This window comes from Actinoplanes sp. NPDC051861 (assembly GCF_040681145.1).
Lineage (GTDB): Bacteria > Actinomycetota > Actinomycetes > Mycobacteriales > Micromonosporaceae > Actinoplanes.
The window spans coordinates 1-56180 of sequence record NZ_JBFAYE010000027.1; the positions used below are offsets into that span (position 1 = coordinate 1).

Genomic DNA, 56180 nt, shown 5'->3' on the forward strand with positions numbered 1-56180 from the left:
TAGCTAAGCCCGCCAGCGCCGATGGTACTGCACTCGGGAGGGTGTGGGAGAGTAGGACGCCGCCGGACTCAACGTGAACAGAAAGGCCCACCCTCTGGGGTGGGCCTTTCTGCGTTTCAGGCTGAGGGCTCGGTCAGGTGCGGTCGCCGGTGATGTAGTCGGCGAGCGTGGTTCGTTCGGTCTCCAGCTCGTCGATGCGGTTCTTCACCACGTCGCCGATGCTGACGACGCCTCGGAGGGCGCCGTCCACCACGACCGGGACGTGGCGGAAGCGGCGTTCGGTCATCAGGCGTTCCACGTCTTCGAGTTGGGCCTCGGGGGTCACTGTTCTGACCTGGGTCGTCTGGATGGCGCTCACCGGCTCGGCCAGGACGGCGGCGCCGCGCGCGGCGAGCGCCCGCACGATGTCCCGTTCACTGACGATGCCGTCCACCACGGCACCGTCGCGTGAGACGACCACCGCACCGATCCTGTGGTCGGCCAGCGTGGTCAGCAGCCGCTCGATAGGGGTGTCCGGTGGCACCGTGACAACCTGCTCGCCCTTGACCCTGAGAATGTCACTGATCCGCATCGTTCCTCCTGAAGTCGGCCCGCACGTACCCACCTCTATGCCGAACCCACCCCAACCCTGTCAAGAACATTCCCCGCCCGGAGTGTTCCGGCACCGGTTCCGCCTTCCGGGGAAGCGCGATCCTCACCAGGACACGCTCCCACCCCCTCACCGCGGGCGGCGTGTGGAGTTGAGGTGCGTGGGTGGGCCGAACTCCCCACGCCAGGACGTGGCGCGGGCGGCGTGTGGAGTTGAGGTGCGTGGGTGGGCCGAACTCCCCACACCAGGACGTGGCGGGGGAGGGGTGGGGTCTGGAGGTGGATATGGCGACGCCACCGCCCAGCCGGGCGGTGGCGTCGTGGTGGATCAGCGATTGAGGAGAGCTGCCAGTTTGTTGCGGGTGGAGGCCTTGGCGGCGGCCCGGCGGCGGGCGATGTAGATCGCTGCGGCGACGGCGCCGGCGACCGCTAAGGCGGCGGCTGCGAAGGGCGCCGGGTTGCGGCGTGCGGCTTCGGTGGCCTCGGCGGCTGTCGTGCGGGCCGTGTCCGTCGCCTGGCGGGCCGCTTCACCGGCCTGGCGGGCTGCGTCACCGGCCTGGTTGGGGACCGCGCGAAGCTGGTCGGCCGCCTTGCCGGTCGTGGTCTGGTCCGTGCTCATCGGTAACCTCCTGAGGATGCGCTGGCTGGGGTTATGCCCTCTATGCCCCTGGTGTACCCGCGACCAACCTTCCGTTCCGGTTCATTCACGCTCCAGGACCGACGCTAATCGGGCACTGCGCCCCGTGTTGTCCATGAACTGACAGCACGGCGGGTCAGCTGCGGGGCTCCAGCACCGCGGTGCCGGTCCGATCCTCCTCCTCGGATTCGGAGGTCGTCTCCTCCGTACCGGATGATTCGGGCGCCTCATCTCCCAGGGGAACCGGGAACAGGCCGGGGATGAAGGCCGACGTCGGTTCCTCGTCGTCGTAGTCCCCGGCGTCCGAGGCGTCCTCGGCGGCGAGCGCGGCCGCCGAGCTGTAGAGCGTGGACGACACCGCTGTGCCGTGCACGACGGGAACGGTCAGGCTGGGCGGGGCGGCGTCCTCGTCGTCGGGGGCGGGCCGGGCGGCGGGCTTGCCGTACAGGAAGGGCGCGGGGGCCACCGAGGAGATCTCGCGGGGGCGCGGGGCGAGGCCGCCGGCGCTCTTCGGCAGGTTGAGCAGGACGGTGTTGAGGTTGCCGTCGGTGACCTCGGCGAGTTCGGCCAGGGCGCGCCGCACCGAGCCGCGGCTGGTCCGGCGGAAGTCGCCCACCAGCAGGACGTGGTCGCTGAGCGCGGCCAGGGCGATGGCGTCGGAGGCGCTGAGGACGGCGGCCGAGTCCAGGACCACCACGTCGCAGTGCTCCTGGAGGGCGCGCAGGACGCGGGCCAGCTGCGGTCCCTCGAGAAGGTCGACGTGTTCACCGGTGCGGTGGCCGGCGGGCAACACGCGCAGGCCCGGCACCGTGGTGTCCTCCAGAACCTCGGAGACCGTGGCGTCGCCGTCGAGCAGGGTGGTCAGGCCGTAGTCCCCGGGAACCTGGAAGACCTGGTGCTGCACGGGGCGGCGCAGGTCGGCGTCGACCAGCACCACCGAGCGGCCGGCCTGGGCCAGTGCCACGGCCAGGTTGGACGCGACGGCGGTGCGGCCCTGCCGGTCGCCGGGGCTGGTCACCAGGATCGTGGTCGCGGCGGAGGTGCGCAGAGTCGGGTGCAGGCGGGCGCGCAGGTACCGGTAGGCCTCGGCAGCCGGCGATCCGGGGTCGCGCAGCAGCATCGGCAGCCCGGTGGTGGTGCCGGCCGGGCGCCCGGCCCGGGGGACGGTCGCGAGCACGGTCGTGCCGGCCAGGCGTTCGAAGTCCTCACGGCTGCGGATCAGCCCGCGGCTGCGGGCCCGGATCAGCGCGGTCCCGGCTCCGAGCAGCAGACCCGCGCCGAAGCCGGCGAGCAGGTCCGGCAGGAGCGGCCGGGTGTACGGCTCGGTGGGCAGGCTCGGCGGGCTGATCAACTGGGGACCGGCGGCCGAGCTGGAAGCCGGAGCGGGAGCCTGGGAAGCGGTGGCCGGGTTGCGGTAGTTCAGATACGCCTCGACCAGCGCCCTGGCCCGGACCTGAGCGGTGAAGCGGTTGTCAGCGGAGTAGACCAGGCTCAGCACGGTGGTGCCGGGGACCACCTCCAGTTCCAGACCGCCGAGCATCTCGCTCTTGCCGAGACCGACCCGCTGGGCGGCGCTCAGAGCGACCGCGTCGGAGCGAACGAGGGCACGCTCGGTCTCCAGGTCCGGCGCGGTCCGCGTCTCCACGAGGATGCTCGCCTCCGACCGGTACTCGGCGGGCACCGACCGGTTGATCCCGTAGGCAGCGGCGACGGCGGCTGCCGCGACCACCATCGTCCACGGGCCGTACCGGCGTAAGGTGCGCGCGGATCGTCCATAGATGGTCATGCCGGCAGCCTTCCCCATTCCGCCCGGCGGGGCGTCATCGGTGATCTCAAGCCGGTGATTCTCGCACCGTGTCACGGTCCGCGCGTCGAACGTTCCGGCGATATCCACCCCGCCGGTAGGGTTTACCGTGACTCAGGCGGCGGTGGCGAGGCCCTGCTCGGCCCAGCGGCGCAGGACCGCGGACGGTGCGGCGCCGGCCTGCCGGGCGATCACTTTGCCGTCGCGCATCAGGAGCAGCGTGGGCACCGCCTGGACGGCGAACCGGCGGTGCAGGCCCGGTGCGGTGTCGACGTTCACCTTGACCAGCTTCACCCGGCCGGCGAGATCACGGGCCACCTGTTCGAGCGCCGGCCCGACCAGCCGGCAGGGGATGCACCAGGGTGCCCACAGATCGACCAGGACGGGGAGAGGCGACCTGTCGGCGATCGCGTCGAACGTACGATCATCGGCGTCGGCAATCCATGGCAGTGCCGCGCGGCAGGCGCCGCAGGATGGCGTCCCGGTCGCGGTGGCTGGCACCCGGTTGCGCTTGCCGCAGGAGATGCAGGAGACGATTCGCGGTTCCACGCCGTGTTCAACGATTTCCACCCGCGAAGACTTCCTGGGGGAGCGGTCAGCGGACGACGGAGAGGTTGCCGCGGGGGTTGCGGGTCCGGCGGGTGGCTCGGACGGCCAGGACGGCGAGGACGAGCACGGCGGTGACGCCGCCCAGTTGCAGCAGGGCCTCGGCGACGCTGATCGACGAGAGGGAGAGCCCGTAGAGCGCGAACCCCGTCACCGCGGCCAGCGCGGCGGCGCCTGCGAGACGCCCGAGGGCCGCGCGGGTGCTCCGGAAGCGGTCACCGTGCCCCAGCCAGTACCCCGGGAGCCAGCGCTGCAGCAGCACCGCGAAGAGCAGCGGCGGTGCCACCGCGCCGGCCGCGACGACCAGGCACATCAGCAGTCCGGCGCCCTGCAGGGTGGCCGCCACCGCGCCGGCCGTGGCGAGCGCGATGACGTCGAGGCGGCGCTTGGCGAACCGGGTCTGTGCGACCAGCCACAGCGCGCCCACGGCGATCGGCGGGATCAGTGCCGGAACCGGCGCGAGGTACTCCGCGGAGGCCCAGAAGACCGCGACGTAGGCGGTCGCGAACGCGGCGGCGCGGGCGGCGTAGCTGTTCATCGGCGGCCTCGGGTTTGAACGGGTGGTAGGCCTGGACTTTCGGCGGCCCACCGCCCGAACTGAGGAGTCCGATCAGCACTCCGCCTTGCCGAGCCGCCAGTAACCCATGAACGCCACGGCCCGGCGGTCGACGCCGCAGTCGGTGACCAGGTGCCGCCGCAGTGTCTTGATCACGCCGGCCTCGCCGGCCAGCCACGCGTAGAAGCCGTCGATCGCCGTCGCCTCCTCCGGGACCTCCCAGAGGATCTCCTCGTCGACGTTGACGTCGTCGAGGTCCACATTCGCCGGAGCGGTGCAGTCGCCGAGCAGGCGGGCGGCGGCCGACTGCACGGCCGGGACCAGGTAGGTGCCGTGCGACGCGCCGTCGCGGGCCAGCCAGGTGACGCGGAAACCGGCGGGTGCGGCGATGTCCAGCACATCGGCGCTCTCCGGGACCTCCAGCAGTGCCTCGCCGGTGGCGTCGGCGGGCAGGTTCGACAGGATCGAGGCGATCGCCGGTACCGCGGTCTCGTCGCCGCCGAGCAGGATGCGCCGGGTGCCGGTCGGCGGGTGGAAGTCGATGCCGCCGGCGTTGCCGGTGAAGTCCGCGTTCGGCCCCATGATGCACGCGGTCGCACCGGGCGCGGCGGCGACGGCCCAGCGCGACGCCGGGCCGTTCACCCCGTGCAGCACCATGTCGACGTCGATCTCGCGGCGGGCGGCGCGGACGGCGCGGACCGTGTACGTGCGGATCGGGTTGCGCTGCTCGTCGGGCAGGCAGCGCCACTGCGAATACCAGTCCGGGCCGGTCGGCAGGTGCTCGTGGCCGGACCCGGGCAGCGGCGGGATCAGCTTGATCCGCTGGTCCCAGCCGTTGTCGGCGAATCGGTCCAGCTCGTCGCCGATGAAGGTGACCCGCAGGAAGTTCGGGCTCAGCCGGGTCACCCGGGACACCTCGACCGGGAAGAACCGGAAGGGTGTCGCCTCGGTGGGTACGACGGTCTGGGTCACGGTTCCTCCCTGGCGCTCCGTTTAGGTAACCCTAACCTAAGCTACCGGACTGCACCGGGCGGCCTCCTTCAGACGGCCTCGGTACGACCGATCGGGACGGGTCCGAGCACAGAAGGAGTGACATGCCGCAGAGCCTTACCACCGCCCTCACCTTCAGCGACGCCCTCGTCGAGGACTGGTCCGGTGCCCTGCAGCCGCCGACCGTGCTGATCGCCGACGACGACGATGACATCCGGGAGCTGATCACCTTCAAGCTGCAGCGGGCCGGCTACCGTACGCTCGTGGCGGGCGACGGCCGTGAGGCGATGGCCCTCGCCGTCAACGAGCACCCCCAGCTGATCCTGCTCGACGTCTCGATGCCCGGCCTGGACGGGATCGGGTTCTGTTACGAGCTGCACTCGTCCCCGCAGACCGCACACATCCCGGTCATCATCATCAGCGGGCGCGGCTCTCCGTCCGACGTGGAGATGGGCCGGATGGTCGGCGCCGAGGACTACCTGGTGAAGCCGTTCACGCCGGCCGAGCTGCTGCGCCGTGTCGAGCGCCTGGTGCCCGCCGTGGGGCATTGACCCTCAGACACGGAATCGCTGCACCACCTGGCGCAGTTCGCCGGCGACCTGGGTGAGCTCGCTGACCGATGCGTCGGCCTCGCTGAGGGCGGCGGTGGTGGCGTGCGCGGCGCCGGCGACCGCGTTGATGTTGCCGGCGATGGTGGAGGAGCCGTTCGCCGCCTCGCCGATGCTGCGGCTCATCTCGTTGGTGGTGGCGGTCTGCTCCTCGACCGCGCTGGCGATCGTCACCTGATAGTCGTTGATCTCGGAGATGATCCGGGAGATCTCGGCGATCGCGGTGACCGCGCTGGAGGTGTCCGCCTGGATGGCCTCCACGCGGCGCGCGATGTCCTCGGTGGCCTTGGCCGTCTCCTGAGCGAGGTCCTTGACCTCGGTGGCGACCACGGCGAAGCCCTTGCCGGCCTCGCCCGCCCGCGCCGCCTCGATGGTCGCGTTCAGCGCCAGCAGGTTGGTCTGCTCGGCGATCGACGTGATCACCTTGACCACGTTGCCGATCTCCTCCGAGGACGTTCCGAGCTTGGCGACGGTGTCGTTGGTCGCCTGCGCCACGCCGACCGCGCCCGAGGCGACCTGGGCGGCGCTGTTGGCGTTCTCGGAGATCTCCCGGATCGACGCGCCCATCTGGTCGCCGGCCGCGGCGACCGACTGGACGCTGGCGGACACCTCGTTGGCGGTGCCGGCCACCAGCCCGGCCTGCTCGGCGGCCTCGCGGGACTCGGCGTCCAGGCGGGTGGTCAGCGTGCTCAGCCGCTGGGTGACCGTGCCCAGCACCTCGGCGTCGTGGTTGAGCTGGCGCACGCTGGTGATCAGGCCCTCGCGGGCGCGGTTGGTGGCCTCGGCCATCTGGCCCAGCTCGTCGCGGGAGCGCACCTCGGCGGCCACCGTGAGATCGCCGTCGGCGACCGCGCTCAGAGCCGTGGAGACCGTGGCGAGCTGGCGGCGGATCAGCTGGATCACGCCGAAGCCGACGAAGGCCGCGATGACGAACCCGATCAGCAGGCCGCCCAGTGTGATGATCCGGGCGCGCTGGAAGGCGCTGCTTCCCTCCTTGTCCATGGCGTCCGCGTCGGCCTCCTCGGCGGCCTGCAGGTCGTTCATGGTCGCGGTGATCGTGACGTTGGAGGTGTTGAACGCCTTGGTGATGTCGGCCTGGGCGGGCATCTCGAACCCTGCGGCGGGAGCCTCGCCGAACAGGACGACGTTGCTCAGGTTGCGGTAGTACTGGAAGGCCTCGGCGAAGACGTCCAGCTTCTCCAGGCGGTCGGGCGCGTCGGACGCGGTGGCGATCTCGCGATAGCGGTTGATGGCGGTGTCGATCGTCTCGGCCGCGGCGTTCTTGGCCTCCAGGCCCGCCTGCTTCAGCTCGTCGTTGCGGCTCTGCGTCCCGACGTTGTAGCGCAGGGCGCTGCGGAACCAGTCGGTGAGGCCGCCGCGCATGTTCGCGATCTGCTCCATGCTGTCGACATGGTTGGTCTTCATGTCGTGCAGGTTGTCGCGCAGCGCGCTCATCCGGGTCAGTGAGACCGCGGTGACGGCGACCGCCACGATCGCGACGCAGACCGCGGCGACGGTGCTCTTGATCAGCAGGCTACGGTCACCGAGCAGCCGCTCCAGCAGGCCGCGCCGTACCCGGGTGGTCACTGGCTGCATCGTCTCCTCCGTCGGGCGCGCCGATTCGCGCGATCAACTTTAGAAGCGATTCCGGGTGATTTCGGCGAATTGCGCAAGTAGTCCGGAGACCTGGGTGCTAGCCGTGTACGAGCGCGATGCTGCACCTGGCCCGGTGCAGCAGGTGGCGCCCGATCGACGGGCGCAGCGCCACCCGCAGCGCGCGGCGGATCCGGGCGCCGGCCACCACGAGTTGCGCACCCGCGGCCGCCTCGGCGAGCACCTCGCCCGGCTGGCCGACCAGGATCTCGGTGGTCACCGGCACGCTCGGGAAGCGGCGCCGCCAGCAGGCGACGATCTCCTCGAGGCGCCGGCGCTCGGTGGCGACGGCGTCCAGGTTCGCCTCCGACAGCAGGTCGCGGCTGTCCGGTGGCGGCCAGCCGTGCACCGCGCGCAGGGGCACGCCACGGACCGCGGCCTGCTCGAACGCGAACCCGAGGACCTGGCCGGCGTTCGGTGAGTCGTGGACGCCGGCCACCACCGGGTCGGTCGTACGGGGCTCGCCGCGTACCACCACCACGGGGCAGCGCGCGTGTGCGCCGACCGAGGCGCTCGTCGAGCCGAGCAGGTTGCGGACCGCGGAGTGGCGTGGGCCGCCCACCACGAGCAGGCCCGCGTCAGCGCCGCGCTGGGTGAGTGCCACGGCGGCGGTCCCGTGTTCCACGCGAGCGCGTACGCGTACAAATGGATGTGTTATCGCCGCTGAATCGATGGCCCGGCCGAGCATGTCCCCGACCGCGTCGTCCGTCTCCGAGTCGGGATAGACCGCGGCAGCGGGCATCATCGCCGCCGCGGGCACATAGCTGGGCCACTCGTACGCATAGAGCAACTCCACCGGCGCGTCCGTGCGCTGGGCCTCGTCAAGCGCCCACAGGGCAGCCTTGCGCGCGGCCGGAGAGCCGTCGTACCCCACGACGATCTTAGAATTGGGCACGGTGAGCCTCCTCACATTCCTACCCTGATCGTCGTGCGTGACCGACCCTTCGAGCAAGGGCGAAGGGCTCAGCTCTTCAGGACCTTCAGCACGGCCTCGGCCACGGCGGTCGACGACGCCGGGTTCTGACCGGTGACCAGACGCCCGTCGGTGACCACGTGCGACTGCCAGTCGGCGGCGCCCGAGTGCCGCGCACCCAGCTCCTCCAACCGGCTCTGCAGCAGGAACGGGACCACCTCGGTGAGGCCGACGGCGCTCTCCTCGGTGTTGGTGAAGCCGGCGACCCGCTTGCCGGCGACCAGCGGGCTGCCGTCCGAGAGCGTGACGCCGACGAGCGCGGCCGGGCCGTGGCAGACGGCGGCCACCACGCCGCCCCGCTCGTACAGGTCGCGGGTGAGCGCGGCGAGGTCCGTGTCGGCCGGGAAGTCGAACATGGCGCCGTGGCCGCCGGCGAACAGCACCGCGTCGTACGCGGACTGATCGACGTCGGCGAAGCGCGGAGTGTCCTTGAGCGCGGGCAGGTCGAGGAAGGCGCGCTGCACTGGGTCGTCCAGGTCGGCGCCGTCGACCGGCGGCTCACCCCCGGCGACGCTGACCAGGTCAACGGTGTATCCGGCGTCGGTGAAGACCTTCCACGGGTGCGCGGCCTCGGGCAGGTAGTAGCCGGTCGAGCGGACCCCGGCCAGGTCGTCGTGGCTGCTGAGTGCGATCAGGATCTTCTTGGTCATGCCTCGATTCTGGTCCCGCACAGCCATCGGCCACCAAGAGGATTCGTCGAAGTGAGCCATCGGAATACTGATGGCATGTTGCCGCTGGACCTGTTGCAGACGTTTCTCACGGTTTACCGCGCAGGCACCCTCACCCGGGCCGCTGAACTGCTCGGCCTGTCCCAGCCGACCGTCACGGCGCAGCTTCGCGGCCTGGAGAAGCGGATCGGGCAGCCGCTGTTCGTCCGTGGTGTCCGGGGCGTGACGCCGACCGCGGTCGCCGAGGACCTCGCGCGCCGGCTGGACGGTCCGCTCGACGCCCTCGCGGCGGTGGCGGGCGGGCTCGGTGAGGCACCGGGACCCGCCGGGCGGACGCTGCACCTGGGCGGGCCGGCCGAGCTGATGAGTGCCCGGGTGCTGCCCGCGCTGGCCGGGACGATCGCGGCCGGTGTGACCGTCCGGGTGCGGCTCGGGCTGGCCGAGGAGCTGCTGTCCGAACTCTCCGGCGGGCAGCTCGACCTGGTGGTCAGCGCGATCCGGCCGCGGCGCTCCGGAGTCTTCGCCGAGCCGCTCTGCGACGAGGAGTTCGTGCTGGTGGGCGCGCCGGGTAAGACGTTCCGCCCGGACGCGCGGCTGCTCGCGTACGGGGAGGAGCTGCCGATCATCCGGCGGTGGTGGCGGCACTTGCTGGGTACACCGGTTCCCCAGAAGAGGGCCGTCCTGGTCGTTCCCGACCTGCGGGGACTGCGCGCCGCGGCGATCGCCGGGATCGGGGTGACCGTGCTGCCCCGCTACCTCGTGGCCGAGGATCTGCGTGCCGGGACGCTGGTGGACCTGCTGCCCACCGAGGATCCGCCGATCAACACGCTCTACCTGGCGACCCGGTCCGCCGGCCGGGACGCGCCGCACGTGGCGGCGGCGCGGGAGGCACTGCTCACGCAGGCTCGTCTCTGGTGACCCGGTTCCCGGCGATCTCAGTGATCCAGGGCTCGACCACCTCGTCCAGCAGCGCCGCCAGGGCCGCCGCCGACCCCGTGGTCAGCGGCGCGAGCGCGTCGCGGACCGCCGCCCGGGCCATCGAACCCGCTTTCCGGAGAACCGCCTCGCCCTGCGGGGTCGGGCAGAGCCAGACCCGTCGCCGGTCGGTCTCGTCGCGTTCCCGCTCGATCAGGCCCGCCGACTCCAGGCGGTCGGCCAGCGGTGTGATCGAGGACTGCGGGAGAGAGAGCAACCGGGCCAGCGCCCCACCGGTCAGGCCCTCGTGCTCACCCAGCACATAGAGGGCGAGCAGGTCGGTCGGCGACATGCCGGCCCGGACCGCGCCCTCCTCCATCGCGGACTGGACGATGCGCCCCGCCTGCAGCACGAGGTAGCCCAGTTCGCGGCCGCCCGGCGAGCGGGCGAGCGATTCGTCCGGGGTCACCTCTGTCTCATCGGCGCAAACGCGCGGTGCCTGATCGGAAACATGGATTTGATCTACGGCGGTTAGCCTCCTGGCGCCATTCCGAGCTGTCGTTGCGCGCAGGAGGAGAATTCAATGGCTGTCAAGGCCGAATACATCTGGATCGACGGTACCGAGCCGACCGCCAAGCTGCGGTCCAAGACCAAGATCCTGGCGGACGGCGCCGAGCCGCCGATCTGGGGCTTCGACGGTTCCAGCACCAACCAGGCGCCCGGCGACAAGTCCGACTGCGTGCTGCAGCCGGTCTTCACCTGTCCCGACCCCATCCGTGGGGGCAACAACATCATCGTGCTCTGCGAGGTGCTGCTGATCGACGGCACCCCGCACCCGACCAACACCCGCTCCGCGTGCGCTGCCACGGCCGCGAAGTTCGGTGACCAGGAGCCGATCTTCGGCATCGAGCAGGAGTACACGTTCTTCCGCGACGGCCGCCCGCTCGGCTTCCCGGTCGGCGGCGGCTTCCCGGCACCGCAGGGCGGCTACTACTGCGGCGTCGGCTCGGACGAGGTGTTCGGCCGCGAGATCGTCGAGGCGCACATGGACGCCTGCCTCGAGGCCGGCCTGCACCTGTCCGGCATCAACGCCGAGGTCATGCCGGGCCAGTGGGAGTTCCAGATCGGCCCGGTCGCCGCGCCGCAGGTCGCCGACGAGCTGTGGGTCGCGCGCTGGCTGCTCTACCGCATCGCCGAGGACTACGGCATCTCCGCGACCCTCGACCCGAAGCCGGTCAAGGGCGACTGGAACGGCGCCGGCGCGCACACCAACTTCTCCACCAACGCCATGCGGTCGTCCTACGACGCGATCATCACGGCGGCGGAGTCGCTCGGCAAGAAGCGCCAGGAGCACGTGGACGGTTACGGCGCGGGCATCGAGCACCGGCTGACCGGCCTGCACGAGACCGCGCCGTGGACCGAGTACAGCTACGGCGTGTCGGACCGGGGCGCATCGGTGCGCATCCCGTGGCAGGTGGAGAAGGACGGCAAGGGCTACATCGAGGACCGCCGGCCGAACGCCAACTGTGACCCGTACGTCGTCACGCGCCTGATCATCGACACCTGCTGCTCGGCGCTCGCCTCCTGATCCCTGCTTCTTGTCAGACCCCGCGCGTAAGTTCCCCGGCGTGAACTTCGAAGTCCTCGCCGGGGATCCCGCTTCGCCGGTGATCCTGCACGTTCCGCACTCGTCCCGGGCGGTCGTCGAGTCCGGGCTGCTCGTCGGCGGGTTCGAGCTGGCCGACGAGCTCGACCACCTCACCGACGCGCACACCGATCTCATCGCCGCGCGCGCCGCCGGGGCCGCCGTCCGCCGGCCGTGGCAGTTCGTGAACCGGTTGTCCCGGCTCGTCGTCGACCCGGAGCGGTTCCCGGACGACAGCGAGGAGATGCTCCGGGCCGGGATGGGCCCGGTCTACACGCGGGGCTACGCCGGTCGGCACCTGCGCGACGGCGACGATCCACTGCTTCTCAAGGAGTTCTTCTTTCCCTACGCGGAGGCGATGACCTCCCTGGTCGCCGAGCGCCTGGCGGCGACCGGCCGCGCGGTGATCGTGGACGTCCACTCCTATCCGACCGTCCGTCTCCCCTATGAGCTGCACGGCGACGGCCCGCGCCCGCCGGTCTGCCTCGGGACCGATTCCGTCCACACTCCCGAGTGGCTGATCGCCGCCGCCCGCGCCGCGTTCGGCGACGTCGGGCTCGACAGCCCGTTCGCCGGCTGCTACGTCCCGAGCACCTTCTGGCGCACGAAACCCGAGGTCGCGTCGCTCATGGTCGAGATCCGCCGCGACCGATACATGAGCGAACCCGGCGGTGAGCCCACGTCTGGGCTGGCCACGGTCGCGGCCGCCCACGCCGTATTGATCGACGCAGTGCCCTGATGGGATTACCCGGGTGGCGGCGATCCCGGTCCCCGGGTGACATGATGGGCCGGGCAGACTGTCTCCCGGCGGCGAAAGGCACGGCAGTCTATGGCGAACTTCGAGGCGCGGACGTCCGCCGAACCCGGGCGGATCATCGTGACCCTCGCCGGGGAGTGCGACCTGTCCACCCGCGAACATCTCACCGCGGTGCTGCTCGACGCGGTCCACCGGGCCAAGGCCGTCTTCGTCGACCTCGCCCAGCTCACTTTCCTCGACTCGAGCGGGGTGCACAGCCTGATCACCGCGTATCACGCCGCCAAGCAACGGGACTCCCGCGTCTACGTGGTCAACGCGACCGGTGCCGTCGCCGCCGTCCTCGAACTCACCGGCCTCGACACCCTCCTGCAGGCCCCCGCCGAGAACCACCGCCATGTCTGAGACGACCGACGGGATGTCGTATTCAGAGCCGGACGACCTGCGGGCCGTCCGGGCATTCGTCACCGAGCGCGCCATCGCCCTGGGCCTGCCCGCCGGCCGCATAGACGTGCTCACGCTCGCCGTCAGCGAGCTCACCACCAACACCCTCCAGCACACCAGCGGCGGCGGCCACATCCGCGTCTGGGCCGACAACGGCCGCCTGGTCTGCGACGTCGTCGACGGCGGCCTCGACCGCCCCTTCGGCCGCGCCATGCCCGCCGCCGAGGCCATCCGAGGCCGAGGCCTGGCCATCGTCGAACGCATCTGCGACGCGGTCTACACAGCAGCGGTCCCCGGCGGCACCCTGGTCCGAATCTGCCTGGACCTTTAAGACAACCCCTTCATAGGTACGCGTCACCCCCACCCCGCCGATCCCCACCGTCCCGCCACCCCACGCGACCCCCTGCACCGTCCAGGCCGCCAGGCGCGCTACGGCGCCCACTGCACCCCCACGCCCCACCCGCCCCGCCCCACCTCCGCGCACCGCCCCGCCTCCGCGCACCGCCCCGCCTCCGCGCACCGCCCCGCCTCCGCGCACCGCCCCGCCTCCGCGCACCGCCCCGCCTCCGCGCACCGCCCCGCCTGTGCGTGCTGTCCCGCCTGTGCGTGCTGTCCCGCCTGTGCGTGCTTTCCGCGTCGCGCGACCCCGGGATCTTGGGCGTGCGAGCGGCCTGTCCCAGGCTTGTTGCCGGTCGTGGCGCCCCAAGATCGCGGCGACTGCGCGGGGTGGTCAGGTTACGCGGAGGAGGAGGGTGCAGGTGTCGTCGTAGGGGCTGGGGGCGTGGAGCAACTGGTGCAGGTGCGGTAGTGGGGCGTCGCCCGGGGTGGCGGAGACGGTGGCCAGGTGGGTGTGTACCTCGGCGGTGCGGTGGGGCTGGGCGCCGTCGCGGCGTTCGATCAGGCCGTCGGTGTAGAGGAGGACCAGGTCGCCGGGGACTAGAGGAGTGGTCGTCTCCGGGAAGGACTCCTCGGGTTCGGCGCCCAGCAGCAGGCCCGGTGGGCGGTCCAGCTCGGAGCTGACGCCGTCGCGGCCGAGGAGTGGGGGCAGGTGGCCGGCTCGGGCCCAGGAGAGCAGGCGGGTGGCCGGGTCGTGCAGGGCGACCAGGGCGGTGCCGGTGATGCCGAGCTGGGCGCAGAGACGGTTCATGTGGCGCAGCAGTTCGCCGGGCGAACGTATCCCGATCGAGAGCCACGCGACCAGCGCGAACCGCAGATGCGCCATGCCGCTGGCCGCTTCGAGGCCGTGGCCCGCCACGTCGCCGATGGCCAGTGCGACCGAGCCGTCCGGGAGGTTCTGCGCGTGATACCAGTCGCCGCCGACCTGGATGGCGCTCTCGGCGGGCAGGTAGCTGACCATCGCCTCGAGGCCGGCGAGGGGGAACGGCGCGGTGGGCACCGGCTGGATCATGTTCTGCAGCTGGCCGGCGAGGCGGTGCTCGGCCAGGGCGGTCATCTCGCGGGTGCGTAGTTGGTCGCTGAGGAGCTCGATTTCCGTACGCGAGTCGACCCGCGACGTCACGTCCTGCACCACGCCGTAGATCTTGACCGGTTGCCCCGCCGAGTCGCGGGCCACGTCGGAGAGGATGCGCAGGTGCTTGACCTGCTCGCCGATCCGGAAGCGGACCGTGACGTCGGAGGTGGCGCCGCTGTCGAGGGTCTGCCAGGCGGTCTCGGCGATGCCGCGGTCCTCCGGCAGCATCGCCCGGCCCTGATCCGCGCGGGAGAGCGGGCCGAGTCGCGGGTCCCGGTCGAAGATCCGGTACATCCCCGGTGACCAGTCGTGGCTGCCGTCGACGAGGTTGTACTCCGTCCAGCCGAGGCTGCCCAGGACCTCGGTGTGCTCGAGGCGCCGTTGGTACTCGTCCATGCGCTGCCACCACACGAGCAGGCCGCCGAGGACGCGGTGCACGCTGACCTCGAAGCGGGACTCGGCGACGACGCCGGGGCGTTTCTCCTCGTAGCGGAACTCGTCGAGGCGGCCGGGTGCGCCGGAGCGAAGCACCTCCGCGTACATGTTCCAGAGCTGCCCGCCCACCATGGACGGGTAGAGCTCGCTCAAACGCCCGTCGACGCGCTGCCGCCCGCGGCCGTAGATGTCGCGGATCTGGTCGCTGGTCGCGGCGATCCGGAAGTCGATGACCTCACCGGCCGGGTCGTGGACCGGGAGCAGCCATGTGCAACCCGCCGGAATCGCGGCGAGCAACTCCCTGACGACCGCCTCGTCCGCCATCCCGACAGGATATCGGCGCGGTCCCCGTACACCTAAAAGACCGACGCCCTGATCCGTCGCAGAAAGCTCGCGTTGTCCGGGGTGGTCCGCAGCTGCTTCAGCAGCTGGTCCATGCTCTCGCGCCGATCCTGGCCGGTGAGCGCGCGCCGCACCTGCGCGATGACCGCAGCCTCGGCCGGGGTGAGCAGAAGTTCGTCGTGGCGGGTGCCGCTGGCGCTGACGTCGATGGCCGGGAAGATACGCGCCTCGGCGAGTGAACGGTCGAGTTTGAGTTCGGCGTTCCCGGTGCTCTTGAACTCCTCGAAGATCAGCGTGTCCATGAGGGAGCCGTTCTCCACCAGCGCGGTCGCGATGATCGTGAGCGAGCCGCCCCCGTCGAGGGCACGTGCCGCGCCGAGCAGGTGTTTCGGCGGGTAGAGCGCGGTGGAGTCGAGCCCGCCGGAGAGGGTGCGCCCGCGTCCCGGCGCCGCCAGGTTGTACGCGCGCCCGAGCCGCGTGATCGAGTCGAGCAGCATGACCACGTCGGTGCCCTGCTCGGCGAGGCGCTTGGCGCGTTCGACGGCGTTCTCGGCGACCTTGATGTGGTCCTGCGGCGGGCGGTCGAAGGTTGCCGAGAGCACCTCGCCGCGCACCGAGGAGCGCATGTCGGTGACCTCTTCGGGCCGTTCGTCGACGAGCACAGTCATGAGGTGGCACTCGGGGTGGTTGGCGCTGATCGCCTGGGCGATCTGCTGGAGGACGACGGTCTTGCCGGCCTTCGGAGGCGCGACGACGAGCGCCCGCTGTCCCTTGCCGATCGGCATGACCAGGTCGACGACACGGGTGGTGAGTGGTCCTCCCGGCGTCTCCAGGCGGAGTCGCTCGTGCGGGAAGACGGGGGTCTGTTGATAGAAACGCTGGGGTCTGGTGGCGACTACGGTCACCTGATTCTCCTTGCGGTTTTGCCGGATGTTTCGGACTTGCGGGGAAATGGCGCGACAGCGCGTGTGAAGAAGCCGCTCGAAAACGGCTGTGAGAAGTGGATCAGCGGGCGGCAATGCCGGCATCCGCGATCCGGATGGCAACAACGGTAGCATGAGGCCCTCACAGCGGGGGGAGGACGACATGCCACTGTTGCGCCGGGTGATCGGGGCGGTTCTGCGGCGGGTGCGCCAGCATCAGGGCCGGACGCTGCGGGACGTCGCCGAGGCCGCCGGGGTGTCTTTGCCGTACCTCTCGGAGGTCGAACGCGGCACCAAGGAGGCCTCGTCGGAGGTCCTCGCCGCCATCTGCCGTGCGCTGGGGCTGCCGATGCCGGAGCTGCTGGACGAGGTGCGGCGCGAGATGCTGCGCCAGGTGCCCGCGCAGCGGCACTTCATGACGAGCCGTCGTCCCGGTGGTGGTTCGGACGTCCGTTGCTCGGCGAGCGTGGGACGGGGTCCGCGGGCGGCGCGGCTGCTCACGCGTGGTTGCCGGCTCGGCGTGGCGATGCCCGTGATCAACTGCTGAAAGTTCCTCGTCTTCCGGCTGGTGGGTGCCGCTATCCTTGGCCGGGTGCCGAGCGACGATCCCTATCCCGTGCGCCCGGGCTCCAGAACCCGGGCCTACCTGTTGATCGGGGCGGTCGCCACCGTCCTGGTGATCTCCGGCGCCGCTGTGGGGCTGGCTCGCGGCAACAAGCAGCCGGACGCCGGGGCCGACTGGGTGAGCCCGGCCGCCTCAGCGCCCGCTGCCGCGCCGAGCAGCGCCGCCCCGCCGCCGGAGGCCGTCGAGCCGCCCGCCGACCTGCCGGTCATCAGCTACGAGAAGGGTCCGCGCGGCCTGCCCGCCGACCCGGAGACCGAGTGGGCGACCGTGCCCACCGAGGCGCTGCGCCCAACGGTCAAGACCGCGCTGTATGACGCTCCCGGCGGCAAACCCCGCGCCTTCCTGCCGCCGCGGATCAGCGGGCTGCCGGTGGTGGCCCCGATCGTCGCCCGCCGCGACGGCTGGGCCGCGGTGCTCGCGCCGTCCGCCAACCACCGCGTCGGCTGGGTGCCGGAGAGCGGCTGGCAGGCCGAGCCGCTGCGTGACCACCTCCTGGTCGACCTCAGCGAGCACCGGCTGACCTGGCTGCGCGAGGGCGAGGAGCAGCAGTCCTGGACCGTCTCGCTCGGCACCGAGGCCACGCCGACGCCGCCGGGGCGCACCTTCGTCATGGGCACGACCGGCACCAGCGGCGCGATCTTCGCCGGGCTGGACGCGCTGGTGCTGGGCTCCGTCCCGCAGAACCCGGAGAACCTGTCGGCCGGGCTGAAGGGCGCGCACACCGGCATCCACGCCTGGACCAACCGGAGCGCGTTCGGCCGCAGCGTCTCCAACGGTTGCGTACGGATGCCGCCCTCAGCCGTCAAGAAGCTGCTCGCCGAGATCGACCCCGGGACACCGGTCCTCGTCGTCGCCTGATTGTCGTACCCCTCCGGCACAATCGCCATCGTGCTCCGTGAATACCTACCCGTGCGGTCCGAGGCGCGGCGGCTGCTGATCGGCATCCTGCTGGCGTCGATCGGGCGTGGCCTGACGCTGCCGTTCCTGTTCATCTACCTGACCGACGTGCGCGGGCTGAGCGACGCCGCCGCCGGGTTCGCGATCGGGTGGTTCGGGGTGGTCCTGCTGGTCCTCTCCCCGCTGGGCGGCTCCCTGATGGACCGGATCGGCGTGCGCCGCGTGCTGGTCCCGGGCTATCTGGTGCAGGCCTGCGGCACCGTGGTGCTCGCGTTCGCGTCGAGCCCGGCGGCCGTCTTCGCCGCGCTCACCCTAATGGCGGCCGGACTCGCCCCGTCCTGGTCCGGTGCCGCCACCCTGCTCGCGTCGCTCACCGGCGAGCACGAGCGCCAGCGGGTGTTCGGGCTGCAGTTCGCGCTGCTCAACCTCGGCATCGGGATCGGCGGCCTGACCGCGGGCGCGGTGGTCGACGTCGCGCGGCCGGTCACGTTCCAGGTGGTCTACCTGGTCGAGGCGGCCACCTTCCTGGTGCCGGCCGGGATCGTGCTCAGCCTGCGCGGCGTCGGGCACGCACCGGCCGCGCGCGAGACTCCCGGGCCTCGCGGCAGCTACCTCGACGTGCTGCGCGACCGCGCGTTCCGCCGGCTGCTGCTGTTCGGCCTCGTCCTCACCACGTGTGGATACGCACAGATCGAGGTCGGCTTCCCGGCCTTCGCGGTGCGCGTCGCCGGTGTCGAGCCGCGCGTCGTCGCCTGGGCCCTGGCCGCCAACACGATCACCATCGTGGCCGCTCAGCTGATCGTGGTGAAGCGTCTCGAGGGCCGCAGCCGCAGTCGCAGCCTGATCGTGGTCGGGTTCGTCTTCGCGGCCTCCTGGCTGATCCTCGGCGCCGGTGGCCTGGCCGGCGACGGCGCCCCGGTGGTCGCGGCGCTCAGCGTGATCCTCTGCGCGGCGGTGTTCGCGACCGGCGAGACGCTGCTGCAGCCGGTCATGCCGGCGATCACCAACGTGCTGGCACCCGACGAGCTGCGAGCGCGCTACAACGCGGCGATCTCGATGCTCTTCGGCATCGGCTCGGTGATCGGGCCGGTCACCGCGGGCCCGCTGATCGGCGCCGGCCGGGGCGGCGTGTGGGTGGCCGTGGTGATCGGCGGCTGCCTGATCGCGTCGGTGCTGGCGGCCTCGCTGCACCGGCTGCTGACGCCCGTTCAGGACGGCCGGGAGATCGAGGACGCCGTTTACAAGTAGGAGTTAGTGTTCACCCCATGCTGCGCAGGCTGGGGTTTCTCACGATCGGGCTGTTCGACGAGGCGGATCCGCGGCGGGGACACGAGTCCACGCTGGAGATAATCGAACTGGGGGAGAAGCTCGGCTTCGACAGCGCCTGGCTGCGGCACCGGCACCTGCAGTTCGGCATCTCGTCGCCGGTCGCGGTGCTCGCGGCGGCGACGCAGCGGACCAGCCGGATCGAGCTGGGCACCGCGGTGACCCCGCTCGGCTGGGAGAACCCGGTGCGCCTCGCCGAGGACCTGGCGACGGTGGATCTGCTCTCCGGCGGGCGGCTCAACCCGGGGATCAGCGTGGGCCCGCCGATGCACTGGGACCGGGTGAAGGACGCGCTCTATCCGGACACCGCCGACGCGGAGGACTTCAGCTACGCGCGGGTGTCGCGTTTTCTCGCCGCCGTGCGGGGTGAGCCGGTGAGCGGGTTCCGGGGGAGCGAGGGGTTCGAGGAGTTCTCGGACCGGGTTCAGCCGCATTCGCCGGGGCTGTCCTCGCGCCTCTGGTACGGCGGCGGGAGTCTCCGGTCGGCTCAATGGGCCGGTGAGAACGGCATGAACTTCCTGACCAGCAGCGTGGTGAAGGCCGAGGAGTCAACCGACTTCGAGCAGATTCAGCTGTCGCATGTCCAGAAATTTCGGAAGTATCACCCTCAGGGTCGAGTGTCGCAAGGCCTCGTCGTGATCCCCACCGACAGCGCATCACCCCAACAAATCACGAAATATCGGGCGTATGCGGAAAAGCGGTTGCCGAGAACAACGGAACCCCAAGGACCGGCGCGGATGATGTTCGCACCGGACATCGTCGGAACCTCGGAGGAGATCGCGGAACGTCTGAACGCCCACGCCGCCTTCCAGGAGATCGACGAGGTCGCGTTCGCCCTGCCGTTCACCTTCGAGCACGACGATTACGTCCAGATCCTCACCGATATGGCGAGGAGTCTGGGCCCGGCTCTGGGCTGGAAGCCGGCAGCCTGACACTCACCGTCAGGCCGCCGTCCGCACGCGGCTCGGCCTGCGCGGATCCGCCATGGGCGCGGGCCACCGACCGGACGATCGACATCCCGAGCCCGGACCCTTTCGCCGACGTGACACGGTCACCGTCAAGACGGCGGAAAGGTTCGAACAGCACGGGTACGTCGTACGCCGGAATCGCCGGACCCGAATTGCTCACCGTGACCGCAACGCCGAAGCCCGACAGCCCCGTCTCCACCCGCACCCACCCGCCCGGCCCGGTGTTGTGCCGGATCCCGTTCTCCACCAGATTGCGGACCAGTTGCTCGAGGAGCAGCCCGTCGCCGCTCGTCGGCGCCGGTGACGCCGCCACCGTGACCTTGATGTCCGCCGCCGACGCCTCCGCCGCGCACTGCTCCACCACGTGCGCGGCCACGTCGGCCAGATCCACCGGGCTCGGCGACGGCAGCTCCTGCTCCGAGCGTGCGAGCAGCAGCAGCCCGTCGATCAGCTTCTCGTGCCGGGTGTTGATCCGCAGCAGGTCCTCGCCGAGCCGCACCACGTCCGCCGACGCCGTCCTGCGGTGCATGGCCAGCTCGACCAGTGCCCGGTTCAGCGTCAGCGGGGTCCGCAGCTCGTGCGACGCGTTCGCCACGAACCGCCGCTGCCCGTCGAACGCGTGCTCGAGCCGCTCCACCATCCCGTCGAACGTGTCGGCCAGCTCCTTGACCTCGTCGTCGGGCCCCCGCAGGCCGATCCGTTTGCGCAGGCCGCGCTCGGTGACCGGTGCCGCGGCGATCCGGCCGGCGGTGGCGGTGACCGAGCGCAGCGGCCGCAGCATCCGCCCGGCCACCAGCCAGCCGAACAGGAGTGCCGCCGCACCGACCACCAGCAGCGCCAGCGAGCCCTGGACGAGCAGCGTCTTGGTGGCGGCGGCGACCAGGGCGTCCCGCTGCTCGCCCAGCCACAGCCGTGCCGCCTCACCGGTCAGCACCGCGTCGCCGTTCACGATCACCTGGCGCAGTTCGCGGTGCTCGCCGGGAGGCGGCACCAGGCCGATGCTGAAGCGCTCCCGGAAGAGCAGCAGGTTGACGGCGAGCAGCAGGAACCCGGCGACCAGGAACAGGCCGCCGTAGACAAGCGTGAGGCGCAGGCGGAGGCTCATGCGATCTGATATCCCACGCCGGGCAGGGTGTCGATCACCTGCGGGTCGCCGAGCTTGCGGCGCAGTTTCAGGATGGTGAGCCGGACCGCGCCGGTGAACGGGTCGGCGTGCTCGTCCCACGCCTTCTCGAGCAGTTGTTCGGCGGAGACCACGGTCCCGTCGGCGCGCAGCAGCTCGGAGAGCACGGCGAACTCCTTTTTCGACAGCGAGACGTATCGCCCGTCGCGGGTCACCTCGCGCCGGGCCGGGTCGAGGGTGATGCCGGCGCGGCGCAGCACCGGCGGCGAGCCGGGTCGGGTGCGCCGGCCCAGTGCGAGAACGCGGGCGGCCAGCTCGGGCAGGGCGAACGGCTTGGTCAGGTAGTCGTCGGCGCCCAGGGAGAGCCCGGCGACCCGGTCACCGATCTCGGCGGCGGCGGTCAGCATCAGCACCCGGGCCTCGGCACCGTCCTCGACGAGCCGCCGGCACACGTCGTCGCCGTGCACGCGGGGCAGGTCCCGGTCCAGGATCACCACGTCGTAGTCGTTGACCGCGATCCGCTCGAGCGCGGATGCGCCGTCGCCGGCGATGTCGACCGCGTGGGTGTCCTCGCGCAGCCACTCGGCGATCGTGTCCGCGAGCAGGCGCTCGTCCTCCACCACCAGGATCCGCATTCGCTCATGCTGCCAGTGGCGGCGTTTCTCCGGCGTTACCGAATCGGCAAACGCCGCGGAAACGCGGTCTCGCGTTGCATTGGCGGCCATGCGAAACAACCTGATCGTTCTGACCGGGATCCTGCTGGCGCTGGCGGGCTGCGCCGATGCCGACAAAACGGATGCAACCGCTCCCAGTGCGGCCGCGTCGATCGACCCCGACACCCGCAACCTGAAATTCGCCGAGTGCATGCGCGAGAACGGCGTCGACGTCCCCGACCCGAAGCCGGGCGAGGGCATGCGGCTGAAGTTCGGCCCCGAGTCCGGCGGCCAGGAGAAGGTCCAGGCGGCCATGGAGGCCTGCCGCGAGTGGGCGCCGACCGGCGTGAACGGTGGCGGGCCCGGTGCGGATCCGCAGCAGGCCGAGAAGATGCGGGCCTACGCCCAGTGCATGCGCGACAACGGCGTCGAGTCGTTCCCGGACCCGGAGGACGGCATGATGCGGATCGACGCCACCACCGGCGAGGACCCGGACTTCGAGGCCGCCGAGCAGAAGTGCGGCTCGGTGCTGCGGTGAGCCGGCGTGTCCTGGGAATCGTGGCGGGTGCGGTGGCGGTCGCCTCGGCCGCCACGGCGGCGGTGCTGACCGCGCGGCCCGGCGCGGGGAGCGAGCAGGGGGCCGGCGACGCACTGCCACCGGCGACCGCGGAGATCAAGCGGGGCACGTTGCGCGAGTCGGTGGAGGCCGACGGGGATCTCGGGTACGGGCCGACGCGCTCCGCCTCCGCCAGGAAGCAGGGCATAGTCACCTGGCTGCCCGACAGCGGCGCCGTCGTGAAGCGGGGCGACCCGCTCTACCGCATCGACGACGACCCCGCGATCCTCCTGTACGGCTCCACCCCCGCCTACCGCCGCCTCACCCCCGGCGACGAGGGCCGTGACGTCGCCCAGCTGGAACGGAACCTGACCGAACTCGGCTACGACGGCTTCACCCCCGACGACGAGTACACGTCCTCGACCGCCGCCGCCGTCGAGGACTGGCAGGATGACGCCGGCCTGCCCGAGACCGGCGTGGTCGAACTCGGTCAGGTCGTCTTCGCCTCCGGCGCCGTACGTGTCGACTCCCTGACCGCCTCCCCGGACGCCGCCGTGGCACCCGGGCAGGCACTGCTCACCTGGACCGGCACGTCGAAGGTGGTCACCGTGCGCCTGGACGTCTCCGACGCCGCCGTCGCCAAGGCCGGCGCCGCGGTCGAGGTGACCCTGCCCGACGGGAAGCGCGTCCCCGGCTGGGTGACCGAGGTGTCGACCGTGATCGAACCCGGCACCGGTCAGGACGCGGATCCGACGACCGAGATCGAGGCGCAGGTGTCGATCACCACCGCCTTCAGCGGCCCCGCCTCGGTTGACGTCACGTTCACCGCCGCCGAGCGGAGGAACGTGCTGACCGTCCCGGTCGCGGCCCTGGTCGCCGCGGCCGGCGGTGGCTTCGGCGTGGAGGTCGTCGAGGGGACGGCCACCCGGCACGTGCCGGTCAGGACCGGGCTCTTCGCCGACGGCCGGGTCGAGATCACCGGCGACGGCCTGCGCGAGGGCACGACAGTGGGGATGCCGAAATGATCACGTTGACCGACGTGAGCCGGTCCTATCCCGGCGGGGTGATCGCCCTGGACCGGGTCACCACGACCATCGAGCGTGGTGAGCTGACCGCCGTCGTCGGCCCGTCCGGGTCCGGCAAGTCGACGATGCTGAACATTCTCGGGACACTCGACCGCCCGACATCCGGCTCCGTGCGCTTCGACATTACCGACATTTCCGAAATGTCGGATCAGGAGCTGTCGGCCCTCCGTGCCACCAGGATCGGCTTCGTCTTCCAGCAGTTCCACCTGGCGGCCGGCACCAGCGCGCTGGACAACGTCGCGGACGGGCTGCTCTACACGGGGATACACCGGGCCGAAAGACGCCGCCGGGCCGCGGAGGCGCTGGACCGGGTCGGGCTCGGCCACCGGCTGCGGCACGCACCGCACGAACTCTCCGGCGGCGAGCGCCAGCGCGTGGCGATCGCCCGCGCGGTCGCCGGGAACCCGCAGCTCCTGCTCGCCGACGAGCCGACCGGCGCCCTCGACTCGCGATCCGGTGAGGGCGTGATGCAGCTGCTCCGGGAACTGCACGCCGGCGGCACCGCGGTTGTCGTGATCACCCACGACCGGGAGATCGCGGACAGCCTGCCCCGCCAGATCCGCATGCACGACGGGCGGATCCTGTGAGCGATCCGGGCCCCCGCCACTTCGAAAAAGGTGCGATGAAGCCGGCCCGCCTGTCCCCGGCGGACGTGATCCGGGTCGGCGGGGTCGGGCTGCGTACCCGGCCGATGCGGGCGTTCCTGTCCGCGCTCGGCATCGCGATCGGCATCGCGGCGATGGTCGCGGTGGTCGGCATCTCCTCGTCGTCCGGCGCGGAACTCGACCGTACGCTCTCCGCCCTCGGCACGAACCTGCTCACCGTCGGCCCGGGGCAGACGATCCTCGGCGAGGAGGCGGAACTGCCGCTGGAGGCCGAGTCGATGATCGAGCGCGTCGGCGGGGTGGAGGCGGTTACCGCGATCGGGCGGGTGGACGACGCCAGTGTCTACCGGTCCGAGCACATTCCGGAGGCGAAGACCGGGGGCGTTGTCGCGTACGCGGCCCGCGCCGACCTCCTCGACACCGTCGGCGCCGCGCTGCGCAGCGGGGTCTGGCTGAACCCGGCCACCGAACGGTTCCCCTCGGTGGTGCTCGGTTCCGCCACCGCGGAGCGCCTCGGCGTCGGTGCCGCCGGTCCGGACACGCAGGTCGTGATCGGCGGTGTCCGGTTCACCGTGATCGGCGTCCTCGACGCGGTGCCGCTGGCGAGCGAGCTCGACTCCGCGGCGCTGATCGGCTGGCCGGCGGCGGCGAAGTGGCTGGACTTCGACGAGCACGCCACCACGGTCTACACCCGGTCGGTGGAGAGCCGCCTGGAGACGGTCCGCGACGTGCTCGCGGCGACCGCCAACCCGGAGGCGCCCAACGAGGTCGAGGTGTCCCGCCCGTCCGACGCGCTCGCCGCCAAGCAGGCCACCAGCCAGGCGTTCGCCGGACTGCTGCTCGGCGTCGGCGCGGTCGCGCTGCTGGTCGGCGGCGTCGGCGTGGCCAACACGATGGTCATCTCGGTGCTCGAACGGCGGCCGGAGATCGGGCTGCGCCGGGCCCTGGGCGCCACCCGCGGCCAGATCCGCACGCAGTTCCTGGCCGAGTCGCTCCTGCTCTCGGCGCTGGGCGGGGCCGGGGGAGTGATACTCGGCGCGGTCGTGACCATCGGCTACGCCGCGTACTCGAACTGGCCCTGGGTGATCCCACCCTGGGCCCTCGCCGGCGGCCTGGCCGCGACGCTGGTCATCGGCGGCATCGCAGGCCTCTACCCAGCCGTCCGCGCCGCCCGCCTATCCCCCACCGAAGCCCTAACAGTGTGTTGATTTACGGCGCACATAGAGGCCGAACTCCACACGCCAGGGTTGGCGCGGTTCCGTGTGTGGAGTTGGGGCGCGCACGGAGGCCGAACTCCACACGCAAGGTTTGGCGCGGTTCCGTGTGTGGAGTTGGGGTGCGTATGGAGGCGGAACTCCACACGCAAGGGTTGGCGCGGTTCCGTGTGTGGAGTTGGGGTGCGTATAGAGGCGGAACTACACACGCAATGTTTGGCGCGGTTCCGTGTGGAGTTGGGGTGCGTATAGAGGCCGAACTCCACACGCAAGGAAACGCGGGAAGGGTTAGTGGATCTGGGACAGCCGAGCCTCCAGGCCGTCGATGAACATCGTCAGCGCGAACTCGAAGCTGTCCCGGTCCACCGCGTCCGCGTGCTCCCGCAGCCGGTGCGCGTCACCCAACGACGGATACCGATCCAGATAGACCTGCACGTCGTCGACGAACCCGCGCGAGAACGACCCCATCGCCGCCCCCACCACCAGGTACTTCGTCGACGCCCCGATCATCGTGGCGTCCCGCGCCGGCCAGCCCGCCGCGACCAGCCCGCCGTGCACCGCGTCGGCCCGGCGCAGCGACGCGTCCCGCTGTCCCGGCCCGCGCACCAGGAACGGCACGATGTTCGGATGTTCCGCGAGCGCCGCCCGGTAGGACCGCGCCCACCCGAACAGACCCTCCCGCCAGCCCCGCGCGAACGCGCTGGTGTCCACCTTCTCGATGATCTCGCTGGCCACGTCGTCGAGCAGCTGTTCCTTGGTGGGGTAGTGGAAGTACAGCGCCGGTGCGCTGACGCCCAGCGCCGCGGCGAGTTTGCGCATGCTCAGCCCGTCGAGCCCGTCCCGGTCGATGATCTCGAGCGCGGCCGCCCGGATCCCGGCCTGGCTCAGCAGCGGCGTGGTGGGCCGAGGCATGTGAGCACTCCATCGTTTGAACTGACTAACGCTGTTAAGTTAACATGCGCAGAGAAACCTGACAGCGTTCAGTTTATGCCCAGGAGGCGTCGTGGACCTCAGCCTCACCGAGGAGCAGGAGCAGTTCCGGGCCCTCGCCCGCGAGTGGGTGGACCGTGAGGTCGCGCCGCACGCCACCGAGTGGGACCGCGCCGAGCAGGTCGATCCCAAGATCGTCGGGAAGCTTGCCGAACTGGGCTTTCTCGGTCTGGGCATCGCCGAGGACCTGGGCGGTTCGGGTGGCGACTTCCTGACCTACGCGCTGATGATGGAGGAACTCGGGCGCGGCGACACGTCGGTGCGCGGCATCGTCTCGGTCTCGCTCGGGCTGGTCGCCAAGAGCATCCAGGCCTACGGGACCACCGAGCAGAAGGGCCGGTTCCTGCCCGCCATGTGCGCCGGCGAGAAACTGGGCTGCTTCGCGCTGACCGAGCCCGGCACCGGGTCCGACGCGGGCTCGCTGACCACCCGGGCGGTGCGCGACGGCGACGACTGGGTGCTCACCGGCGAGAAGGTCTTCATCACCAACGGCACCATGGCGAGCGTGGCGCTGGTCTTCGCGCGCAGCGGCGGTCCGGGACCGAAGGGGATCACCGCATTCCTGGTGCCGACCGACGCCGCCGGCTTCGGCCGACGGGAGATCAAGGGGAAACTCGGGCTGCGTGGTCAGGCGACGGCTGAGATAACTCTTGATGGGGTACGCGTTAACGACACCGATCGCCTCGGCGACGAGGGTAAGGGCTTCCGCATCGCGATGTCCGCTCTCGACAAGGGCCGCATCGCCGTGGCGTCCGGTTCGGTCGGGCTGGCCCGCGGCTGCCTCGAGGCCGCCGTCTCCTATGCGAGGGAGCGCACCCAGTTCGGCAAGCCGATCGCCGCCTTCCAGCTGGTCCAGGAGATGATCGCGGACATGGCCGTCGAGACCGACGCCGCCCGGATGCTCGTCTGGCGCGCCGCCGGACTGGTCGACAGCGGCCGGCCGTTCGGCACCGAGGCGTCGATGGCCAAGCTGTTCGCGACCGAGGCCGCGGTGCGGGCGGCCAACCAGGCGATCCAGATCTTCGGAGGGTACGGCTACGTCGACGAGTTCCCGGTCGGCAAGGCCATGCGCGACGCCCGCGTCACCACCCTCTACGAGGGCACCAGCCAGATCCAGAAGTTGCTCATCGGCCGTGCGCTGACCGGGATCAGCGCGTTTTGAGGGGGAGAAACATGAGTCGGGTCGCCATCGTCACCGGCGCCGCACGGGGTATCGGCGCGGCCACCGCGCTGCAGTTCGCGTCCGAGGGTGCGTCGGTCGCCGTGCTCGACCTCGACGATCAGGCCTGCGCCGCGGTCGTCGACCAGATCAGGGCCGGCGGCGGCACCGCGATCGCGCTGGGCTGCGACGTCGCCGACGAGGCGCAAGTCGACGCCGCCGTGGACAAGGTCGCCGCCGAGCTCGGCGGGGTGGACGTGCTCGTCAACAACGCCGGTGTGCTCCGCGACAACCTGCTGCACAAGATGTCCGGCGCGGACTGGGACCTGGTGATGAACGTGCACCTGCGCGGCGCGTTCCTGTGCAGCCGGGCCGCGCAGCGCCACATGGTCCCGCGCCGGAGCGGCAAGATCGTGAACACGTCGAGTGTGTCCGCGCTCGGCAACCGGGGACAGGCCAACTACGCAGCCGCGAAGGCCGGCATCCAAGGTTTCACGCGTACGCTCGCGATGGAGCTCGGGCCGTTCGGCATCAACGTCAACGCTGTGGCGCCCGGCTTCATCGTCACCGAGATGACCGACGCGACCGCCGCCCGGGTGGGTGTCTCCGCCGAGGAGATGCAGGCCCGAGCGGCCGAGATCACCCCGCTGCGGCGGGTCGGCAAGCCCGAGGACGTGGCCCGCGTGGTCGCGTTCCTGGCCAGTGACGCGGCATCGTTCGTCACCGGGCAGACCCTGTACGTCGACGGCGGACGCCGTCTCTGATCGCCGATAGGACTGACATGCGTCGCACCGTTTTCAACTCCGACCACGAGGCGTTCCGGCAGACTCTGCGGGCGTTCATCGAGGCCGAGGTGGTTCCCCGTTACGACCAGTGGTTCACCGAGGGTGAGGTTCCGCGCGACTTCTACAAGCAGCTCGCCGAGCTCGGGCTGTTCGGCATCGAGGTGCCGGAGGAGTACGGCGGCGCCGGCATCGACTCGTTCAAGTTCGCCGCGATCCAGACCGAGGAGACCACCCGCGCCGGTGTCTCGTTCGGTGCCTCCGGGGCGCACGTCGCGCTCTGCCTTCCGTACCTCTTGCAGCTCGGCACCGATGAGCAGAAGCGTCGCTGGCTGCCGGAGTTCGTCTCCGGCGACACCATGTACGCGATCGCCATGACCGAACCCGGCACGGGCAGCGACCTGGCCGGCATGAGCACCACCGCGAAGCTGTCCGACGACGGGAAGCACTACATCCTCAACGGTGCCAAGACGTTCATCACCGGTGGCGTGCTCGCCGACCGGGTGATCGTCTGCGCCCGCACCTCGCCGCCGAAGCCCGAGGACCGCCGCCACGGCATCTCGCTCCTGGTCGTCGACACGAAGGCGCCCGGCTACTCCGTCGGCCGCAAGCTCGACAAGCTCGGCCTCAAGACGTCGGACACCGCCGAGCTCGCGTTCGTCGACGTGAAGGTGCCGGTCGAGGACCTGCTCGGCGAGGAGAACAAGGGCTTCTCGTACCTCGGAAAGAACCTGCCCAAGGAACGGCTCAGCATCGCCTACGGCGCGTACGCCCAGGCCGCGGCCGCGGTCCGGTTCGCCAAGCAGTACGTGCAGGAGCGCAAGGTCTTCGGCCAGACCGTCGCGTCGTTCCAGAACACCAAGTTCGAGCTGGCCGCCTGCCAGGCCGAGGTGGACGCCGCCCAGGCCGTCGCCGACCGCGCCCTGGAGGCCCTGGACGCCGATGAGCTGACCGCTGCCGAGGCCGCCTCGGCGAAGCTGTTCTGCACCGAGGTCGCACACCGGGTCATCGACCGCTGCCTGCAGCTGCACGGCGGCTACGGCTTCATCAACGAGTACCCGATCGCCCGCCTGTACGCCGACAACCGGGTCAACCGGATCTACGGCGGCACCTCCGAGGTGATGAAGATGATCATCGCGAAGGACATGGGCCTGTAACGGCGGACTGGTTCCGGCGGCCACGCTGCCGGAACCACGCCAGCAGGTTGAGCAGCACCGCCCAGGCGGTGACGCCGATGAGCAGGGCCGCCGCCGCGGTGAGCCCCCAGTCGCTCTGATCCGCGCCGCCGTCCCACTCGTCGGCCGACAGCACCGAACCGCCGAGCGCGGCGGCCGCGGCGAGCTGCGGCACCGCCGTCAGCAGCCAGGCCGGCAGGTACATCCCCGTCTCCATCAGGCCGGCCACGGTGACGACCATCCAGACGATGCCGCCGACGGTGGCCGCCCACACTCTTGTCCGGTGTGTCAGTGTCCCGAGGCCGACGCCGGCGGCCAGGAACAGCGGATACGCGACCAGCTCCGCGACGATCACACCCCACGGCAGGTCGAAGTCCCGTTTCCCGGTGAGCACGAAGCCCGCCGCGATCGTCACCGCGGCGAGCACGCCGGCCAGCGGCATACCGATCGCCAGGGCGGCGCGCTGACCGTGCCGCCGCGCCAGCAGGACGCCGATCACCAGGCAGAGCAACTGGCCGAGGAGGACGCCGGACGTGTGCTGGAAGACGTACCGCGTGTAGTTCCACTCCCGCTGCTGGTCGTCGCCCTGCGGGTCGTAGTTGACGAACTGCTCGTAGAAGCCGTCGTTGAACGGCCTCGCGACGAGAACCAACACGACCATGACCGGAACGGCCCAGACCAGCGGGTGACGTCTCACAACCCCTAGGCTTCCGGGCATGGCGATTCTCCACAAGGCACAGATCACGCCGTCCAAGCTCGAACTGCTGCGCGCCTGGCTGCCCGCACAGCCGTGGTACGACGGCCCCGCCGAGCCGGAACTCACCCGTGTGGCCGCCGCGCGCTTCGACGACCCGGACGGCGAGGTAGGCATCGAGACCATGCTGGTCCGTGCCGGAGAGGGCCCGGCGCTGCACGTGCCGCTCACCTACCGGGCCGCACCCCTGGAGGGCGGCGAGGCGTTCCTGGTCGGCACCACCCAGCACTCGGTACTGGGCGAGCGCTGGGTCTACGACGCCACCGGCGACCCGGTCTACCTGGCCGAGACGGCCCGCGTGATCCGCGAGGGCGACCACCAGGCGATCGAGGAGGTCGAGGGCGTGCCCCGCGAGCCCGACCTGAAACTGGCCGGCAGCGGCGTCGACGAGACCGGCCCGGTCGAGGTCCAGGTCAACCGCATACCGACGATCGCCGTCGACCCGGCCGACGAGGGGGTGCTGACCGGCTGCTGGACCGGCCAGGAGACCCCCGTCGTCCTGGTCCACCTACTCCGCGCCGGTGCGAGCTGAGTTCGAACCCCTGAACCCTACGTGACCAGCGCATACTGAATCGGCCCCGGCGGGATCCCCCCAGCGTCCCCGCGGCCCGGCAGGATTCCGGGCTGTCGTAGCGGAGGTGTGGGTCGTGCAGCGCAGGTTCGTCCCTCGCGGGGCCGGGGGACTGGTACTGATGAGCATCCTGGTGTTCCTGGTGGCCGGTGCCGTCATGTCGCTGGGAGCGCACGTGGTGATCCGTGATCGGGCCGCGGACGTTATCGACCGCAAGACCGACGCGGTCGAGAGGCTGGTGACCGCCGAGATCGACCGCTATCGGGCGTCGCTGGAGGACGTCTCGGCGGCCGTCGCCGTGGTGGACCGTTTGCGGGCGGCGGACTTCGAGATCCTCACGGCGCCGCTGAACGCTCAGCGCCTTCCCGGCGCCGTGGCCGTCAGCCTGATCGTGGAGGCGCGCGGCGCCGACGTGCCGGCCGTGCAGGCTCACTGGCGTGCGGCCGGCGCCAAGGATCTGGTGCTCCAGCCGTCACCCGTTGCCGACGACCGGCACTATCTCGGCGTGCTGAGCCGCCCCCTGGACAGCGGGCCGCCCGTGACCGGTCTGGACGCGGCGTCGATACCGGAGGCCCGGGAGGTTCTCGAGCGTGCGCGGGCGACCCACCGGGTGGCGCTGAGCCGGACCTATCACCTCCGCCGCGATCAGGCTCTACCCGCCTCCCAGCGTCAGCTCTCGTTCGTGCTGGCGGCCCCGGTGGAGGCGTTCGGCGAGTTCCGCGGCTGGGTGGTGATGGCGCTGCGCGGCGCTGACTTCCTGCGGGAGGTGATCGGGATCGCCGCGGGTGAGCAGGTGAGCGTGACCCTGTTCGACGCCGGGGAGTCGATCATTCCGGTGGCGGCGTGGCGGCCCGCCGAGGTGGACACGTCGCTGGGTGCCCGGGCCGTGTCCATCGCCGCGCCGCAGCGCTCCTGGCGCCTGACCGTCGAGCCCACCACCGGCTTGCTTCCGCCCACCAACATGGGGCTGATCTCGACAGCCGCTACCGTCGGCCTGTCGCTGGCGGCGCTGCTGACCACGCTGACCGTGATCCTGGTGACCGCACATCATCGGGCTGCCCGGGAGGTGGTCAGGGCGACGGCGGTGCTGCAGGAGGACATCCGGCGGCGGGAGGAGATCGAGCGCCGGCTCCGGCGGCGCGAGCAGGAACTTGTCGGCTTCGCCGGGATGGTCGCTCACGATCTGCGGGCTCCGCTGACCGCGGTGACCGGTTATGCCGACCTGCTGTGCGAGGAGGGCGCCGAGGAGCTGAGCGACGAGCAACGTGCCTTCCTCGGCCGGATGCAGGCGGGCACCCGGCGGATGCGGCGCCTGATCGACGACCTGCTGGCCTACGCCACAGCGGACAACGCGGCGGTACGTGTGGCCGACGTCGACCTAGGCGCGCTGGTCGAGGAGATCGCCGACGAGCGGCGTGTCCTCACCGGTGGCCCGGAGCCCCGGATCGAGGTCTCCGGTCTGCCCACGGTCGCCGGTGACGCCACCATGCTCCGGCAGGTCTTCGACAACCTGATCGGCAACGCGATCAAGTACACCCCGCCGGGGGATCGTCCGGTGGTCCGGGTCAGTTCGGCACCGGACGGGCCGGACTTGTTCCGGTTCGAGATCGCCGATCGGGGCATCGGCATCCCGGCAGACCAGCGGGCGTACGTGTTCGACGCCTTCACCCGGGTGACCGGCAGCGAGCGGTATCCGGGGACCGGGCTGGGCCTGGCCATCGTGCGGCGGGTCGTCGAGCGGCACGGCGGCCACGTAGGCGTGGACGCGAACCCGGAGGGCGGGAGCCGGTTCTGGTTCACGCTGCCCAGCGACCAGGTGGCCGCCCGGGAACCGCAGCGGGCGGCCTGACCGGTCAGAGCGCGTCGTGCGCTTTGCGGGCGGCGATCAGGACCGGATCCCAGACCGGGGCGTACGGGGGCGCGTAACCCAGATCGAGCGCCGTCATCTCGGTGACCGTCATGCCGTTCCAGACGGCCACCGCGAAGGCGTCGATTCGTTTCGCGGCTTCTGTCCTGCCGACGATCTGGGCGCCGAGCAGCAGGCCGGTGTCCTGTTCGGCGATCACCTTGACCGTCATGGGTACGGCGCCCGGGAAGTAGCCCGCCCGGTTCGTGGACTCCACGGACGCGGACACGCACCGGAATCCGGCGGCGGTGGACTCGCGGGTGGACAGGCCGGTCCGGGCCACCTCCAGGTCGCAGATCTTGGTGATGCCGGTGCCGACGATGCCGGGGAACGTCGCGTAGCCGCCGCCGATGTTGATGCCCGCGACGCGGCCCTGCTTGTTGGCGTGGGTGCCCAGCGGTACGTGCACCGGCCGCCCACTGACCCGGTTCAGCACCTCCGTGCAGTCGCCCGCCGCCCACACGCCCTCCACCCCGCGGACTCGTTGGCGCAGGTCGGTGGCGAGTGCCCCGGTGGCCCCGAGTGGGATGCCCGCGTCGGAGGCGAGTGCGGCGTTCGGCCGTACCCCCAAACCCAGAACCACGACGTCAGCCGGCAGCGTCCCGCTGTCGGTGACCACCGCGCGGATCCGGCCCTGTGCGGTTTCCAGGCCGGAGACCGTGACGCCCGTGCGGAGATCGATGCCCATCTTGCGGATCGAGTCCGCGACCAGCGCGCCCATGTCCGGATCCACCGTGGACATCGGCTGAGGTGCCTTCTCGATCAGCGCCACCCGCAGCCCCCGGCGTTGCAGCGCCTCCGCCATCTCGACGCCGATGTAGCCGGCACCGATCACCACCGCTGTCTCGGGGCGGGGGTCCGCGGACAGCCAGGCGTCGACCGCCGCCCCGTCGCCGAGCGTCTGCACGCCGAAGACGCCTTGCGCGGACGTCTCCGCCCACGGGGGACGGATCGGGGTGGCGCCGGTCGCATAGACGAGTTCGTCGAAGCCCTCGGTGAAGGTGGACGACGGCGAACGGACCGTCACGGTTCGCGCTGCCAGATCGATTCCGGTCACGGTGTGGCCGGTGCGCACCTCGATGCCGTCGCGCCGGAAAGTCGACGGGTCGCGGGCGACCAGGGCCGAGGGCCCGGGGACGAGGCCGCCGATCCAGTACGGGATCCCGCAGGCCGAATAGGACGTGTACGCACCCCGCTCGAAGGCGAGGATCTCCAGGTCCTCACGCGACCGCCGCTTGCGAGCCTGTGAGGCCGCGGACATGCCGGCCGCGTCGCCCCCGATCACGAGAAGTCTCACCTGGTCCATTCTGCCCCGAAGTTTCCGTCGCGTTTCCGGAAAGCTGCGGAGAGTGGTTGCCCGCCGCATCAGCCCCCATCTATCGTCATCGAAGCGCTTCGACGCCCAATACGAAATCTGAGGAGACCGTCATGCGAAAACGCGGTCTGGCACTCCTAGCCGCCGCCCTGCTGGTCGTCCCCCTCGCACCCGGGGCCGCACAGGCAGACCCCGCCTACCCCTTCCGGAACCCGAACCTTCCCCTGGCCACCCGCGTCGACGACCTGGTCGGCCGGCTCACCCTCGACGAGAAGATCTCGCTGCTCCATCAGTACCAACCGGCCATTCCACGTCTCGGCATCGAGCTCTTCAAGACCGGGACCGAGGCGCTGCACGGCGTCGCCTGGTCCAACGACTACCGCACCAACTCCAAGATCGACGCGACGGCGACCGTCTTCCCGCAGGCCGTGGGCCTCGCCAGCACCTGGGACCCGGCGCTGATCGAGCGGGTCGGCTCGGCGGTCGGTGACGAGCTGCGCGGCTTCCACGCGCAGGACCCGGTGGTCTGGGGCCTGAACGCCTGGGCGCCGGTGGTGAACCTGCTGCGCGACCCGCGGTGGGGCCGCAACGAGGAGGGTTACTCCGAGGATCCGCTGCTGTCCGGGACGATCGCCACGGCGTACGGGCAGGGCCTGCAGGGTGACGACCCCGATCACCTGAAGGTCGCGCCGACCCTGAAGCACTACGCCGCGTACAACAACGAGGTCAAACGCGACGTGACCTCCTCGAACGTGCCGCAGCGGGTGCTCAACGAGTACGACAGGGTGCCGTTCCGGATCCCGCTGGCCGGCGAGGCCGCGACCGGTGTGATGGCCTCCTACAACCTGATCAACGGCCGGCCCGCCACCGTGGACCCGGACCTCGCCGGGCTGGTCCGCGACTGGAGCGACCAGCGGCTGTTCAACGTGAGCGACGCCTGGGCGCCGACCAACCTGACCGGCTCGCAGGCGTACTTCCCGACCCAGGCCGAGGCGAACGCCGCGACGATCAAGGCCGGTCTGGACAGCTTCACCGTCAACGACACCAACGCCGTGCCCACGGTCACCGCGATCAAGGAGGCCCTCGCGCAGGGTCTGCTCACCGAGGCCGACGTGGACAACGCGGTCGGCAACGCGCTGAGCATCCGGTTCCGGCTGGGCGAGTTCGATCCGGACGGCGGTCCCTACGCGGACATCCCGGCGTCGGTGATCGACAGTCCGGCGCATCGGGCGCTGGCCCGGGAGAGCGCGGGCGAGGCGGCGGTGCTGCTCAAGAACAGCGGCATTCTGCCGCTCAAGGCCGGGGGTTCGGTTGCGGTCAGCGGTCCGCTCTCGGATGCGCTCTACACCGATTGGTACGGGGGACAGCTCCCGTACAAGGTCACCGTCCTCGACGGCATCACGGAGCGGGCAAGCTCGGTGACCAACAGCTTCGGCGCCGACCGGATCGCCCTCAAGTCCGTGGCGACCGGCGGTTACGTGACCGCCACCGGCACCACCGGCGGTGACGCGGTCGTCGCCACCGGCTCCACGGCGAGCCCGGCCGCCCAGTTCGACAGCGTGGACTGGGGCGACGGCGTCTCCACCCTGCGCAACGTGGGCAACGGCAAGATGCTCGGCTACAACTGGGGCCCGTTCGTCACCGCCGAGAACAACCCGACCGGCTGGTTCGTCCAGCAGCAGTTCAAGATCGAGGAGCAGCCGGACGGCACGGTCGCGCTGCGCTACGCCGGTTACGAGACCCAGGAGCCGTGGTTCGGCGCCAACCGGTACGTGACGATCGACGCCGACGGCAAACTCGGCCTCACCTCGCCCGACCTGGCCGGCGCCGCCCGCTTCACCAGGGAGCTCCTGGTCGACGGGGTCGCCGAGGCCGCCGCGCAGGCTCGTTCCGCCTCGGTTGCCGTCGTGGTGGTCGGCACCGACCCGTTCGTGGCCGCCCGCGAGGTGCACGACCGTGCCTCGCTCGGCCTCGGCGCCCGCCAGGAAGCACTGATCAAGGCGGTCCGCGCGGCCAACCCGAACACCGTCGTGATCGTGCAGAGCAGCTACCCGCAGACGCTCAACTGGGCACAGCAGAACGTCCCCGGCATCGTCTGGACCACCCACGCCGGCGCCGAGACCGGCCACGCCATGGCCGACGTCCTGTACGGCGACGTCAACCCGTCCGGCCGGGTCACCCAGACCTGGTACCGCTCCACCTCGCAGCTCCCTGACGACCTGCTCCAGTACGACATCATCAACACCCGCCAGACCTACCTGTACAGCGACGCCACGCCGCTCTACGCGTTCGGCCACGGCCTGTCGTACACCAGCTTCAAGTATGGGAAACCGCAGGTCGGAGACGGCCGGGTCAGCCTGACCGTCACGAACACCGGTAAGCGCGCCGGTGACGAAGTGGTCCAGCTCTACACGCATCAGCGCACCTCCCGCGACGCCACGCCGACCAAGCAGCTGCGCGGCTTCCAGAAGGTCGCGCTGAAGCCGGGGCAGTCGAAGACGGTCACGTTCCGTCTCCAGCCGTCCGACCTGGCCCGCTGGGACCAGACCCGGCAGCGCTGGGTGGTGGAGAACTCGGTGCACGACATCCTGCTCGGCGCGTCGTCGGCCGACATCCGGCAGCGGGCGACCCTGTCCGTGCGCGGCGAGACCATCCCGGCCCGGGACCTGTCGCGCGAGACCCGGGCCGAGACGTTCGACGCGTACGCCGGAGTGAAGTTGCTCGACGAGAGCAAGGCTCGCGGCACCGTGGTCGGGGCTTCCGCAGCCGGCGACTGGATCGCCTTCAAGGACGCCGCGCTCCGGGGCGGGACCACGTTCACCGCTCGCGCCTCGGGCGCCGGCACCGTGCAGGTCCGGCTCGGCTCGCCGACCGGCCGCCTGCTGGGCACCGCGACGCTCGCCGACACCGGCGGCGTCTACGCCTACGCAACCGTGACCGCACCGCTGGCCCGGGCCACCGGCCGCCAGGACGTCTACCTGGTGCCCAGCCCCGGCCTGCGCCTAGCCACGTTCACCATCCGCTGACCAAAGTTCCCGCGTGTGGAGTTCGGGTCGCTATGTGGGCCGAACTCCACACGCATGGGGGTGGCGTTTGAGTGTGTGGAGTTGGGGTTGCTGGGTGGGCCGAACTCCACACGCATGGGGTGGCGTTTGAGTGTGTGGAGTTGGGGTCGCTATGTGGGCCGAACTCCACACGCATGGGGGTGGCGTTTGAGTGTGTGGAGTTGGGGTTTGTGGGGAGGCGGAAATCCACACGCTGGGGGTTCGCTGGTGGGGGACCGCTGATCAGTAGGATCGAGGAGGGGAGAGGTCGTGCCGAACGACCGGGCGACGTGGGGAGGCGCTGTGCCGACGATCAATGACGTCGCCAGGGCGGCCGGGGTGTCGCCCAGCACCGTGTCGTACGTTTTGAGTGGCCGCCGCCCGATCTCGGCCGAGACCCGCGCCCGGGTGCAGGCCGCGATCGCCGAGCTCGGATTCCACCCGCACGCCGGCGCCCGCGCCCTGGCCAGCAGCAAGACCAACGTGATCGCGCTGGTCGCGCCGCTGCGCGTGGACGTCAACGTGCCGGTTATCATGCAGTTCGCGACCGCGGTGGTGACCGCGGCGCGTTCCCACAACCACGACGTGCTGCTGCTGACCAAGGACGAGGGCACCGCGGGCCTGGAGCGGGTCGCGCACAGCACGATGGTCGACGCGCTGATACTGATGGATCTAGAGCGCGACGACATGCGCATCCCGTCGCTGCGGCGGCTCAAGCAGCCGTCGGTGCTGATCGGCCTGCCCGCCGACCACACCGGCATCGCCTGCGTCGACCTGGACTTCGGCGCGGCGGCGCGCGCGGCGCTGGAGCATCTGGCCGGGCACGGCCACCGCCGGATCGGCCTGGTGGGCCCGTCACCCGCCGTCTATCGGCGCCAGACGACGTACGCGGACCGGTTCCTCACCGGTTTCCTGGACGCCTCCGCCGAGCTGGACCTGCGGACGGTCACGCACCCGTGCGAGCCGGGCACCGAGGGCGTACGCGCCTGCCTGTCCGACCTCGACACCGAGTTGCCCGGCCTGACCGCCCTCGTCGTGCACAACGAGGAGGCGCTGCGGCCGCTGCTGGACCTGCTGCAGGCCACCGGCCGGCGGGTGCCGGAGGACATCTCGATCGTCGCCGTCTGCCCCCGTGACGTGGCGACCGCCATGCCGGTGAACCTCACCTCGATCGACATCCCGGCGCACGACGTCGGAACCCTCGCGGTCGAAACCGTGATGCGGCTGCTGGACGGGCGGCGTGTCGAGTACACCAGGTTGCTGGAGCCCAGCCTGGTCGAGCGGGACAGCTGCCGCGAAATCTCCACGTCACACCGTTGACACGAATGCTGCTCGTTCCATAGTTTCTCGGCAAGGCCCGTCGTCGAAGCGCTTCGACAGTTTGTTGAAAACGCTGCGCCGAAAACACTGCGTCGAAGCGCTTCGACGATGGCGCCGCCGGCTTACGACCTATTCCAGTCCCCCTGGGAGGACGGCAATGTTCCGATCACGAACCGGCATCGCGGCCGCGGCGTTGTTCCTGACCGCGTCCCTCGGCCTGACCGCCTGTGGTGGTGACGACGGCGCCGAGGAGGGCGCCGACGCCAAGACCCTGACCCTCTGGCATTACGAGGGACCGACCAGCGCGATGGGCATCGCCTGGAACAAGGCGATCGAACTGTTCAAGTCCAGCCACCCCGGCGTCGAGGTGAAGTTCGAGGAGAAGGGCTTCGAGCAGATCCAGCAGAACGCCCAGATGATCCTCAACTCGGACAGCGCGCCCGACATCATGGAGTACAACAAGGGCAACGCGACCGCCGGCCTGCTCTCCAAGCAGGGGCTGCTCACCGACATCACCGACGAGGCCTCGAAGCGCGGCTGGGACAAGAAGCTCAGCCCCAGCCTGCAGACCACCGCGAAGTATGACGAAGACGGCATCATGGGCAGCGGCAAGTTCTACGGCGTGCCCAACTACGGCGAGTTCGTGACCGTCTACTACAACAAGAACCTGTTCGACAAGTACAAGCTGGCCGTGCCGACCTCGCTCGACGAGTTCACCAAGGTGATGGACACGTTCGTCCAGAACAAGGTGACGCCGCTCGCCGTCGGCGGCGCTGAGTACCCGGCGCAGCAGATCTTCTACGAGCTGGCGCTCTCCAAGTCCGACCGGGCCTTCATCGACGACTACCAGCTCTACAAGAACAAGGTCGACTTCAAGGGCCCGCAGCTCAGCTACGGCGCGCAGACGTTCGCCGACTGGGTGTCGAAGGGCTACATCAGCAAGGACTCGGCCAGCATCAAGGCCGAGGACATGGGCGTCTCGTTCTCGCAAGGTAGGTTCCCGATCCTGATCTCGGGCAGCTGGTGGTACGGCCGGTACGCCACCGACATCAAGGACTTCGAGTGGGGCACCTTCCTGTTCCCCGGCAACAACCTGCACCCGGGCTCCAGCGGCAACCTGTGGGTGGTGCCGGAGAAGAGCAAGGCCAAGTCCCTGGCGTACGACTTCATCGACATCACGATGTCGCCGGAGATCCAGGCGCTGCTCGGCAACAGCGGTGGCGTCCCGGTGGCGGCCGACCCGTCGCAGATCACCGACCCGAAGAACAAGGAACTGGTGGAGACGTTCAACAAGATCTCGACCAGTGACGGCCTCGCCTTCTACCCGGACTGGCCGGCGCCCGGCTACTACGACGTGCTCGTCGCCGGTGTGCAGGGGCTGATCAACGGCTCAAAGACCCCGGACGCGTTCCTCGACGAGATCGCGAAGCCGTACAACGAGAACCTGGCTGACCTGGGTAAGTGAGAGGGGTCGCGGGCGGCGGGGAGACCCGCCGCCCGCGGCGCGGGAAGGGGCCCGGTATGGCCGGCAACAATCTCAGGAACCGCGGGTACGCGGTGTACCTCATTCCAGGAGTACTCGCCTCGATCGCGGTCATCATCGTGCCGCTGGTCATGACGGTCTACATCAGCTTCACCAAGTGGACCGGAGTGGGCAGCCCGCGCTGGGTCGGCTTCGACAACTACACCCGGCTCTTCGCCGACGAGCTGTTCTGGCAGTCGTTCAGCAACATCGTGCTGCTCATCATCGCGATGGCGGTGATACCGACGCTGCTCGGCCTGGTGCTGGCAGCGGTGCTCTTCGACTACGTCGCCAAGCACTTCGGCGACCGCTGGGCCGGCGCCTTCCGCTCCGGCTACTACCTGCCGCAGGTCATCCCGGTCGCGGTCACCGGCATCATCTGGAGCTGGATCCTGCACCCCAGCTACGGCGCCCTGAACCGGATCCTCGAGTCGATCGGCCTCGGGGGACTGGCCAGGAACTGGCTGGGTGACCCGGACTACGCGCTGTACAGCGTGATGGCCGTGATGGTCTGGTTCCAGCTCGGCTACCCGATCGTCATGTTCATGTCCGGCCTGCAGCGGATCGACCCGTCGATCTACGAGGCGGCGGACCTGGACGGCGCCTCGTGGTGGCAGCGCTTCCGCAAGATCACGGTCTACATGATCCGGCCGGAGTTCTACGTCGTGCTGATCACCACCACGATCGCCGCGCTGAAGATCTTCGGGCAGGTGTTCGTGCTGACCGGCGGCGGCCCGAGCAACGCGACGCTGGTGCCGTCCTACTTCGCGTACCGCAACTTCTTCGAGAAGGCGCAGGTCGGGTACGGCTCGGCGATCTCGACCGTGCTCACCGTACTGATCGTGGTGCTCGCCTTCGTGTTCCTGCGGCTGCAGCACCGGGCGGAGGAACTCTCATGACCGTCACCGCGGCGGAAGCTCCCTCGCGTACCCCCGAAAAGCCGGCGCCGAAAGCGCTGCGTCACCGCAATCCCACCCGGTTCTTCGTCCTGACCGGCCTGCTGGTGCTGCTGCTCCTGCTGGTCGGCCCGCTGCTGGTGATCGCGGTCAACGCGGTGAAGAGCCCGGCGGAGTACGCGAGCAACGGCCCGCTCTCGATACCCACCAGCCTCTACTGGGACGGCATCGTCGACTTCTGGAACCGGGTGAACTTCGGCCAGAAGCTCTGGAACAGCTTCATCACCAGCCTGGTGGTGGCCGTCCTCGGCGTCGTGCTGTCGATTCTCAACGCGTACGCCCTCGGCATCGGCCGCGTGCGCGGCCGCGTCTGGTTCCTGGTGTTCTTCCTGGTCGCGAACCTGCTGCCGCAGGAGGTGCTGGTCTACCCGCTGTACTACATCTCCAAGGAGGCCGGTCTCTACGACAGCCTGATCGCGATCATCATCATCTTCACCGTCATCCAGGGCGCCTTCGGCACCTACCTGCTCACCTCGGTCTACTCCGAGTTCCCCCGGGAACTGCTGGACGCGGCCGAGGTGGACGGTGCCGGTAAGTGGCGCACCCTGTGGCGGGTGGTGGTCCCGGTCAGCAGGCCGACCCTCGCGGTGCTGTTCACGTTCTTCTTCATCTGGACGTGGAACGAGTTCTTCCTGCCGCTGGTCTTCCTGATCTCCAACGACAACCAGACCGTCCCGGTGGCTCTCGGCGTCCTGCAGGGCGACCGGCTGATGGACGCGACCACGACCAGCGCCTCGGCCCTGATCGGCGTCGTGCCCGCGATGCTCTTCTTCCTCATCTTCCAGCGGACCCTCACGCGCGGCATCGCCGCCGGCGCGATCAAGTGATTAGGTAAGGACGCGCATGAAGTTCACTGACGGCTACTGGCGCAAGCGCTCCGGCCTGACCGTGCTGCATCCAGCGCATCTCCTGGACAGCACGACGGGCCCAGGTTCGCTGACCGTCTACGCCGCCACCCGGCCGGTCCACCACCGCGGCGACACCCTCAACGCTCCGCTGATCACCGTCACGGCCACCGCGCCGGCGCCGGACGTCATCCGGGTCACCGTCGAGCACTTCCAGGGTGAGGAGCCACGGAACCCCGCGTTCGCCATCGCCGAGGAGCCCGTGGACGTCGCGGTCGACGACCTGTCGATCACCTCCGGCCGGCTGACGGCCCGGTTCACGGCGGGGGAGCGGTGGGGGCTGGACTTCCTCGCCGAGGGCCGGCGGATCACCGGCAGCGGCTGGAAGGGCATGGGGGTCGTCGACACCGCCGACGGTGAGCACTACGTCCACGAGCAGCTCGACCTGGGTGTCGGCGAGGCGGTCTACGGGCTCGGCGAGCGGTTCGGGCCGCTGGTCAAGAACGGCCAGAGCATCGACATCTGGAACGAGGACGGCGGCACCAGCAGCGAGCAGGCGTACAAGAACGTCCCGTTCTACTTCACCAACGCGGGGTACGGCGTGCTCGTCGACCACCCCGGCAAGGTGTCCTTCGAGGTCGCCTCCGAGATGGTGTCGCGGACCCAGTTCAGCGTCGCCGGGCAGAGCCTGTCCTACCTGGTCATCTACGGGCCGACCCCGGCTGAGGTGATCCGTAAGTACACGGCGATGACCGGCCGTCCCGCGCTCCCGCCGGCCTGGTCGTTCGGCCTCTGGCTGACCACGTCGTTCACCACCTCGTACGACGAGGAGACGGTGAACAAGTTCGTCGACGGGATGGCCGACCGGGACCTGCCGCTGAGCGTGTTCCACTTCGACACGTTCTGGATGCGCGAGTTCTCCTGGTGCGACTTCGAGTGGGACACCCGTGTCTTCCCGGACCCGCCGGGCATGCTCAAGCGGCTCGCCGGCAAGGGCCTGCGGATCTGTCTGTGGATCAATCCGTACATCGCGCAGCGCTCGCCGCTGTTCGCCGAGGGCAGGGCGAACGGGTACCTGGTGAAGAAGGCCAACGGCGACGTCTTCCAGTGGGACCTGTGGCAGGCCGGCATGGGCCTGGTCGACTTCACCAACCCGGCCGCCCGGGAGTGGTACGCGAGCAAGCTGCGCGCACTCGCCGAGATGGGGGTCGACGCCTTCAAGTCGGACTTCGGCGAGCGGGTGCCGACCGACGTGGTGTGGCACGACGGCTCCGACCCGGAGCGGATGCACAACTACTACACGCAGATCTACAACCAGGTGGTCTTCGACGTCCTGAAGGAGGTGCGCGGCGAGGGCGAGGCCGTGCTGTTCGCCCGGTCGGCGACCGTCGGCGGCCAGCAGTTCCCGGTGCACTGGGGCGGGGACAACTCCAGCACGTACGAGTCGATGGCGGAGAGCCTGCGCGGCGGCCTGTCGCTGATGTCCTCCGGCTTCGGCTTCTGGAGCCACGACATCGGCGGTTTCGAGGGTATGCCGGACCCGGCCGTGTTCAAGCGGTGGATCGCGTTCGGGCTGCTCAGCTCGCACAGCCGGCTGCACGGCAGCACGTCGTACCGGGTGCCGTGGGAGTTCGACGAGGAGGCCGTGGACGTCCTGCGGTCCTTCACGCACCTCAAGTACCGGCTCATGCCGTACCTCTTCGGTGTCGCCCGCGAAGCCCACCTGGACGGCCTTCCGGTGATGCGCCCGATGGCGCTCGCGTTCCCCGGCGACCCGGCCGTCACCCACCTGGACCGGCAGTACCTGCTCGGCAACGACCTCCTGGTCGCGCCGGTGTTCAGCGCCGCGGGCGACGTGTCGTTCTACGTGCCGGCCGGCCGCTGGACGCACTACCTGACCGGCCAGGTCGTCGAGGGCCCGGCCTGGGTACGCGAGACCCACGGCTTCGACAGCGTGCCGCTGCTGGTCCGCCCGGGCGCGGTGATCCCGGTCGGCGCCCGGCAGGACCGCCCGGACTACGACTACCGGGACGGGGTGACGCTGCGGCTGTTCGAGCCCGCCGAGGGCCGCACCGCCGTCGTCGTGCCGGGACCGTCCGGTTCGGACACCGTCTTCACGGTGACCCGGGAGGGCGCCGAGATCCGCGTCGGCCGCGCCGGCGATCCGCTGCCGTGGCGCGTGCGCGTCGGTGACGAGGTGACCGAACTGACCGCGGACCAGGACAGCTGCACCCTCACCGCGGGATAGCAGCCGGCCGGAGCGACCGGCGGCCTCTACCGGGGCCGCCGGTCACTTCTGATAGACGTCCGGCACGCCGTCCGCGTCCTCGTCGGCCGCCTCCTGCGCGCACAGACGGCGGTAGTGCCGGTTCCGCATCCGCAGCACCACGGCGGCCAGGATCGCCGCGATCAGGGATCCCGCCAGCACACCGATCTTCGTCTCGTCGTCCAGCGCGCTGCCGGACCCGAAGGCCAACTCGCTGATCAGCAGTGACACGGTGAAGCCGATCCCGCCGAGCAGGCCCAGGCCGAGCATGTCCCACCAGCTCAGCCCCTCGGAGAGCTGTGCCCGGGTGAAGCGCTGCACCAGCCAGGTCGATCCGACGATCCCGATCGGCTTGCCCAGCACGAGGCCGGCGACGGCCGCGACCGAGCCGGCGCCGATGCTGCCGCCGACGGTGACCCCGGCGGCGAAGAACGCGAACACCGGCACCGCGAATCCCGCTGACACCGGCCGCCACCGGTGCTCCATCCGCTCCGCCACGTCACCGCTCACCGGCACGGTGAAGGCGAGCAGCACGCCGGCGACCGTCGCATGGATGCCCGACGCGTGCATCAACGCCCACGCCGGCAGAGCGAGCGGCAGAAGCAGCCACCAGCGCACCAGCCCGCGCTGGACCAGGACGCCGAACAGCGCGATCAGCAGGCACGACACCAGCAGCGGCACCGGGTGCAGCGCCGACGTGTAGAAGATCGCGATGATCAGGATGGCCAGCAGGTCGTCGACCACGGCCAGGGTCAGCAGGAACGTGCGCAACGCGCCGGGCAGATGGGTGCTGATGATGGCCAGCACGGCCAGTGCGAACGCGATGTCGGTGGCCGTCGGCACCGCCCAGCCGCGCAGGCCTGCGGGGTCACCCGCGGTCGCGGTGACCGCCACGAAGATCAGCGCGGGGACCAGCATGCCGCCCATCGCGGCTGTCACCGGCAGCGCCGCCCGGCGTGGGTCCCGCAGGTCGCCGGCGACGAACTCGCGCTTGAGCTCGAGACCGGCCACGAAGAAGAAGATCGCCAGCAGCCCGTCAGCCGCCCACTCGGCGAGCGAAAGGTTCAGGTGCCATTCCCCCGGCCCGACCCGGAAGGACGCCAAATCCTGGTACAAGTCTTTCCATGGGGAGTTCGCCCAGGCCAGCGCCAGCACTGTCGCAGCGAGCAGGAGCAGGCCACCGACCGTCTCGGCGCGCAGGATGTCGGCGACGCGCCGGGCCTCGGCCCAGGAACCGAGAGCGAACAGGCGGCGGGGCGTCGGCGACGTCATGTTTCGTCCTTCAGGGAGGAGTACAGAGCGGGACTCGCCGACCAGACTTCCCGGCACACCGACCAAGATTCTACGCACGTCGACAGGGGTAACGTCCCGGCCGGAGGGGACCAAAGACCCATGTAGCGCCTCTGCGCGGCCGATAAGTTGACCTTGAACGTCAGGACAGGCACTCGAAATCTCTCGAGAGGAAAGACTGTGACCGCCGTTTCGGACAACCGAGCCACGCACGACCAAGAACTCGTCCGGAAGCTGGCCGCTCCCGGCGAGGCCGAGGTGGCCGGCCTCGACGCCTGGTGGCGGGCCAACAACTACCTCACGATCGGGCAGATCTACCTGCAGGCCAACCCGCTGCTGCGGGAGCCGCTGAAATCCGAGCACATCAAGCCGCGCCTGCTCGGCCACTGGGGTACGAGTCCCGGTCTGTCGTTCGTCTACGCGCACGTCTCCCGCCTGATCAAGCAGACCGGTCAGCAGGCGATCTACCTGGCCGGCCCGGGGCACGGCGGCCCGGCGCTGGTCGCCGCGGGCTACCTGGAGGGCACCTACTCCGAGGTGTATCCGAACGTCGGCCTCGACGAGAGCGGCATACTGCGGCTGTTCCGCCAGTTCTCCAGCCCCGGCGGCATCCCGAGCCACGTGTCGGTGACCACGCCCGGTTCCATCCACGAGGGCGGCGAGCTCGGCTATGTGCTGGTGCACGCGTACGGCGCGGTGATGGACAACCCGGATCTGCTGGCGATCGCCGTGGTGGGTGACGGTGAGGCGGAGACCGGCCCGCTGGAGGGCTCGTGGAAGGGCGTCTCCTTCATCAACCCGGCGCATGACGGCGCGGTGCTGCCGATCCTGCATCTGAACGGTGCGAAGATCGCCGGTCCGACCGTTCTGGCCCGCAAGGACCCGGCCGAGGTGCGCAAGCTCCTGGAGGGCCACGGCTACGACGTCATCGAGATCGAGGGCTCGGACCTGCCGGGCATGCACCAGCGGTTCGCCGGGGTTCTCGCGGAGGCGTGGGGCAAGATCCGGGCGATCCAGACCGCGGCGCGCAGCGGGCAATGGGACGGCAAGCGCCCGCACTGGCCGTTGATCATCATGCGTACGCCCAAGGGCTGGACCGGTCCCGAGAAGATCGACGGCATCACGGTGACCGGCACGTGGCGCTCGCACCAGGTCCCGCTCTCCGGGGTGCGGGGCAACGAGGACCACCTGCGTGAGCTGGAGAAGTGGCTGCGGTCCTACCGGCCGGAGGAACTGTTCGACGCGACCGGCGCACCGGTGGCCGAGGTCCGCTCGTTCGGCCCCGGGGGTGACCTGCGCATGTCGGCCAGCCCGCACGCCAACGGCGGCCTGCTCACCCGCGACCTCGACATGCCCGACTTCCGCGACTACGCGATCGAGGTCAAGGAGCCGGCGCAGACCAGGGCCGAGTCCACCCGCAAACTCGGCGAGATGATGCGCGACATCTATCAGCGCAACGGCGACCGGTTCCGGCTGTTCTGCCCGGACGAGACCAACAGCAACCGGCTCGGCGCGGTCTTCGAGGTCTCCGACCGAGGGTTCATGGAGTCGGTCAACGACGACGACGTGAAGATCAGCCGTTCGGGCCGGGTCATGGAGGTGCTCTCCGAGCACAACTGCCACGGCTGGCTCGAGGGGTACAACCTGACCGGCCGGCACGGCATGTTCGCCACGTACGAGGCGTTCGCCATGGTCAGCGCGTCGCAGACGGTGCAGCACGGCAAGTGGCTGCAGGAGGCCAAGCACCTGCCCTGGCGCGCCAAGGTGCCGAGTCTGAACATCCTGCTCACGTCGACCGCCTGGCGCAACGACCACAACGGCTTCTCGCACCAGGGCCCCGGCCTGATCCAGGTGGTGCTCACCCAGCGCGGCGACGTGGCCCGGGTGTACCTGCCGCCGGACGCCAACACGCTGCTCTCGGTCGCCGACCACTGCTTCCGGTCGAAGTCGTACATCAACCTGATCGTCATCGACAAGCAGCCGCAACTGCAGTGGCTGACCATGGACCAGGCGATCGAGCACACCGCGAAGGGCGCCGGCGTGTGGGAGTGGGCCGGTACCGACGACGGCTCCAGCGACCCGGACATCGTGCTGGCCTGCGCCGGCGACGTGGTGACGATGGAGACCGTGGCGGCCGCGCAGATCCTCAAGGAGAAGCTGCCGCAGATGCGGGTCCGGGTCGTCAACGTGGTCAACCTGATGACGCTGCCGCGCCCCAAGGACCACCCGCACGGCATGAGCGAGACCATGTTCCGCGAGCTGTTCACCGACCACGTGGACGTGGTGTTCTCGTTCCACGGCTACCCGGGTGCGATCCACCAGCTGGTGCACGGCCGGCCGGACGCCGACCGGTTCCGGGTGCGCGGCTTCATCGAGCAGGGCACCACGACCACACCGTTCGACATGACGGTGCGCAACCGGGCCTCGCGGTACCACCTGGTCATGGACGCCATCAACAACGCCAAGCGGCTCCCGGTCGGCGCCACCGATCTGAAGGCCTGGTGCGAGAAGCAGCTGGAGAAGCACGAGCGCTACGTCGTCGAGCACCTCGAGGACATGCCCGAGGTCCGCGACTGGTCCCTCGGCGACTGGGCCGAGCACTGAGTCCCGGCCAGTGGAATTGATCACGGGCCTGGCACCCCTCCGGTGCCGGGCCCGTTCGTTACTGCGCGTTTCCGGTCGTTAACCAACAGGTTCGCGCGGGTGAACACGCGTTGACGGGTGCGAATCGGTCAGCGGGGCGAAATCAATTCTGACGAATCCGCGGCGGAGAAGTATCTCACCCTTTCAATCGACGGCCGGAGAAGCGAAAGTGAGGGAAGCGCACGCACCCGTCGCTCGATGATGAGGAAGGGGAACCCCCGTATGGCCGCCTCGCTGAACCCTTGGCCGACGACCCGGCAGGGCTCCAAGGATCACCAGGTCACCACGTTGCAGTACCTGCTGCAGGCCCATGGTCACACGGTCACCGTGGACGGCGTCTTCGGCGCGCAGACCGGTGACGCGGTACGCGCGTACCAGCGGGCCAAGAACCTTCCGGACAACGGCGTGGTGGGACCCGAGACCTGGCAGGCACTCATCGTGGAGGTACGCCCCGGCTCCGAGGGCAGCGCGGTCCGCGGTCTTCAGCGGGAGTTCCGGCTCGGCGAGGGCGCCGACGGTGTTTACGGCCCGGTCACCGAGCGGGCGATCCGCACCTTCCAGCAGGACGCCCAGCTTCTCGTCGACGGCGTGGTCGGCCCGGACACGTGGCAGGCCCTCGTGAGCGGCGCACGCTCCGAGTTCAGTCAGGCCGCCTGACCACGACGCGGCACCGTGGGGGTTTCGAGGCGGTTCACGCCCCGACACCCCCACACTCGTGTCCAGAGACCATTGCGTGTGGAGTTGGGGTGTGGAGCGGGGCCGAACTTCACACACGGGGGTGGGGGTTGAAGCCGAAGGGTAGTTCGAGGCGGTGGCGGCGCATCAGGTCCCGATCGCCCAGCAGGTCGGCGGTCGCGCCGTCGGCCACGATCCGGCCCGCGTCCAGGATCACCGAGCGGGAACACAACTCCAGGGCGTACGGCAGGTCGTGGGTGACCATCAGTGTGGTCACCGGCAACGACACGATGATCTCGGCGAGTTCGCGGCGGCTCGCGGGGTCCAGGTTGGACGACGGTTCGTCCAGGACCAGGATCTCCGGGCGCATCGCGAGCACGGTCGCCACGGCCACTCTCCGCCGCTGGCCGAAGGAGAGGTGATGCGGCACGTGGTCGCGGTGCTCGGACATGCCGACAGCGGCCAGAGCCTCGTCGACGCGATTGGTGAGCTCGGTTCCGCGTACGCCTAGATTTTGCGGACCGAAAGCCACGTCCTCCGCGACCGAAGGCATGAAGAGCTGGTCGTCAGGGTCCTGAAAGACGACGCCGACCCGGCGGCGGATCTCGGTGATCGCCTTGCGGTCGCCGGGCGTGACCGGCAGGCCGGAGATCTCCACCGACCCGGACCCACCGTGCAGGATGCCGTTGAGGTGCAGCACCAGGGTGGTCTTGCCGGCGCCGTTCGGTCCCAGGAGCGCGACCCGCTCGCCCTGCGCGATGCGCAGGTCGACGCCGTGCAGGGCCTCGCGGCCGTCCGGGTACGCATAGCGCAGCCCGCTGATCGTCAGTGCCGGAGTCATGTCGATCATGCTAGGACGACCGCGGCGAGGGCGATCCCGGCAGAGGCGACCGGAAGTGTGGCCGACAGCACCCAGTCGCGGGCCGGTGCCGGACCGCGTTCGGAAGCGGGCAGGCGGCCGGTGTAACCGCGGGACAGCATGGCGAGATAGACCCGTTCACCGCGCTCGTAGGAGCGCAGGAAGAGCGCGCCGACGCCGACCGCGAACGCTTTCGCCTGCCAGAGGAACCGGGGGTCGTAGCCGCGGGAGATCCGGGCGATCCGCATCCGCCGCGCGTCGTCGGCCAGCACGTCGATGTAGCGCAGCATGAACGTGGCGATCTGGGTGAACACCTGCGGGCAGCGCAGCCGGTCCAGTCCCAGGATCAGGTCGCGCATCGTGGTGGTCGCGGCGAGCAGCAGCGAGGCGAGGACGCCCAGCGTGCCTTTCGCGAAGATGTTCCACGCGCCGTAGAGGCCGTCCACCGACAGCGACAGGCCCATCCACATCACTCGCTCGCCGTGCCCGGCGAACGGCAGCGCGACCGCGAGCAGCACGAACGGCAATTCGATGGTGGCGCGCTTGGCGAGCCAGCCGGCCGGGACCCGGGCGATCGCGGCGACCACGGCCAGTAGGAGCGCGTAACCGCCGAAGGCGAGGAACTCGGTGCGCGGCGTGGCGACCACGACGATCGTGAACAGCACAGCCGAGACGATCTTCACCTCCGGCGGCAGCCGGTGGACCGGGCTGTCCCGGTCGAGGTGGAGAGGATGGGAGTGCCCGCTGCTCATGGCGCCAGCATAGTTAGTGAAGGATGGCCGCCTCGACGTCGCGGCGAGGGGTGGGATGACCCGGCCGGCCGTAACCGACCCGGAACGCGATCTGCGGGAAGCCGGTGCGGCCGAGCGAGCGCCGCAGCTGGTCGCGGGCGGCCGGCACCTCGATCGGCTGGGAGATCATCGAGGTGGCCAGGCCGGCGTCGGTCGCGGCGAGCAGCACATGCTGCAGCGCCTGACCGGCCATCACCTGGTCCAGCTTGCGGTCGCCGGCCGTGCCGAGGATCCCGACCAGGGGCTCCGGCTCGTAGTCGCGGCCGGCGGCGCGGCGGCGATGGCCGAAGTTGCGCTGCGGGATCAGGTCCTGCGGCTCACCGACCGTGGCGGCGGCCGCGACCGGGATGCCGTCCGGCGCGTCCTCGGTGTCGGTCCAGGTGATCAGCTCGGCCTGGTAACGCATGTCGCGGCGGAGCACCCGGTCGGCGCTGTGCGCGATCTCCGAGAAGCCGGTCAGCGCGGTCATCCCGACGAGCAGATCCAGCCAGGCGCCCTCCGCGCGGGCGGACTCGATCAGGCGTACGCGCACGTCGGCGGGGACCGGGTCGGGCCAGAACGGGTCACGGTGGCTGTAGCGGCGCTCGATGGCGGTGTAGAGGTCGCGTTCGGCGTACGTCGGTGGGCGGTGCCGCCCCGGGGTGAGCCGGGCGATCACCTCCGGCCGGTCCGGGTCCGGCAGCAACTTCACGTCGGCCGGCGCGCCGCCCCAGGCCAGCGCGAGCCGGGCGTTGTAGGTGGCCGAGCCGAGGGCCAGGCGCATCGCCCAGCCGCCGCCGGCGTCCGCGACGGTGAGCTGCCGGGCCGGGTCCGACAGCACCTCGATGGCGCCGTCGTCGAGGCGGAACAGCCACGGCTGGCTGTTGTACATCGAGGGTGCCTGGATGCCGGCCGCGGCGGCGCGCCGCAGGTCGGACTCGTCGTAGCGGATCACGGCACTTCTCCTTCACGGTGGTCTGTTCCACCGTGCCTCCCGCGGAGCCCCGCCGATAAGGGCCGAAAGTCCCGGTCAGCCGCTGAGCGGGACCCGCCAGGTGACGACCGTGCCGGCGCCGTCCGGCCGGGGGACCGCCTCGAACTCGCCGCCCAGGTCGGTGGCCCGCTCACCCATGTTCACCACGCCGCCGCGGGCCAGCGCCGGATCGATGCCGACGCCGTCGTCCTCCACCTGCAGGATCACGTGCCGGTCGGCGACGCGGACCGAGACGCGTACGTTGCGGGCCTGCGCGTGCCGGGCGACATTGGACAGCGCCTCGCGCAGCACCGCGATCAGCTCGGGCACGATGTCGTCCGGCACCGAGCTCTCCACCGGGCCGACGGTCTCCAGCGTGGGCCGGAAGCCGAGCGTGTCCAGCGCCGCGTCGCAGGTGTCACGCAGCTCGGTGCGCAGCGTCGCGCCCACCGGTGCCCGCAGCTCGAAGATCGACCGGCGGATGTCGCGGATCGTGGCGTCGAGGTCGTCGACGGCGGCGTTGATCCGCTTGACCACCTCGGGTCTCGTACCGGCCGGCGCGGCCGCGCCCTGCAGCTGCATGCCGGTCGCGAACAGCCGCTGGATCACCACGTCGTGCAGGTCGCGCGCGATCCGCTCACGGTCCTCCAGCACGGCCAGCAGCTCGCGCTCCTCCTGGGCGCGGGCCCGCTCCAGGGCCAGGGCGGCCTGCCCGGCGAACGTGGAGAGCAGCGCCGCGTCGTCCAGGTTGGCCGGGCGGCTGACGATCAGTACGCCCTGCTGCAGGCCGAGCGGCGCGACGATGGCCGGGCCCTCCGGCACCGGGCCGGGCCACTCGGCGGTGTCGCGGAGGTCCTCGACGAGAGCCGAGTCGTTGCCGAAGGTGTCGGCGGTGACGATCCGCCCGGCCAGGTCGGCGCCCTCGGCGACCTCGATCCGGTACCGCGCGTTCTCCTCCTCGTAGAGCAGCACGAGGACCAGCTCGGCGTCGGCCACCTCGCGGGCCCGGCGGGCGATCAGGGCGAGTGCCTCGGTGCGCCGGACGGTGCCGAGCAGCACGCCGGTGATCTCGGAGGCCGCCTCGAGCCAGCGCTGCCGCCGCTGGGCCAGCTCGTAGAGGCGGGCGTTGTCGATGGCGACACCGGCCGCGGCGGCGAGGGCCACCACGATCTCCTCGTCGTCCTCGCTGAACTGGTCTTGTTTCTCGGCGAGGTACAGGTTGCCGAAGATCTGGTCACGGGTGCGGACCGGAACGCCGAGGAAGCTGTGCATCGGCGGGTGGTTCGGCGGGAAGCCGAACGAGTCCGGGTGCTTCGTGATGTCCGGCAGCCGCACCGGCCGCGGATCGGTGATCAGCAGGCCGAGCACGCCGCGGCCGTGCGGCAGATCGCCGATCCGCGCGTGGGTCTCCGGGTCGATGCCGTGCGTCACGAAGTCGGACAGACTGTTGTTGTCCGGGGCCAGGACGCCGAGCGCGCCGTACTTCGCGCCGACAAGCGCGCACGCGGCCTCCACGATCCGCTGCAGCGTGCTGCGCAGATCCAGGTCGGTGCCGATGCCGACCACGGCGTCGAGCAGCGCTCGCAGCCTCTCCCGGCTGGTGACGATGTCGCCGATCCGGTTCTGCATCTCGTGCAGCAGCTCGTCGAGGCGGACACGGGAGAGCGGGCTCAGACCCAGCGAGGGAGTCGTTCCTTCGGCCACGGCCAGAAGACTAGCGTTTCGCGCCACGCGCGGCGCGGGACCTTCGGCCCTTGGTCCCCGGGACCCGCGGCGACAGAATTGAGGCATGATCCGAGTCTTTCTCCTCGACGACCATGAGGTCGTCCGTCGTGGCCTCGTCGACCTGCTGCAGGCCGGCGGGGACATCGAGGTGGTCGGCGAGTCCGGGTCCGCCCAGGAGGCGGCCCGGCGCATCCCGGCCCTGCGCCCCGACGTGGCGGTCCTCGACGCGCGCCTGCCGGACGGCAACGGCATCGACGTCTGCCGGGACGTCCGTGCGATCGACTCGACGATCAAGGGACTCATCCTGACGTCCTACGAGGACGACGAGGCATTGTTCGCCGCGATCATGGCGGGCGCCTCGGGATACGTGCTCAAGCAGATCCGCGGCACGGACCTGGTGGACGCGGTCCGGCGGGTGGCGCAGGGCCAGTCGCTGCTCGACCCGGCGGTCACGCAGCGGGTCCTCGAGCGCATCCGCAACGGCGTCGAGCAGCCGCGCGAGCTGGCGTCGCTGACCGACCAGGAGCGGCGGATCCTGGAGTACGTGGCGGAGGGCCTGACCAACCGGGAGATCGCGGGCCGCATGTTCCTCGCGGAGAAGACGGTCAAGAATTACGTCTCGAGCCTGCTGGCCAAGCTGGGCCTGGAGCGCCGCACGCAGGCCGCCGTCCTGGCCACCAAACTCCTGGGCGACCATCCGTCGCGGCACTGAGAAGCCCGCCCGGCCGCGGCCGGGCGGGCCCCTGTGCCTCAGCCCGCGTACGCGAACGCGAGCTGCTTCAGGTTGTTCCACCAGGTGAGCCGCGCCGCGACGTTCGAGCCCTCGTTGCGCCACTGCGTGCGCATCGGCGGGGCCTTGGTGACGAGGTTGCTCCAGAGCGCGTTGCTCTGCGACTCGGCGGTCGCCGACGCGAGCAGCCACGCGTCCATCCGGATCTTCGCGACCGGCTCGCGCTCGGCCCAGGCGTCTCGGGCCGGGACGGTGACCGCGGCCACGTTCTGCCACGCCCCGCGGGCGTCGGCCTCGTCCGCGGTCAGGGCCACGCCGATCAGCCGCCGCGCCTCGTGCCAGCGCGCCCACTCGTCGGCCACGTACGCGCTGCGGAACGCCTCGTTGTCGATCCCGGCGGCGCTCAGCCAGCCGTAACGGAGGAACTCCGCCACGTCGGCGTCGGTCACCACGTTCTCCGCGCGGTCACGGACCTGGTCGCTCTCGTCGCTGACGGCCAGGTTCGCCACGAAGGCGCGGTCGAACGGGGTCACCAGTGCGGCGCCGTCATCGTACGGAATCTTGGCGTTGTCCTTGTTCAGCGCCGCCGTGTAGCCGGTGCTCGCGAACTCGGCCAGCTCGGCCTCGGTGCCGGCCTGTGCCCGGCGGGCGGCCGCGTTCACCCAGGGGTAGAACTGCGCGGGGTGGGTGGTCGCCATCCGTGCCGCGTAGTCGGTCTGGCGGGTGCGGGTGTCGGCCGCCTGTGCGGCGCCCGCGTCGAATCCCGAGGGCTTGATCTCACCGGAGGGCAGGACGGTCGGGAACAGGAACGCTGTGATGCCCGCCTCACCGCCGTTCACCAACGCGCCGCGCGCCCGGGAGCGCACCGCCGCCCGCGGGTCCTGCACCGAGAGCCACCGGACGAACTCGCGGTCCTGGGCCACCTGGTCGTACAGAACCGGCGGCAGGCCTGCCTGCGCCGGTGTGGGTGTCACCAGCGCACCCAGTGCGACCGCGAACGCGGCCAGGAAGGAACTCCTTCGTTTCAACACTTCTCCCCGTGATCGAATGACACCGCCGCTCAAGTCGATCTATGCGGCGGCCCGCCATTCAAACACATGGGTGAAACCCGCGCCCGGCGGAGCGCCCCCGCGTCTCCGCCGGGCGCGGGGCTGTCGGCCGGGGCCTCGACGGCGACCACGGGCAGCGGGGTCCACAGCGCGTGCGTCACGACCGCGGCCACGGCGAGAACCGCATTGCGACGGCGCACAGACATCTCCCCGTGTTCGACAGCGGTAGCTATTAGAACACATGTTCGATCTCAGCGGTTGATCCACCTCTGCATGTGCTCGGGATAACGGTCGCCCTGGATCCGCACCCGGCCGGCCGCGGCGGTCAGCTCGGCCAGGTCGCCGGTGCTGAGTTCGAGATCGGCCGCGGCGGCGTTCTCCAGCAGGCGGGAGACCTTCGTGGTGCCCGGGATCGGCACTGCCGGCGGGCCCTGGGCGAGCAGCCAGGCCAGCGCGACCTGGGCGTTGGTGACGCCACGGCTCGCGGCGATCTTGGACAGCACGTCGACCAGCGCCTGATTGGCGGCGCGGGCCCGCTCGGTGAACCGGGGCAGGGTGTTGCGGATGTCCGAGTCGGTGAAGGTGGTGGCGGTGTCGATCGTCCCGGTGAGAAAGCCCTTGCCCAGCGGGCTGAACGGCACGAGCCCGATGCCGAGCTCGGCCAGGACGGGCAGGATCCGCTCCTCGGGCTCGCGCCACCACAGCGAGTACTCGCTCTGCAGAGCCGTGACCGGTTGCACGGCGTGTGCGCGGCGGATGACCTCCACGCCCGCCTCGGACAGGCCGAAATGCCCCACCTTCCCGGCCGCGATGAGGTCCCGCACGGTGCCGGCGACATCCTCGATCGGCACCTCCGGATCGACGCGGTGCTGGTAGAGCAGGTCGATCCGATCCGTTCCGAGCCGCCGCAGGGAGTCCTCGACGCTGGCGGAGATGTGCTCGGGGCGGCTGTCCAGCCCGGTGGAGCGACTGCCGTCGAACGAGAAGCCGAACTTGGTCGCGATGACGACCTGGTCGCGGACGGGCGCCAGGGCCTCGCCGACGAGTTCCTCGTTGGTGAACGGCCCGTAGACCTGGGCGGTGTCGAAGAAGGTGATGCCGCGGTCGACGGCGGCGCGGATGAGCGCCACGCCCTGCGCATTGTCGACGGCGGGGCCGTAGCCGTGGTTGAGTCCCATGCAGCCGAGGCCGATCGCGGAGACCTCGAGGCCGCTGTTTCCGAGCGTGCGCTTGATCATTTTGTGCTCCTCAGTCGACGCGACGATCGCCGAGCCAGGCGACCATCCCCGGGTCGTGGTGGTCGAAGAACAGCGAGGCGCCGGTGTCCAGGGCCGCGATCCGGGTCATCTCCTCGCCGGTGAGTGCGAAGTCGAAGACGTCGAGGTTCTGGGCCATGCGCTCGGGGCGCACCGACTTCGGGATCACCACGACGTCGCGCTGGACGAGCCAGCGCAGTACGACCTGGGCGACGGAACGGTCGTGCCCCGCGGCGATCGCGGTCAGGACCGGGTTGGTGAAGAAGTCGTTCCTGCCCTCGGCGAACGGGCCCCAGGACTCGATCTGTACGCCGCGCTCGCGCATCAGCTGCTGGTAGCCGGCGCGCTGGAAGAACGGGTGGGTCTCGATCTGGTTGACCGCCGGAACGATGTCGTTGTGCTGGATCAGGTCGACGAGCCGGTCGGGGTAGAAGTTGGAGACCCCGATCGCCTTGATCAGACCCTCGGCATACAGCTTCTCCATCGCGTGCCAGGAGCTGTAGTAGTCGCCGAGCGGCTGGTGGATCAGGTAGAGGTCGAG

52 protein-coding genes and 1 pseudogene (1 of these 53 running past the window's edge) are annotated in these 56180 nt (G+C 70.4%); 28 read left to right on the forward strand and 25 right to left on the reverse strand.

Annotated elements, in window-relative coordinates:
- Positions 1 to 133: 133 nt before the first annotated feature.
- From AB0M02_RS41195 to AB0M02_RS41220, 6 genes are all read right to left on the reverse strand, one after another.
- Positions 134 to 571, reverse strand: a complete 438-nt coding sequence (locus AB0M02_RS41195) for a CBS domain-containing protein (protein ID WP_364237674.1) — start codon at positions 569 to 571, stop codon at positions 134 to 136.
- Positions 572 to 916: 345 nt separating this feature from the next.
- Positions 917 to 1207, reverse strand: coding sequence for a hypothetical protein (locus tag AB0M02_RS41200; RefSeq protein ID WP_364237677.1), 291 nt, complete (start codon positions 1205 to 1207; stop codon positions 917 to 919).
- A gap of 154 nt (positions 1208 to 1361) precedes the next feature.
- Positions 1362 to 3011: a polysaccharide biosynthesis tyrosine autokinase gene (locus AB0M02_RS41205; RefSeq protein WP_364237679.1), complete on the reverse strand. Its 1650-nt coding sequence runs from the start codon at positions 3009 to 3011 to the stop codon at positions 1362 to 1364.
- Positions 3012 to 3143: 132 nt separating this feature from the next.
- Entirely contained in the window at positions 3144 to 3599 is a 456-nt protein-coding gene (locus tag AB0M02_RS41210) for a thioredoxin domain-containing protein (RefSeq protein WP_364237682.1), read from the reverse strand.
- Positions 3600 to 3624: 25 nt separating this feature from the next.
- Complete coding sequence (locus tag AB0M02_RS41215) at positions 3625 to 4173, reverse strand: hypothetical protein (protein ID WP_364237684.1); 549 nt, start codon at positions 4171 to 4173, stop codon at positions 3625 to 3627.
- Between the two features lie 72 nt (positions 4174 to 4245).
- A complete protein-coding gene (locus AB0M02_RS41220) occupies positions 4246 to 5163 on the reverse strand; it encodes a siderophore-interacting protein (protein ID WP_364237685.1) in 918 nt (305 codons plus the stop codon).
- Between the two features lie 122 nt (positions 5164 to 5285).
- Here AB0M02_RS41220 and AB0M02_RS41225 point away from each other — a divergent pair, with 122 nt between their 5' ends.
- A complete protein-coding gene (locus tag AB0M02_RS41225) occupies positions 5286 to 5732 on the forward strand; it encodes a response regulator (RefSeq protein ID WP_364237687.1) in 447 nt (148 codons plus the stop codon).
- Between the two features lie 3 nt (positions 5733 to 5735).
- Here the strand turns inward: AB0M02_RS41225 and AB0M02_RS41230 are convergent, their stop codons facing one another.
- From AB0M02_RS41230 to AB0M02_RS41240, 3 genes are all read right to left on the reverse strand, one after another.
- Positions 5736 to 7385 carry a methyl-accepting chemotaxis protein gene (locus tag AB0M02_RS41230; protein ID WP_364237689.1) on the reverse strand — a complete coding sequence of 550 codons (1650 nt, stop codon included), beginning with the start codon at positions 7383 to 7385 and terminating at the stop codon, positions 5736 to 5738.
- 97 nt (positions 7386 to 7482) lie between these two features.
- A complete protein-coding gene (locus tag AB0M02_RS41235) occupies positions 7483 to 8337 on the reverse strand; it encodes a universal stress protein (protein ID WP_364237690.1) in 855 nt (284 codons plus the stop codon).
- Positions 8338 to 8405: 68 nt separating this feature from the next.
- Positions 8406 to 9065, reverse strand: coding sequence for a type 1 glutamine amidotransferase domain-containing protein (locus AB0M02_RS41240; RefSeq protein ID WP_364237693.1), 660 nt, complete (start codon positions 9063 to 9065; stop codon positions 8406 to 8408).
- A gap of 75 nt (positions 9066 to 9140) precedes the next feature.
- On the opposite strand from AB0M02_RS41240, the gene AB0M02_RS41245 reads away from it, so the two are divergent.
- The gene (locus tag AB0M02_RS41245; RefSeq protein ID WP_364237694.1) at positions 9141 to 10001 is read left to right on the forward strand and encodes a LysR family transcriptional regulator; all 861 of its coding nucleotides are present in this window, start codon (positions 9141 to 9143) and stop codon (positions 9999 to 10001) included.
- On the opposite strand, the gene AB0M02_RS41250 is transcribed toward AB0M02_RS41245, so the two are convergent.
- Positions 9979 to 10467 carry a MarR family transcriptional regulator gene (locus tag AB0M02_RS41250; protein WP_364237697.1) on the reverse strand — a complete coding sequence of 163 codons (489 nt, stop codon included), beginning with the start codon at positions 10465 to 10467 and terminating at the stop codon, positions 9979 to 9981. The two genes, AB0M02_RS41245 and AB0M02_RS41250, sit on opposite strands and share 23 nt — an antisense overlap.
- 114 nt (positions 10468 to 10581) lie before the next feature.
- On the opposite strand from AB0M02_RS41250, the gene glnII reads away from it, so the two are divergent.
- From glnII to AB0M02_RS41270, 4 genes are all read left to right on the forward strand, one after another.
- Positions 10582 to 11586 (forward strand): glutamine synthetase, encoded by a 1005-nt coding sequence (gene glnII / locus AB0M02_RS41255; RefSeq protein WP_364237700.1) that lies wholly within the window; start codon positions 10582 to 10584, stop codon positions 11584 to 11586.
- Positions 11587 to 11626: 40 nt separating this feature from the next.
- The gene (locus AB0M02_RS41260; protein ID WP_364237703.1) at positions 11627 to 12382 is read left to right on the forward strand and encodes an N-formylglutamate amidohydrolase; all 756 of its coding nucleotides are present in this window, start codon (positions 11627 to 11629) and stop codon (positions 12380 to 12382) included.
- 90 nt (positions 12383 to 12472) lie between these two features.
- A complete protein-coding gene (locus AB0M02_RS41265; RefSeq protein ID WP_364237704.1) occupies positions 12473 to 12802 on the forward strand; it encodes an STAS domain-containing protein in 330 nt (109 codons plus the stop codon).
- Entirely contained in the window at positions 12795 to 13172 is a 378-nt protein-coding gene (locus AB0M02_RS41270; protein WP_364237707.1) for an ATP-binding protein, read from the forward strand. The genes AB0M02_RS41265 and AB0M02_RS41270 overlap by 8 nt, the downstream gene beginning before the upstream one ends.
- A 399-nt stretch (positions 13173 to 13571) precedes the next feature.
- On the opposite strand, the gene AB0M02_RS41275 is transcribed toward AB0M02_RS41270, so the two are convergent.
- Together AB0M02_RS41275 and rho are read right to left on the reverse strand one after the other, a co-directional pair.
- A complete protein-coding gene (locus AB0M02_RS41275) occupies positions 13572 to 15071 on the reverse strand; it encodes a SpoIIE family protein phosphatase (RefSeq protein ID WP_364237709.1) in 1500 nt (499 codons plus the stop codon).
- A 32-nt stretch (positions 15072 to 15103) separates the two neighbouring features.
- Positions 15104 to 15994 carry a transcription termination factor Rho gene (gene rho / locus AB0M02_RS41280; RefSeq protein WP_364237711.1) on the reverse strand — a complete coding sequence of 297 codons (891 nt, stop codon included), beginning with the start codon at positions 15992 to 15994 and terminating at the stop codon, positions 15104 to 15106.
- A 181-nt stretch (positions 15995 to 16175) separates the two neighbouring features.
- On the opposite strand from rho, the pseudogene AB0M02_RS41285 reads away from it, so the two are divergent.
- The 4 genes and pseudogenes from AB0M02_RS41285 to AB0M02_RS41300 form a co-directional block, all read left to right on the forward strand.
- Positions 16176 to 16403 (forward strand): annotated as a pseudogene (locus tag AB0M02_RS41285) (helix-turn-helix transcriptional regulator); the annotation flags it as partial.
- A 201-nt stretch (positions 16404 to 16604) separates the two neighbouring features.
- On the forward strand, positions 16605 to 17495 hold the full coding sequence (locus AB0M02_RS41290; protein WP_364237713.1) for a L,D-transpeptidase: 891 nt from the start codon (positions 16605 to 16607) through the stop codon (positions 17493 to 17495).
- Between the two features lie 30 nt (positions 17496 to 17525).
- Positions 17526 to 18782 (forward strand): MFS transporter, encoded by a 1257-nt coding sequence (locus AB0M02_RS41295; RefSeq protein ID WP_364237715.1) that lies wholly within the window; start codon positions 17526 to 17528, stop codon positions 18780 to 18782.
- A 17-nt stretch (positions 18783 to 18799) separates the two neighbouring features.
- Positions 18800 to 19792: an LLM class flavin-dependent oxidoreductase gene (locus AB0M02_RS41300; RefSeq protein WP_364237717.1), complete on the forward strand. Its 993-nt coding sequence runs from the start codon at positions 18800 to 18802 to the stop codon at positions 19790 to 19792.
- Here the strand turns inward: AB0M02_RS41300 and AB0M02_RS41305 are convergent.
- Positions 19737 to 20933 carry a HAMP domain-containing sensor histidine kinase gene (locus AB0M02_RS41305; RefSeq protein ID WP_364237720.1) on the reverse strand — a complete coding sequence of 399 codons (1197 nt, stop codon included), beginning with the start codon at positions 20931 to 20933 and terminating at the stop codon, positions 19737 to 19739. The genes AB0M02_RS41300 and AB0M02_RS41305 overlap by 56 nt on opposite strands.
- Positions 20930 to 21586 (reverse strand): response regulator transcription factor, encoded by a 657-nt coding sequence (locus AB0M02_RS41310; RefSeq protein ID WP_364237722.1) that lies wholly within the window; start codon positions 21584 to 21586, stop codon positions 20930 to 20932. Before AB0M02_RS41310 ends, AB0M02_RS41305 begins: the two co-directional genes overlap by 4 nt.
- Positions 21587 to 21674: 88 nt before the next feature.
- Here AB0M02_RS41310 and AB0M02_RS41315 point away from each other — a divergent pair, with 88 nt between their 5' ends.
- The 4 genes from AB0M02_RS41315 to AB0M02_RS41330 are packed head-to-tail and all read left to right on the forward strand — an operon-like array spanning position 21675 to position 25058.
- Positions 21675 to 22142, forward strand: coding sequence for a hypothetical protein (locus tag AB0M02_RS41315; protein ID WP_364237724.1), 468 nt, complete (start codon positions 21675 to 21677; stop codon positions 22140 to 22142).
- Entirely contained in the window at positions 22139 to 23185 is a 1047-nt protein-coding gene (locus AB0M02_RS41320) for a peptidoglycan-binding domain-containing protein (protein ID WP_364237725.1), read from the forward strand. Before AB0M02_RS41315 ends, AB0M02_RS41320 begins: the two co-directional genes overlap by 4 nt.
- Positions 23182 to 23832 carry an ABC transporter ATP-binding protein gene (locus tag AB0M02_RS41325; protein ID WP_364237727.1) on the forward strand — a complete coding sequence of 217 codons (651 nt, stop codon included), beginning with the start codon at positions 23182 to 23184 and terminating at the stop codon, positions 23830 to 23832. Before AB0M02_RS41320 ends, AB0M02_RS41325 begins: the two co-directional genes overlap by 4 nt.
- A gap of 35 nt (positions 23833 to 23867) precedes the next feature.
- The gene (locus tag AB0M02_RS41330) at positions 23868 to 25058 is read left to right on the forward strand and encodes an ABC transporter permease (protein WP_364237729.1); all 1191 of its coding nucleotides are present in this window, start codon (positions 23868 to 23870) and stop codon (positions 25056 to 25058) included.
- 294 nt (positions 25059 to 25352) lie between these two features.
- On the opposite strand, the gene AB0M02_RS41335 is transcribed toward AB0M02_RS41330, so the two are convergent.
- A complete protein-coding gene (locus tag AB0M02_RS41335; protein ID WP_364237731.1) occupies positions 25353 to 25976 on the reverse strand; it encodes a TetR family transcriptional regulator in 624 nt (207 codons plus the stop codon).
- Positions 25977 to 26067: 91 nt separating this feature from the next.
- On the opposite strand from AB0M02_RS41335, the gene AB0M02_RS41340 reads away from it, so the two are divergent.
- From AB0M02_RS41340 to AB0M02_RS41350, 3 genes are read left to right on the forward strand one after another with little or no spacing between them, the layout of a single operon-like run.
- The gene (locus AB0M02_RS41340) at positions 26068 to 27216 is read left to right on the forward strand and encodes an acyl-CoA dehydrogenase family protein (RefSeq protein WP_364237733.1); all 1149 of its coding nucleotides are present in this window, start codon (positions 26068 to 26070) and stop codon (positions 27214 to 27216) included.
- An 11-nt stretch (positions 27217 to 27227) separates the two neighbouring features.
- Complete coding sequence (gene fabG / locus AB0M02_RS41345) at positions 27228 to 27977, forward strand: 3-oxoacyl-ACP reductase FabG (protein WP_364237736.1); 750 nt, start codon at positions 27228 to 27230, stop codon at positions 27975 to 27977.
- Positions 27978 to 27994: 17 nt separating this feature from the next.
- Positions 27995 to 29152, forward strand: a complete 1158-nt coding sequence (locus AB0M02_RS41350) for an acyl-CoA dehydrogenase family protein (protein WP_364237739.1) — start codon at positions 27995 to 27997, stop codon at positions 29150 to 29152.
- Here the strand turns inward: AB0M02_RS41350 and AB0M02_RS41355 are convergent.
- Complete coding sequence (locus tag AB0M02_RS41355) at positions 29127 to 29867, reverse strand: hypothetical protein (protein ID WP_364237741.1); 741 nt, start codon at positions 29865 to 29867, stop codon at positions 29127 to 29129. The two genes, AB0M02_RS41350 and AB0M02_RS41355, sit on opposite strands and share 26 nt — an antisense overlap.
- Before the next feature lie 19 nt (positions 29868 to 29886).
- Here AB0M02_RS41355 and AB0M02_RS41360 point away from each other — a divergent pair, with 19 nt between their 5' ends.
- Together AB0M02_RS41360 and AB0M02_RS41365 are read left to right on the forward strand one after the other, a co-directional pair.
- Positions 29887 to 30456, forward strand: a complete 570-nt coding sequence (locus AB0M02_RS41360) for a hypothetical protein (RefSeq protein WP_364237743.1) — start codon at positions 29887 to 29889, stop codon at positions 30454 to 30456.
- A 160-nt stretch (positions 30457 to 30616) separates the two neighbouring features.
- Positions 30617 to 32344 (forward strand): ATP-binding protein, encoded by a 1728-nt coding sequence (locus tag AB0M02_RS41365; RefSeq protein WP_364237745.1) that lies wholly within the window; start codon positions 30617 to 30619, stop codon positions 32342 to 32344.
- A gap of 4 nt (positions 32345 to 32348) precedes the next feature.
- Here the strand turns inward: AB0M02_RS41365 and AB0M02_RS41370 are convergent, their stop codons facing one another.
- Entirely contained in the window at positions 32349 to 33707 is a 1359-nt protein-coding gene (locus AB0M02_RS41370) for an FAD-dependent oxidoreductase (RefSeq protein WP_364237747.1), read from the reverse strand.
- Between the two features lie 122 nt (positions 33708 to 33829).
- Here AB0M02_RS41370 and AB0M02_RS41375 point away from each other — a divergent pair, with 122 nt between their 5' ends.
- The 6 genes from AB0M02_RS41375 to yicI all read left to right on the forward strand — a co-directional run bounded on the left by AB0M02_RS41375 (position 33830) and on the right by yicI (position 43651).
- Entirely contained in the window at positions 33830 to 36742 is a 2913-nt protein-coding gene (locus AB0M02_RS41375) for a glycoside hydrolase family 3 C-terminal domain-containing protein (protein ID WP_364237750.1), read from the forward strand.
- Positions 36743 to 37063: 321 nt separating this feature from the next.
- Positions 37064 to 38080, forward strand: a complete 1017-nt coding sequence (locus AB0M02_RS41380) for a LacI family DNA-binding transcriptional regulator (protein ID WP_364237753.1) — start codon at positions 37064 to 37066, stop codon at positions 38078 to 38080.
- A gap of 157 nt (positions 38081 to 38237) precedes the next feature.
- The gene (locus AB0M02_RS41385) at positions 38238 to 39545 is read left to right on the forward strand and encodes an extracellular solute-binding protein (RefSeq protein ID WP_364237755.1); all 1308 of its coding nucleotides are present in this window, start codon (positions 38238 to 38240) and stop codon (positions 39543 to 39545) included.
- Positions 39546 to 39601: 56 nt separating this feature from the next.
- Entirely contained in the window at positions 39602 to 40501 is a 900-nt protein-coding gene (locus AB0M02_RS41390; protein ID WP_364237757.1) for a sugar ABC transporter permease, read from the forward strand.
- Positions 40498 to 41385: a carbohydrate ABC transporter permease gene (locus AB0M02_RS41395; RefSeq protein WP_364237759.1), complete on the forward strand. Its 888-nt coding sequence runs from the start codon at positions 40498 to 40500 to the stop codon at positions 41383 to 41385. Before AB0M02_RS41390 ends, AB0M02_RS41395 begins: the two co-directional genes overlap by 4 nt.
- Before the next feature lie 16 nt (positions 41386 to 41401).
- Entirely contained in the window at positions 41402 to 43651 is a 2250-nt protein-coding gene (yicI, locus tag AB0M02_RS41400; RefSeq protein WP_364237761.1) for an alpha-xylosidase, read from the forward strand.
- Positions 43652 to 43693: 42 nt separating this feature from the next.
- On the opposite strand, the gene nhaA is transcribed toward yicI, so the two are convergent.
- Positions 43694 to 44941 carry a Na+/H+ antiporter NhaA gene (nhaA, locus tag AB0M02_RS41405; protein ID WP_364237764.1) on the reverse strand — a complete coding sequence of 416 codons (1248 nt, stop codon included), beginning with the start codon at positions 44939 to 44941 and terminating at the stop codon, positions 43694 to 43696.
- A gap of 198 nt (positions 44942 to 45139) precedes the next feature.
- Here nhaA and AB0M02_RS41410 point away from each other — a divergent pair, with 198 nt between their 5' ends.
- Together AB0M02_RS41410 and AB0M02_RS41415 are read left to right on the forward strand one after the other, a co-directional pair.
- Complete coding sequence (locus AB0M02_RS41410) at positions 45140 to 47563, forward strand: phosphoketolase family protein (protein ID WP_364237767.1); 2424 nt, start codon at positions 45140 to 45142, stop codon at positions 47561 to 47563.
- 261 nt (positions 47564 to 47824) lie between these two features.
- Positions 47825 to 48259 (forward strand): peptidoglycan-binding protein, encoded by a 435-nt coding sequence (locus AB0M02_RS41415; protein ID WP_364237769.1) that lies wholly within the window; start codon positions 47825 to 47827, stop codon positions 48257 to 48259.
- A gap of 109 nt (positions 48260 to 48368) precedes the next feature.
- Here the strand turns inward: AB0M02_RS41415 and AB0M02_RS41420 are convergent, their stop codons facing one another.
- The 4 genes from AB0M02_RS41420 to AB0M02_RS41435 all read right to left on the reverse strand — a co-directional run bounded on the left by AB0M02_RS41420 (position 48369) and on the right by AB0M02_RS41435 (position 52508).
- Complete coding sequence (locus tag AB0M02_RS41420; RefSeq protein ID WP_364237772.1) at positions 48369 to 49118, reverse strand: ABC transporter ATP-binding protein; 750 nt, start codon at positions 49116 to 49118, stop codon at positions 48369 to 48371.
- A 5-nt stretch (positions 49119 to 49123) separates the two neighbouring features.
- Positions 49124 to 49888: a cobalt ECF transporter T component CbiQ gene (gene cbiQ, locus AB0M02_RS41425; RefSeq protein WP_364237774.1), complete on the reverse strand. Its 765-nt coding sequence runs from the start codon at positions 49886 to 49888 to the stop codon at positions 49124 to 49126.
- 13 nt (positions 49889 to 49901) lie between these two features.
- Complete coding sequence (locus AB0M02_RS41430) at positions 49902 to 50861, reverse strand: nitroreductase (RefSeq protein WP_364237777.1); 960 nt, start codon at positions 50859 to 50861, stop codon at positions 49902 to 49904.
- Between the two features lie 75 nt (positions 50862 to 50936).
- Positions 50937 to 52508 carry a GAF domain-containing sensor histidine kinase gene (locus AB0M02_RS41435; RefSeq protein ID WP_364237915.1) on the reverse strand — a complete coding sequence of 524 codons (1572 nt, stop codon included), beginning with the start codon at positions 52506 to 52508 and terminating at the stop codon, positions 50937 to 50939.
- A 160-nt stretch (positions 52509 to 52668) separates the two neighbouring features.
- Here AB0M02_RS41435 and AB0M02_RS41440 point away from each other — a divergent pair, with 160 nt between their 5' ends.
- A complete protein-coding gene (locus AB0M02_RS41440) occupies positions 52669 to 53316 on the forward strand; it encodes a response regulator transcription factor (protein ID WP_364237782.1) in 648 nt (215 codons plus the stop codon).
- 38 nt (positions 53317 to 53354) lie between these two features.
- Here AB0M02_RS41440 and AB0M02_RS41445 read toward each other — a convergent pair whose 3' ends face one another.
- The 3 genes from AB0M02_RS41445 to AB0M02_RS41455 form a co-directional block, all read right to left on the reverse strand.
- The gene (locus tag AB0M02_RS41445; protein WP_364237784.1) at positions 53355 to 54362 is read right to left on the reverse strand and encodes a hypothetical protein; all 1008 of its coding nucleotides are present in this window, start codon (positions 54360 to 54362) and stop codon (positions 53355 to 53357) included.
- Between the two features lie 272 nt (positions 54363 to 54634).
- Positions 54635 to 55621, reverse strand: coding sequence for an aldo/keto reductase (locus tag AB0M02_RS41450; protein WP_364237787.1), 987 nt, complete (start codon positions 55619 to 55621; stop codon positions 54635 to 54637).
- A gap of 10 nt (positions 55622 to 55631) precedes the next feature.
- Positions 55632 to 56180: the 3' portion of an aldo/keto reductase gene (locus AB0M02_RS41455; RefSeq protein ID WP_364237790.1), read on the reverse strand. 309 nt of this gene lie beyond the right edge of the window; the window shows 549 of its 858 coding nt (coding positions 310-858); its start codon lies off the right edge, out of view; it ends in the stop codon at positions 55632 to 55634.

Bases quoted from the DNA above. Each gene is read 5' to 3' on its own strand.
- AB0M02_RS41450 (WP_364237787.1), bottom strand. From the start codon at position 55,621: ATGATCAAGCGCACGCTCGGAAACAGCGGCCTCGAGGTCTCCGCGATC.
- AB0M02_RS41245 (WP_364237694.1), top strand. From the start codon at position 9,141: ATGTTGCCGCTGGACCTGTTGCAGACGTTTCTCACGGTTTACCGCGCA.
- AB0M02_RS41200 (WP_364237677.1), bottom strand. From the start codon at position 1,207: ATGAGCACGGACCAGACCACGACCGGCAAGGCGGCCGACCAGCTTCGC.
- nhaA (WP_364237764.1), bottom strand. From the start codon at position 44,941: ATGACGTCGCCGACGCCCCGCCGCCTGTTCGCTCTCGGTTCCTGGGCC.
- AB0M02_RS41300 (WP_364237717.1), top strand. From the start codon at position 18,800: ATGCTGCGCAGGCTGGGGTTTCTCACGATCGGGCTGTTCGACGAGGCG.
- AB0M02_RS41360 (WP_364237743.1), top strand. From the start codon at position 29,887: ATGGCGATTCTCCACAAGGCACAGATCACGCCGTCCAAGCTCGAACTG.
- cbiQ (WP_364237774.1), bottom strand. From the start codon at position 49,888: ATGAGCAGCGGGCACTCCCATCCTCTCCACCTCGACCGGGACAGCCCG.
- AB0M02_RS41440 (WP_364237782.1), top strand. From the start codon at position 52,669: ATGATCCGAGTCTTTCTCCTCGACGACCATGAGGTCGTCCGTCGTGGC.
- AB0M02_RS41385 (WP_364237755.1), top strand. From the start codon at position 38,238: ATGTTCCGATCACGAACCGGCATCGCGGCCGCGGCGTTGTTCCTGACC.
- AB0M02_RS41225 (WP_364237687.1), top strand. From the start codon at position 5,286: ATGCCGCAGAGCCTTACCACCGCCCTCACCTTCAGCGACGCCCTCGTC.
- AB0M02_RS41395 (WP_364237759.1), top strand. From the start codon at position 40,498: ATGACCGTCACCGCGGCGGAAGCTCCCTCGCGTACCCCCGAAAAGCCG.
- AB0M02_RS41275 (WP_364237709.1), bottom strand. From the start codon at position 15,071: ATGGCGGACGAGGCGGTCGTCAGGGAGTTGCTCGCCGCGATTCCGGCG.
- AB0M02_RS41325 (WP_364237727.1), top strand. From the start codon at position 23,182: ATGATCACGTTGACCGACGTGAGCCGGTCCTATCCCGGCGGGGTGATC.
- AB0M02_RS41335 (WP_364237731.1), bottom strand. From the start codon at position 25,976: ATGCCTCGGCCCACCACGCCGCTGCTGAGCCAGGCCGGGATCCGGGCG.
- AB0M02_RS41240 (WP_364237693.1), bottom strand. From the start codon at position 9,065: ATGACCAAGAAGATCCTGATCGCACTCAGCAGCCACGACGACCTGGCC.
- AB0M02_RS41305 (WP_364237720.1), bottom strand. From the start codon at position 20,933: ATGAGCCTCCGCCTGCGCCTCACGCTTGTCTACGGCGGCCTGTTCCTG.
- AB0M02_RS41215 (WP_364237684.1), bottom strand. From the start codon at position 4,173: ATGAACAGCTACGCCGCCCGCGCCGCCGCGTTCGCGACCGCCTACGTC.
- AB0M02_RS41435 (WP_364237915.1), bottom strand. From the start codon at position 52,508: ATGCAGAACCGGATCGGCGACATCGTCACCAGCCGGGAGAGGCTGCGA.
- AB0M02_RS41370 (WP_364237747.1), bottom strand. From the start codon at position 33,707: ATGGACCAGGTGAGACTTCTCGTGATCGGGGGCGACGCGGCCGGCATG.
- AB0M02_RS41420 (WP_364237772.1), bottom strand. From the start codon at position 49,118: ATGACTCCGGCACTGACGATCAGCGGGCTGCGCTATGCGTACCCGGAC.
- AB0M02_RS41310 (WP_364237722.1), bottom strand. From the start codon at position 21,586: ATGCGGATCCTGGTGGTGGAGGACGAGCGCCTGCTCGCGGACACGATC.
- AB0M02_RS41195 (WP_364237674.1), bottom strand. From the start codon at position 571: ATGCGGATCAGTGACATTCTCAGGGTCAAGGGCGAGCAGGTTGTCACG.
- AB0M02_RS41230 (WP_364237689.1), bottom strand. From the start codon at position 7,385: ATGCAGCCAGTGACCACCCGGGTACGGCGCGGCCTGCTGGAGCGGCTG.
- AB0M02_RS41365 (WP_364237745.1), top strand. From the start codon at position 30,617: ATGAGCATCCTGGTGTTCCTGGTGGCCGGTGCCGTCATGTCGCTGGGA.
- yicI (WP_364237761.1), top strand. From the start codon at position 41,402: ATGAAGTTCACTGACGGCTACTGGCGCAAGCGCTCCGGCCTGACCGTG.
- AB0M02_RS41265 (WP_364237704.1), top strand. From the start codon at position 12,473: ATGGCGAACTTCGAGGCGCGGACGTCCGCCGAACCCGGGCGGATCATC.
- AB0M02_RS41330 (WP_364237729.1), top strand. From the start codon at position 23,868: ATGAAGCCGGCCCGCCTGTCCCCGGCGGACGTGATCCGGGTCGGCGGG.
- AB0M02_RS41415 (WP_364237769.1), top strand. From the start codon at position 47,825: ATGGCCGCCTCGCTGAACCCTTGGCCGACGACCCGGCAGGGCTCCAAG.
- glnII (WP_364237700.1), top strand. From the start codon at position 10,582: ATGGCTGTCAAGGCCGAATACATCTGGATCGACGGTACCGAGCCGACC.
- AB0M02_RS41350 (WP_364237739.1), top strand. From the start codon at position 27,995: ATGCGTCGCACCGTTTTCAACTCCGACCACGAGGCGTTCCGGCAGACT.
- AB0M02_RS41205 (WP_364237679.1), bottom strand. From the start codon at position 3,011: ATGACCATCTATGGACGATCCGCGCGCACCTTACGCCGGTACGGCCCG.
- AB0M02_RS41270 (WP_364237707.1), top strand. From the start codon at position 12,795: ATGTCTGAGACGACCGACGGGATGTCGTATTCAGAGCCGGACGACCTG.
- AB0M02_RS41315 (WP_364237724.1), top strand. From the start codon at position 21,675: ATGCGAAACAACCTGATCGTTCTGACCGGGATCCTGCTGGCGCTGGCG.
- fabG (WP_364237736.1), top strand. From the start codon at position 27,228: ATGAGTCGGGTCGCCATCGTCACCGGCGCCGCACGGGGTATCGGCGCG.
- AB0M02_RS41375 (WP_364237750.1), top strand. From the start codon at position 33,830: ATGCGAAAACGCGGTCTGGCACTCCTAGCCGCCGCCCTGCTGGTCGTC.
- AB0M02_RS41390 (WP_364237757.1), top strand. From the start codon at position 39,602: ATGGCCGGCAACAATCTCAGGAACCGCGGGTACGCGGTGTACCTCATT.